43 protein-coding genes and 1 riboswitch (1 of these 44 only partly in view) are annotated in these 44,836 nt (G+C 50.1%); of the genes, 26 read left to right on the plus strand and 17 right to left on the minus strand.

Annotation, left to right across the window (positions count from 1 at the left end; genetic code table 11):
• The 5 genes from K7P76_RS19460 to K7P76_RS19480 form a co-directional block, all read left to right on the plus strand.
• Window positions 1–940, plus strand: partial view of a TrkH family potassium uptake protein gene (locus K7P76_RS19460; RefSeq protein ID WP_232187016.1) — the 3' portion only. The gene continues 350 nt to the left of window position 1, outside the view; only the last 940 of its 1,290 coding nucleotides appear in the window; the start codon falls outside the window, past its left edge; its stop codon occupies window positions 938–940.
• Between the two features lie 14 nt (window positions 941–954).
• On the plus strand, window positions 955–2,301 hold the full coding sequence (locus K7P76_RS19465; RefSeq protein ID WP_232186965.1) for a TrkH family potassium uptake protein: 1,347 nt from the start codon (window positions 955–957) through the stop codon (window positions 2,299–2,301).
• A 13-nt stretch (window positions 2,302–2,314) separates the two neighbouring features.
• Window positions 2,315–2,977, plus strand: a complete 663-nt coding sequence (locus tag K7P76_RS19470) for a potassium channel family protein (RefSeq protein ID WP_232186966.1) — start codon at window positions 2,315–2,317, stop codon at window positions 2,975–2,977.
• A gap of 14 nt (window positions 2,978–2,991) precedes the next feature.
• Complete coding sequence (locus tag K7P76_RS19475; RefSeq protein ID WP_232186967.1) at window positions 2,992–4,221, plus strand: cation:proton antiporter; 1,230 nt, start codon at window positions 2,992–2,994, stop codon at window positions 4,219–4,221.
• A gap of 75 nt (window positions 4,222–4,296) precedes the next feature.
• Window positions 4,297–5,064 carry a polysaccharide deacetylase family protein gene (locus tag K7P76_RS19480; RefSeq protein ID WP_232186968.1) on the plus strand — a complete coding sequence of 256 codons (768 nt, stop codon included), beginning with the start codon at window positions 4,297–4,299 and terminating at the stop codon, window positions 5,062–5,064.
• A gap of 71 nt (window positions 5,065–5,135) precedes the next feature.
• Here K7P76_RS19480 and K7P76_RS19485 read toward each other — a convergent pair whose 3' ends face one another.
• Together K7P76_RS19485 and K7P76_RS19490 are read right to left on the minus strand one after the other, a co-directional pair.
• Window positions 5,136–5,798, minus strand: coding sequence for a 3D domain-containing protein (locus K7P76_RS19485; RefSeq protein WP_232186969.1), 663 nt, complete (start codon window positions 5,796–5,798; stop codon window positions 5,136–5,138).
• Between the two features lie 6 nt (window positions 5,799–5,804).
• Window positions 5,805–5,961, minus strand: a riboswitch (cyclic di-AMP (ydaO/yuaA leader).
• A gap of 137 nt (window positions 5,962–6,098) precedes the next feature.
• Window positions 6,099–7,013 carry a LysR family transcriptional regulator gene (locus K7P76_RS19490; protein ID WP_232186970.1) on the minus strand — a complete coding sequence of 305 codons (915 nt, stop codon included), beginning with the start codon at window positions 7,011–7,013 and terminating at the stop codon, window positions 6,099–6,101.
• Window positions 7,014–7,185: 172 nt separating this feature from the next.
• Between K7P76_RS19490 and K7P76_RS19495 the strand changes: the two genes are divergently transcribed.
• Genes K7P76_RS19495 through sdhB form a run of 3 tightly spaced genes read left to right on the plus strand, consistent with a single transcriptional unit; the run spans window position 7,186 to window position 10,407 of the window.
• A complete protein-coding gene (locus K7P76_RS19495; RefSeq protein ID WP_232186971.1) occupies window positions 7,186–7,857 on the plus strand; it encodes a succinate dehydrogenase cytochrome b558 subunit in 672 nt (223 codons plus the stop codon).
• Between the two features lie 18 nt (window positions 7,858–7,875).
• The gene (gene sdhA / locus K7P76_RS19500) at window positions 7,876–9,633 is read left to right on the plus strand and encodes a succinate dehydrogenase flavoprotein subunit (protein ID WP_232186972.1); all 1,758 of its coding nucleotides are present in this window, start codon (window positions 7,876–7,878) and stop codon (window positions 9,631–9,633) included.
• A 3-nt stretch (window positions 9,634–9,636) separates the two neighbouring features.
• A complete protein-coding gene (gene sdhB / locus K7P76_RS19505; RefSeq protein ID WP_232186973.1) occupies window positions 9,637–10,407 on the plus strand; it encodes a succinate dehydrogenase iron-sulfur subunit in 771 nt (256 codons plus the stop codon).
• 379 nt (window positions 10,408–10,786) lie between these two features.
• Here sdhB and K7P76_RS19510 read toward each other — a convergent pair whose 3' ends face one another.
• From K7P76_RS19510 to K7P76_RS19530, 5 genes are all read right to left on the minus strand, one after another.
• Complete coding sequence (locus K7P76_RS19510) at window positions 10,787–11,461, minus strand: putative endonuclease domain-containing protein (RefSeq protein WP_232186974.1); 675 nt, start codon at window positions 11,459–11,461, stop codon at window positions 10,787–10,789.
• 143 nt (window positions 11,462–11,604) lie between these two features.
• Entirely contained in the window at window positions 11,605–12,762 is a 1,158-nt protein-coding gene (locus tag K7P76_RS19515) for a TolB-like translocation protein (protein ID WP_232186975.1), read from the minus strand.
• Window positions 12,759–14,243: a sensor histidine kinase gene (locus K7P76_RS19520; protein ID WP_232186976.1), complete on the minus strand. Its 1,485-nt coding sequence runs from the start codon at window positions 14,241–14,243 to the stop codon at window positions 12,759–12,761. Before K7P76_RS19520 ends, K7P76_RS19515 begins: the two co-directional genes overlap by 4 nt.
• Window positions 14,240–14,926, minus strand: coding sequence for a response regulator transcription factor (locus K7P76_RS19525; RefSeq protein ID WP_232186977.1), 687 nt, complete (start codon window positions 14,924–14,926; stop codon window positions 14,240–14,242). Before K7P76_RS19525 ends, K7P76_RS19520 begins: the two co-directional genes overlap by 4 nt.
• 21 nt (window positions 14,927–14,947) lie before the next feature.
• Window positions 14,948–15,880 carry a D-alanyl-D-alanine carboxypeptidase family protein gene (locus K7P76_RS19530; protein ID WP_232186978.1) on the minus strand — a complete coding sequence of 311 codons (933 nt, stop codon included), beginning with the start codon at window positions 15,878–15,880 and terminating at the stop codon, window positions 14,948–14,950.
• Window positions 15,881–16,098: 218 nt separating this feature from the next.
• On the opposite strand from K7P76_RS19530, the gene K7P76_RS19535 reads away from it, so the two are divergent.
• Window positions 16,099–18,090, plus strand: a complete 1,992-nt coding sequence (locus K7P76_RS19535; RefSeq protein ID WP_232186979.1) for a methyl-accepting chemotaxis protein — start codon at window positions 16,099–16,101, stop codon at window positions 18,088–18,090.
• Between the two features lie 73 nt (window positions 18,091–18,163).
• Here K7P76_RS19535 and K7P76_RS19540 read toward each other — a convergent pair whose 3' ends face one another.
• Window positions 18,164–18,472 carry a winged helix-turn-helix transcriptional regulator gene (locus K7P76_RS19540; RefSeq protein WP_232186980.1) on the minus strand — a complete coding sequence of 103 codons (309 nt, stop codon included), beginning with the start codon at window positions 18,470–18,472 and terminating at the stop codon, window positions 18,164–18,166.
• 189 nt (window positions 18,473–18,661) lie between these two features.
• Here K7P76_RS19540 and K7P76_RS19545 point away from each other — a divergent pair, with 189 nt between their 5' ends.
• On the plus strand, window positions 18,662–19,366 hold the full coding sequence (locus K7P76_RS19545; RefSeq protein WP_232186981.1) for a pirin family protein: 705 nt from the start codon (window positions 18,662–18,664) through the stop codon (window positions 19,364–19,366).
• Here the strand turns inward: K7P76_RS19545 and K7P76_RS19550 are convergent.
• The 3 genes from K7P76_RS19550 to K7P76_RS19560 all read right to left on the minus strand — a co-directional run bounded on the left by K7P76_RS19550 (window position 19,363) and on the right by K7P76_RS19560 (window position 22,249).
• Entirely contained in the window at window positions 19,363–20,343 is a 981-nt protein-coding gene (locus K7P76_RS19550) for a cation diffusion facilitator family transporter (RefSeq protein WP_232186982.1), read from the minus strand. The two genes, K7P76_RS19545 and K7P76_RS19550, sit on opposite strands and share 4 nt — an antisense overlap.
• A 167-nt stretch (window positions 20,344–20,510) precedes the next feature.
• Window positions 20,511–21,323 carry a histidinol-phosphatase gene (locus tag K7P76_RS19555; RefSeq protein WP_232186983.1) on the minus strand — a complete coding sequence of 271 codons (813 nt, stop codon included), beginning with the start codon at window positions 21,321–21,323 and terminating at the stop codon, window positions 20,511–20,513.
• Window positions 21,324–21,346: 23 nt separating this feature from the next.
• Complete coding sequence (locus tag K7P76_RS19560; RefSeq protein ID WP_232186984.1) at window positions 21,347–22,249, minus strand: LysR family transcriptional regulator; 903 nt, start codon at window positions 22,247–22,249, stop codon at window positions 21,347–21,349.
• A gap of 202 nt (window positions 22,250–22,451) precedes the next feature.
• Here K7P76_RS19560 and K7P76_RS19565 point away from each other — a divergent pair, with 202 nt between their 5' ends.
• The 3 genes from K7P76_RS19565 to K7P76_RS19575 all read left to right on the plus strand — a co-directional run bounded on the left by K7P76_RS19565 (window position 22,452) and on the right by K7P76_RS19575 (window position 26,063).
• Window positions 22,452–24,047, plus strand: coding sequence for an MDR family MFS transporter (locus K7P76_RS19565; RefSeq protein ID WP_232186985.1), 1,596 nt, complete (start codon window positions 22,452–22,454; stop codon window positions 24,045–24,047).
• 6 nt (window positions 24,048–24,053) lie between these two features.
• Window positions 24,054–24,623, plus strand: a complete 570-nt coding sequence (locus K7P76_RS19570; protein WP_232186986.1) for a PadR family transcriptional regulator — start codon at window positions 24,054–24,056, stop codon at window positions 24,621–24,623.
• Between the two features lie 102 nt (window positions 24,624–24,725).
• Complete coding sequence (locus K7P76_RS19575) at window positions 24,726–26,063, plus strand: MFS transporter (protein WP_232186987.1); 1,338 nt, start codon at window positions 24,726–24,728, stop codon at window positions 26,061–26,063.
• A gap of 6 nt (window positions 26,064–26,069) precedes the next feature.
• Here the strand turns inward: K7P76_RS19575 and K7P76_RS19580 are convergent, their stop codons facing one another.
• Window positions 26,070–27,020 carry a zinc dependent phospholipase C family protein gene (locus tag K7P76_RS19580; RefSeq protein WP_232186988.1) on the minus strand — a complete coding sequence of 317 codons (951 nt, stop codon included), beginning with the start codon at window positions 27,018–27,020 and terminating at the stop codon, window positions 26,070–26,072.
• A 115-nt stretch (window positions 27,021–27,135) separates the two neighbouring features.
• On the opposite strand from K7P76_RS19580, the gene K7P76_RS19585 reads away from it, so the two are divergent.
• The 4 genes from K7P76_RS19585 to K7P76_RS19600 all read left to right on the plus strand — a co-directional run bounded on the left by K7P76_RS19585 (window position 27,136) and on the right by K7P76_RS19600 (window position 31,428).
• The gene (locus K7P76_RS19585; protein WP_232186989.1) at window positions 27,136–27,594 is read left to right on the plus strand and encodes a chemotaxis protein CheX; all 459 of its coding nucleotides are present in this window, start codon (window positions 27,136–27,138) and stop codon (window positions 27,592–27,594) included.
• 123 nt (window positions 27,595–27,717) lie between these two features.
• A complete protein-coding gene (locus K7P76_RS19590) occupies window positions 27,718–28,497 on the plus strand; it encodes an SDR family NAD(P)-dependent oxidoreductase (protein WP_232186990.1) in 780 nt (259 codons plus the stop codon).
• A 22-nt stretch (window positions 28,498–28,519) separates the two neighbouring features.
• Window positions 28,520–30,001 carry a DEAD/DEAH box helicase gene (locus tag K7P76_RS19595; protein WP_232186991.1) on the plus strand — a complete coding sequence of 494 codons (1,482 nt, stop codon included), beginning with the start codon at window positions 28,520–28,522 and terminating at the stop codon, window positions 29,999–30,001.
• A gap of 161 nt (window positions 30,002–30,162) precedes the next feature.
• On the plus strand, window positions 30,163–31,428 hold the full coding sequence (locus tag K7P76_RS19600; RefSeq protein WP_232186992.1) for an S-layer homology domain-containing protein: 1,266 nt from the start codon (window positions 30,163–30,165) through the stop codon (window positions 31,426–31,428).
• A 572-nt stretch (window positions 31,429–32,000) separates the two neighbouring features.
• Here the strand turns inward: K7P76_RS19600 and K7P76_RS19605 are convergent.
• Complete coding sequence (locus K7P76_RS19605) at window positions 32,001–32,561, minus strand: putative endonuclease domain-containing protein (RefSeq protein WP_232186993.1); 561 nt, start codon at window positions 32,559–32,561, stop codon at window positions 32,001–32,003.
• 447 nt (window positions 32,562–33,008) lie between these two features.
• On the opposite strand from K7P76_RS19605, the gene K7P76_RS19610 reads away from it, so the two are divergent.
• Both K7P76_RS19610 and K7P76_RS19615 read left to right on the plus strand, forming a co-directional pair.
• Window positions 33,009–33,755 carry an ABC transporter ATP-binding protein gene (locus tag K7P76_RS19610; RefSeq protein WP_232187017.1) on the plus strand — a complete coding sequence of 249 codons (747 nt, stop codon included), beginning with the start codon at window positions 33,009–33,011 and terminating at the stop codon, window positions 33,753–33,755.
• On the plus strand, window positions 33,748–35,007 hold the full coding sequence (locus K7P76_RS19615) for an ABC transporter permease (protein ID WP_232186994.1): 1,260 nt from the start codon (window positions 33,748–33,750) through the stop codon (window positions 35,005–35,007). The genes K7P76_RS19610 and K7P76_RS19615 overlap by 8 nt, the downstream gene beginning before the upstream one ends.
• Before the next feature lie 69 nt (window positions 35,008–35,076).
• Here the strand turns inward: K7P76_RS19615 and melA are convergent, their stop codons facing one another.
• The 3 genes from melA to K7P76_RS19630 are packed head-to-tail and all read right to left on the minus strand — an operon-like array spanning window position 35,077 to window position 38,656.
• The gene (gene melA / locus K7P76_RS19620) at window positions 35,077–36,489 is read right to left on the minus strand and encodes an alpha-galactosidase (protein ID WP_232186995.1); all 1,413 of its coding nucleotides are present in this window, start codon (window positions 36,487–36,489) and stop codon (window positions 35,077–35,079) included.
• A 23-nt stretch (window positions 36,490–36,512) separates the two neighbouring features.
• The gene (locus K7P76_RS19625; protein WP_232186996.1) at window positions 36,513–37,565 is read right to left on the minus strand and encodes a Gfo/Idh/MocA family protein; all 1,053 of its coding nucleotides are present in this window, start codon (window positions 37,563–37,565) and stop codon (window positions 36,513–36,515) included.
• A 5-nt stretch (window positions 37,566–37,570) separates the two neighbouring features.
• Entirely contained in the window at window positions 37,571–38,656 is a 1,086-nt protein-coding gene (locus K7P76_RS19630) for an FG-GAP repeat domain-containing protein (protein WP_232186997.1), read from the minus strand.
• A gap of 147 nt (window positions 38,657–38,803) precedes the next feature.
• On the opposite strand from K7P76_RS19630, the gene K7P76_RS19635 reads away from it, so the two are divergent.
• The 5 genes from K7P76_RS19635 (at window position 38,804) to K7P76_RS19650 (ending at window position 42,666) form a co-directional block, all read left to right on the plus strand.
• Window positions 38,804–39,649 (plus strand): AraC family transcriptional regulator, encoded by an 846-nt coding sequence (locus K7P76_RS19635; RefSeq protein ID WP_232186998.1) that lies wholly within the window; start codon window positions 38,804–38,806, stop codon window positions 39,647–39,649.
• Window positions 39,650–39,653: 4 nt separating this feature from the next.
• Window positions 39,654–39,785, plus strand: coding sequence for a hypothetical protein (locus K7P76_RS33190; RefSeq protein WP_255678636.1), 132 nt, complete (start codon window positions 39,654–39,656; stop codon window positions 39,783–39,785).
• A gap of 31 nt (window positions 39,786–39,816) precedes the next feature.
• Window positions 39,817–40,788, plus strand: a complete 972-nt coding sequence (locus K7P76_RS19640; RefSeq protein WP_232186999.1) for a glycoside hydrolase family 2 protein — start codon at window positions 39,817–39,819, stop codon at window positions 40,786–40,788.
• 43 nt (window positions 40,789–40,831) lie between these two features.
• Entirely contained in the window at window positions 40,832–41,932 is a 1,101-nt protein-coding gene (locus K7P76_RS19645; RefSeq protein WP_232187000.1) for an SGNH/GDSL hydrolase family protein, read from the plus strand.
• 113 nt (window positions 41,933–42,045) lie between these two features.
• Window positions 42,046–42,666, plus strand: coding sequence for a hypothetical protein (locus K7P76_RS19650; RefSeq protein ID WP_232187001.1), 621 nt, complete (start codon window positions 42,046–42,048; stop codon window positions 42,664–42,666).
• A 130-nt stretch (window positions 42,667–42,796) separates the two neighbouring features.
• Here the strand turns inward: K7P76_RS19650 and K7P76_RS19655 are convergent, their stop codons facing one another.
• A complete protein-coding gene (locus K7P76_RS19655; protein ID WP_232187002.1) occupies window positions 42,797–43,684 on the minus strand; it encodes a fructose bisphosphate aldolase in 888 nt (295 codons plus the stop codon).
• A 237-nt stretch (window positions 43,685–43,921) separates the two neighbouring features.
• Between K7P76_RS19655 and K7P76_RS19660 the strand changes: the two genes are divergently transcribed.
• The gene (locus K7P76_RS19660) at window positions 43,922–44,179 is read left to right on the plus strand and encodes a hypothetical protein (RefSeq protein WP_232187003.1); all 258 of its coding nucleotides are present in this window, start codon (window positions 43,922–43,924) and stop codon (window positions 44,177–44,179) included.
• On the plus strand, window positions 44,169–44,552 hold the full coding sequence (locus K7P76_RS19665) for a retropepsin-like aspartic protease (RefSeq protein ID WP_232187004.1): 384 nt from the start codon (window positions 44,169–44,171) through the stop codon (window positions 44,550–44,552). The genes K7P76_RS19660 and K7P76_RS19665 overlap by 11 nt, the downstream gene beginning before the upstream one ends.
• Window positions 44,553–44,836 lie beyond the last annotated feature (284 nt).

Here is a 44,836-nt window from a genome sequence, read left to right on the forward strand (position 1 = left end):
CGCATTGGCTATCGAATCTGTTGGCGCGGTATTGTTCACCATCCGATTCATGTTCGATATGAATATCGGGCAAGCGATTTATCATGGAGTATTCCATTCGATTTCCATATTCAACAATGCGGGGTTTGACCTGACCGGCGATTTCCGCAGCTTAACCGGTTATTCCAGCGATTTGTACATGAATGTCGTTTCGATGGGGTTAATCATTCTAGGCGGCTTCGGCTTTATCGTGCTTGCGGATTTATTCGAAATACGGCGTAAGCGGAAGTTTTCATTGCATACTAAGGTTGTCCTTTCCGTTACGGCTTTATTGGTCGTAAGCGGGACGCTGATCATTTTCCTATTCGAGTTCACGAATGGACGATCATTTGGGAATAACGGCATCGGCCACAAAATACTCATCTCCTTGTTCCAATCCGTTACGACTCGTTCCGGCGGCGTCACAACGGTAGATATTACGGAATTTCGTCAGGCAACCCAGTTTTTCATCATCATCTTGATGTTTATCGGTGCATCGCCAGGCTCGACGGGCGGAGGAATCAAGACCACTACGTTCGCGGTATTGGTCGGTGCGGTGCTGGCGATGATACGCGGCAAAGAAGATGTTGTGTTGTTTCGTCTCCGTTTGGCGCAAGAGCGAGTGTACAAGGCCGTGACTGTAACCTTATTCTGCATCGGGATCGTAATGCTGGGTACGATGTTATTGGCAACGACTGAGGATGCGGCATTCCTGACCATATTGTTCGAGGCCACCTCTGCTTTCGGTACTGTCGGTTTGTCGATGGGGCTGACGGGGGAATTATCCTTTACGGGAAAACTAACGATTATTTTCCTCATGTTCATCGGACGTCTGGGGCCTTTGACTTTGACCTATGCGCTCGGTCCTAAACCGGGACGTATGCTTTATCGCCATGCAGAAGGTAAAATGATAATCGGATGATGGAGTGTGGAATTATGTTTCGTAAGTTTTATCGGACAATAGCGGCCTCGCCTCCGCGAATTCTTGTTCTTGGGTTCGCGGCCATTATTTTTCTGGGAGCCGGCCTGCTTATGCTGCCTTTCTCTCATGCGAACGGCGAAGCTCCCCGTTTCATCGATGCATTGTTTACGGCGACTTCCGCCACATGCGTTACGGGGCTGGTTGTCGTCGATACAGGTACTTACTGGACAATGGCCGGGCAAATCATCATCCTGTCGATGATTCAAATCGGCGGTCTTGGTTTCATGACGATGGCAACGTTGTTCGCTATTTTCCTTAAACGGAGAATTTCGTTAAAGGAAAGGCTCGTTCTGCAGGAAGCCTTTAACCAAACGAGCATTGAAGGCATTATCCGTCTCGTGCGCAAGGTTGTTATCTACGCTTTAACGATTGAGTTAGTTGGCGCGGTACTGTTCTCGATTCGGTTTATGTTCGATATGCCTGTCGGGGAAGCGATATACAAAGGCATTTTTCACGCGGTTTCTTTTTTCAACAATGCCGGCTTTGATATCATGGGAGACTATCGCAGCTTGGTCGACTATGTAGGCGATCCGCTCGTCAATATCGTAACGATGCTGCTCATCATTCTGGGAGGACTCGGGTTTGTCGTCCTCGCGGATTTGGTCGATATCCGCAATCCCAAGCGGAAGCTATCGCTTCATTCCAAAGTCGTGCTCAGCATGACCGGCTTCTTGATTGTAGCTGGAGCGGTTGTCATCCTTCTATTTGAATTTTCCAACGGACGGACGATGGGGCCGCTAAATTTTGGAGAAAAGCTTCTGGCTGCATTTATGCAATCCGTATCGCCAAGGACAGCCGGGGTTAATACGGTTGATCTTGCGGGGCTAAGACAGGCAACTCAATTCGTCATCGTTATTCTCATGTTTATCGGAGCGTCGCCGGGCTCCACGGGCGGCGGGATCAAGACGACGACGTTCACTGCGCTCGTTGGAGCCGTTATCGCCATGGTCAGGGGCAAGGAAGATGTCGTTCTGTTCAAATACAGACTCGCCCAGGAACGGGTATATAAAGCGCTGACGGTTACGTTATTCGCATTCGGGCTCGTTATTCTCGCCACGATGATTTTGTCGACAACGGAGGATCACCACTTCCTGATGATTTTATTTGAAGTGACGTCGGCCTTCGGAACCGTTGGACTAACGATGGGGTTGACGACGCAATTAACGTTGGCGGGTAAAATCATCATTATTCTCATGATGTTCATCGGCCGGTTAGGGCCGTTGACCTTGACTTATGCGCTTGGACCGAAGCAAGGCCGTCTGATGTATCGCAATGCAGAAGGAAAAATCATAATCGGATAGAGGACGAAGAGACATGAAGATGAATCAATTTGTAATTATCGGACTAGGCCGTTTCGGTTCAAGCTTGGGAAGAGAACTGATCAAGCTCGGTTACGAAGTGCTCGGCGTCGATCGCGACGAGGAGAAGGTGCAGGAGCTTTCCCATGTGCTCACGCATGCTGTAGTGGCTGATGCTACGGAGGAAGAAGTTCTTCGGTCCATAGGCGCGCGGAATTTCGATTGCGGTGTCGTCGCGATCGGAGACGATATCCAAGCAAGCATATTGGCCACAATTCTGCTTAAAGACCTCGGCGTTAAGAAGGTCGTGGCCAAAGCGGTGTCCGATTTGCATGGACGGGTGCTGGAGCGTGTAGGCGTTGACCGGATCATCTATCCGGAGAGGGATATGGGCGTAAGGGTAGCGCATCAGCTTGTATCGCCTAACCTGCTCGATTATATCGAACTGTCTAAGCAATATACGATCGCCGAGCTCGCGGTTCCGCAATGCTTGTCGGGCAAGTCTCTTGACGACGTGAATCCAAGAGGTCGATTCGGCTGCAGCATCGTGGCTATCAACAAACCGAAAGGCATCATTATCGCGCCCGTGGCGAAGGATGTATTGTCACAGGATGATGTCATGGTCGTCATCGGTACGAACTATCAGATCGAACAATTCCAACACTCAATCGGGCAATAGCCGGGGGCAAGCGAATGGAAAACACAGTCATGCAAACGGTACATCATCTATTGCTGCTGCTTCTGCTTGTTTTCGGTGCTGGGATGATATCCGGGAGGTTGGCGGCTTGGCTGAAAGTACCCGACGTTGTTTTGTATATAGCTGCCGGGATGCTGCTCGGACAGGGAATGCATCTGATTAACGAAGAAAGCAGCTCCCTTACGAATCAAATGATATTGGCCGTTGGATCGGCTCTTATTCTGTTCGACGGCGGTCGCAACATTCGTTGGCATGGTCTAAGACAGGTGGGATTGTCTGTCACGCTCCTTAGCACGGTTGGAGTTATACTTACTACCGGGGTCGCGGGATACGTGGCTCATGGCGTGTTCGGGCTTGATTGGACGACGTCCTTATTATTAGGAGCAGTTATCTCTTCTACCGATCCAGCGACCATCATACCGGTGTTCCGTCAAGTTAAAGTACGAGAACGTTTGCGGGAGACGGTGGAGAGCGAGTCGGCGTTTAACGATGCGACAGGGTCCATCTTAACGTTCGCTCTGCTGGCTGCTTTAACGAGCGGTCTTTCGCCAAGCATCGGACATGTTTCGCTCGATTTCTTGAAAACGGCAATCGGTGGCTTGGCGGTCGGCGTTGTCGTATCGGTCGTGACTGTTTTCCTGGTTGCCCATGCCAAATGGGGATGGTTTCGCGAGTATGCCGCGATATCTATGCTCTCGGTTGCCATAGCCGCGTATTTGATCGGCGACATGATTCATGTGAGCGGATTAATGGCCACCTTCACGGCGGGTCTCGTTTGGGGGAATGCCCACCATTTTGGATTATCCATGAAAGACAAGGTAACGGAGATGGGCCATGTCGCGGACAATGCATCCGTTATGATGCGGATGTTTATTTTCGTATTATTAGGCAGCCAAGTGAATTTTTCATTGCTCGGAACGTATTTCTGGCCCGCGCTTGCGGTTGTTCTCGTTCTCGTGTTCGTCGCGCGTCCCCTTACCGTGTTCGCTTCCGTTTTGCCGGACGTTCGAACTCGTTGGACTTGGAAAGAAATGCTGTTCATGTGCTGGGTAAGGGAAACGGGCGTAATCCCTGCAGCATTATCGGGAATGATCGTCGCTTCAGGCATACCTCATGCCGATCGGGTGGCTGCCGTCGTATTCATGGCGATCGTGTTTACGATTCTGGTGCAGGCAAGTACAACGGCCTGGCTTGCTCGGAAATTGGGTTTAGAGGAAAAGTCTTAACTCTTTACTGAATGAAAAACCTCCCATTCGCTCAGGATATAGGTAAGATGAACGGTTTGGGAGAGGATGGGCGAGATGAAGATGTCATTTTTCAGACAAGCGGTGATGGTGCTGATGGGCACCGTCACCCTTTTGTCTTTGTGGGGCAATTGTTCTGCCGAGGAGGCAAAGCCATCCGGCGTGAAATGGTCCGAGCTTCAGCGGCGTTACGAAGGCGTATTCGTGTTGTCCGCATCCAGGAGTACGCGCAAAGTTGCGCTAACGTTCGACGATGTACCGGATCCGCGATTCACGCCTAAGGTGCTGGACGTACTAAGGAGGAAGAAGGTTCCGGCGACATTTTTCGTCGTGGGAACCCGCAGCGCGAAGTACCCCGACATCGTGCGCAGAATCCATCGCGAGGGTCATAATGTGGGGAATCATTCTTACAACCATCCCGACTTCTCAAAGCTGCCCCTATCGAAAGTGCAGGAGCAAATTGGCCGAGCGGAGAAGGTCATAGAAGGGATAATCGGATTCAAGCCTAGACTTGTACGCCCCCCTTACGGAGAAATTTTGCCAAGACAGTTGGAATGGGCCAAAAAAAGGGGCTACACGGTGGTGAATTGGGATGTGGATTCTTCGGACTGGAGGCAATTGAGCGCGGATCGCGTTTTTCGGAACGTAATCCGCACGGTAAAGCCCGGCTCAATCGTTCTAATGCATGCAGGAGGCGGAAAAGGCCAGAGTTTATCCGGAACCGTCAGGGCGCTTCCAAGAATAATCGACTGGCTGCGCGAACATGATTACGAGCCGGTGACCTTAACCGAATTGCTTAGAATACCGGAGAATAGAAAAGGGTAATGAAAAAAAGGCTATCTACGGCGCGGCCCTATGACCGCGCTTTAGATAACCCCATCATGGGTCGTTACTTATTATTTAAGAACATACACTTTAACGTTTTGGTTTCCGAATCCGGATACGAAATCACGGGATCCCGGAACGAATATATCGATGCGGTTGCCCTTGATGGCGCCGCCCTTATCCGTGGCCGTAGCGATCAGTCCACCCGCCGGCAAACCTTCGAAATCATAACCGGTGATGTACACCTTTGTCCCGAACGGGATGACCGTTGGATCAACGGCGATCGTTCCTAACTTAAGCGGATTGCCGAAATAGTCAACGGGGCCCCATTCGCCATTCTCTTCCGCTGAAGCCGAATAAGCGGTCGCTCTAATGTCGATCACTTTGGAGAAGGATAGGGATTGACCGGTCGTTGTCGTGACCGACTGCACAGGCTGAGCTGGACTCGGTTCGCTGTCTAGCAACATTTGCTGGGATACGCTTTTTGCTTTCAAAGAGCCGCTTGGAACGACTAGCTTGAGACCTGCATAGATGTTCAGTGGGTCGACGTCAGGATTTGCATTGATCAGTTGCTGCAGAGGGACGTTCAATTGCTTCGACAGCTTCCAGAACGTATCGGTATCTTTGGCTGTGTAGGCCGTGGCCGCGTTCACGGTCAGTGCCGGAAGCATAAATGCTGCCCCCAATGCTAGTGCCGCCGATCGTTGACCTAACTTTTTCCAACTGTAACTCATTTGCGAATGTCCTCCTTGTTTGGGCCGGCGAGGTTAGCTGTCGGATTCGGACTGGGAGATCAGCCCTACGCTTTGCAGCGATTCACCCCAAGTACGTTGCGGTTGCCCACTATGTACTTTCATTCTTTTCCCCCGCACCAGACGGTTTAGGCCGGATTGTTTCACGGTTCAGGATACATAGGTTATTATTCCCTGACCGCTCGATTGCGATGCCGTTTTGACATGTGTAAAAGGTTACCACAGCATCGAAGCGGTTAAAACCGGAAAGTTAAGGAAAACGACGTTAAACCCGCGCCATGACTAGTCTTTATTGTGGTTTAAGCGGCGGGTGAAATGAGCGATTGTTTCCTCTATTAGGTATCGGGTGGATGGAGCTAGCCATGCCGGATCGCCATGAATAAGCGATATGGTCCGCTTCGTTTCTTCCAATTCGGGAATCTGAACAAGATACAGGTCATTGTCCTCAAGAACTTGGTCGCGCAAATAGGATTTAGGGAGCAGCGTACCGGCTCGGCATGCCGACAAAAGACGGATAATCGCCTCGAACGAATCGATTTCCATCCTTACATCCGGCTTCAGATTGTGCCTGCGGAACAATTGGTCCGTTAGCGTTCGATACCATGTTCCATGCGCGAATAAAATCATCGGCAAACCGTTCAAATCCGTGATCTCGAGCTGCGTCCTTTCTAATATAAAATGCGTCCGGGGAAGTACGAGGATAAGATGATCGTCAAACAAGGGTAAACTAGTAATAGCTGCATCATCCACCACGGAAGAAGCGACCAACCCGAAATCGACTTTACGTTCTTTGACGAGAGTGGCGATTTCATGGGATTTGCCGGTTACCGCTTTAATCTCGAGATTGGGATGTTTCTCGGTCATCGCCGTAATGAGTTCCGGCAATGTCGTCTGAAGCGTCGTAAGGCTGGCGCCGATCGTGGCGATCGGTGCATCCGAGGATTTAAAGGCGTTAAGCTTCTGCAGAAAGCTGCCGTGAAAGCGGCGAAGCTCCAAGGCGAATTCGTAAGTAAGCTTGCCCGCAGCCGTAAGCTCCAACCGTTTGCCGATTCTTCTAAACAAGTCAACCTCCAGCTCGGATTCCAGCCTTGCGATACGCCGGGACAATGCCGGTTGGGAGACGTTCAGCCGTTCTGCGGCTTTGTTCAGGCTCGTTTGCTCCACTATCGTAGAGAACATACGCATATCTTCAAGCACGAGGCTCCACCTTTCTCATATGCATAATAGTTATAAGTTTTAATAAAAAATAAGCAGTTCCATTATAAGCGAAAATAGAGTAATCTTAAAAGCGGTGACAAATGGTGACGAATGGTAAAATAGTAGTCATACAAGTCAAACGCACGGATGCGAAAGGAGATTAAACACAGATATGAAAGGTAATTCTTACTTACCGCGAAAGCTTCATTCGCTGCTTGGCGTCATTCCTCTCGGATTGTTCATCATCGAGCATGCGCTGACGAACTATTCCGCTTACGAAGGCGGCCCAGAGGGCTTTCAGAAAAGCATCAATTTTCTGAATAGCGTTCCTCTCGTCTTTTGGGTGGAGATGTTCGTTATTTGGCTTCCGATTTTATTCCATGGCGTATACGGATTGTATATCGCTTATCAATCGAACCTGAATACGGGCAGATTCAGTTACGGCCGTAACTGGGCATTCACATTGCAGCGGATTACAGGGGTAATTACTTTTGTTTTCGTAGCATGGCATTTCTACGAAACCCGTATCCAAGTTGCGCTCGGAAACGTTGCGCATGAGGATTTAGGCAGCCACATGAATAAAATAGTGAGCGATCCGCTCGTATTCGCAGTGTATATCGTGGCGGTTATCGCGGCGACGTTCCATTTTGCCAACGGTCTCTGGGCGTTCCTCGTAAGCTGGGGCGTTACGGTAGGGCCTCGCGCACAGAAGGTTTCTTCTAATATTTGCATGGTTATCTTCGTGATCATATCTGCTTTGTTCTTGCTGTCCCTGTTCGCGTTCCGCGGCGATGAGTTCGCTTCGACGGCCGCAGCGGCACTGAGCTCAGTAACGGTAGGTTAGAGGGAGGAAGAACTTACAATGGCTACTCAAAAAGTAATTGTCGTCGGCGGCGGACTTGCCGGATTAATGGCGACGATTAAAGCGGCAGAAGCGGGGGTGCGGGTTGATTTATTCTCGCTCGTGCCCGTTAAGAGATCTCACTCCGTATGCGCGCAAGGCGGAATTAACGGAGCGGTTAATACAAAAGGCGAAGGCGACTCCCCATGGGAGCACTTTGACGATACGGTATACGGCGGCGATTTCCTTGCCAACCAACCGCCTGTCAAGGCGATGTGCGAAGCGGCTCCGGGCATTATTCACTTGATGGACCGGATGGGCGTTATGTTTAACCGGACGCCTGAAGGCTTGCTCGATTTCCGCCGTTTCGGCGGCACGAAATACCACCGTACCGCATTCGCGGGGGCGACAACGGGACAACAGCTGCTGTATGCGCTGGACGAGCAGGTTCGTCGTTTCGAAGTGGCGGGGCTCGTGCAGAAGTTCGAGCACTGGGAATTTACGTCCGTTGTCATTGATGACGACGGCATATGCCGAGGCATTTCCGCGCAGGATCTTCGTTCGATGGAATCCGTTACGTTCCGGGGGGACGCGGTTATTCTGGCGACAGGCGGACCTGGCATTATTTTCGGCAAAACGACGAACTCGGTCATCAATACGGGAACTGCGGCTAGCGCGGTTTACCAACAGGGCGTCTATTATGCCAACGGCGAATTTATTCAAATTCATCCGACCGCGATTCCGGGCGATGACAAGCTGCGTCTCATGAGCGAATCCGCGAGGGGCGAAGGCGGACGAATCTGGACATACAAAGACGGCAAGCCATGGTACTTCCTTGAGGAGAAATATCCGGCTTACGGGAACCTCGTTCCGCGGGATATTGCAACTCGGGAAATTTTCGATGTGTGCGTGGAGCAGAAGCTCGGCGTTAACGGCGAGAATATGGTTTATCTCGACTTGTCGCACAAGGATCCTAAAGAGCTCGACGTTAAACTCGGCGGAATCATCGAGATTTACGAGAAGTTCATGGGCGACGATCCGCGGAAAATCCCGATGAAAATTTTCCCGGCCGTTCATTATTCGATGGGCGGAATGTGGGTCGATTACAATCAAATGACGAACGTTCCCGGCTTGTTCGCTTGCGGGGAATGCGAATATCAATACCACGGCGCGAACCGTCTGGGAGCCAACTCTTTGTTGTCCGCCATCTACGGCGGCATGGTTACGGGCCCTAAGGCGATCGAATACATTCGCGGCTTGAAGAAGTCGGCGGAAGACGTGTCCGAGACCGTATTCGAGAAAGAGCGCAACAAGCAAGCGGGCAAGTACGAGTCGATCCTGAAAATGGACGGCGCGGAAAATGCTTACGTGCTGCATAAAGAGTTGGGCGAGTGGATGACGAACAACATGACAGTCGTTCGTTACAATAGCAAGCTTCAGGAAACGATTAACAAAATTAAAGAGCTGAAGCAGCGGTATAAGAACATCAACATTAACGACACGGCTCGCTGGAACAATACGGGCGTAGCGTTTACTCGTCAACTGTGGAATATGATGGAGCTTGCCGAAGCGATGACTCTTGGAGCGTTGATGCGCAACGAAAGCCGCGGCGCTCATTACAAACCGGAGTTTTTGGAACGCGATGACGAGAATTTCATGAAAACGACAAAGGCGAAATGGACGGCCGAAGGCCCGGAAATTTCGTACGAGGATATCGACGTATCCTTGATCGCACCGCGGAAACGCGATTACTCCACCGACAAGAAGAAGGAGGGCTAAGCCATGGCGGAAACGACAACGATAGCTGCTGGACGTAAAGTTAAATTTGTCATCACGCGCCGGGAACGTCCGGAAGCCGCTTCTTTTACCGAGGAGTTTGAAATTCCGTACCGGCCTAACATGAACGTCATCAGCGCGCTCATGGAAATTCAACGCAATCCGGTTAAATCGGACGGCGGAAAAACCTCTCCCGTATGCTGGGAGTCTAACTGCCTTGAAGAAGTATGCGGCGCCTGTTCAATGGTTATTAACGGCAAACCGCGCCAAGCGTGCACGGCGCTCGTCGACAAACTGGAGCAGCCGATTCGCTTAGAGCCGATGTCCACGTTCCCCGTTGTGCGCGACTTGGTCATTAACCGCGAGCGGATGTTCGGTGCTCTTAAAAAAGTTAAAGCGTGGATTCCGATCGATGGAACCTACGATCTCGGACCGGGACCCCGCATGGCGGAATCGAAGCGCCAATGGGCATACGAGTTGTCCAAGTGCATGACTTGCGGAGTTTGTCTCGAAGCATGTCCGAACGTAAACGATCGCAACAGCTTTATCGGTCCTGCGTCGATCTCGCAAGTACGCCTGTTCAACGCTCATCCGACCGGAGAGATGAACGCGCACGAGCGTTTGGATGCGCTCATGGAAGAAGGCGGCATCGAAGGCTGCGGCAACTCGCAGAACTGCGTCCGCTCCTGTCCGAAAGGCATCCCGCTAACCACTTCCATCGCAGCCATGAACAGAGACACGACAAAACACTTGTTCAAGCAATGGCTCGGTATGTAAACGAATAATTGACCAGAACCGCCAACGGGAGACATTCTCTCCTCTTGGCGGTTTTTCTACTGATTACCCCGCACCCCCGCAACCCCGCAACCCCGCAACCCCGCAACCCCGCAACCCCGCAACCCCGCAACCCCGCAACCCCGCAACCCCGCCGTCAAAGTTAAATGGAAAAGTACATTTATATCTTTCGAAAATCCTCGCTTGATTAGTCTTTAATGGATAGTTCCAGTTAATCTTAAGTTTTTCCGAAGATTATCGTTGAAGTTTCACGAATACATGGACATTTCCCGTTATTTAATAACTCTTCCCCCTTTGTACTCTTAGTAACTGGATATTTCCACTTAGTTACCCCAGAAAATCCAGCTCAAACGCCTACAGCCTATTCCCATTTCCCGAAACCTCCCGACAAGGCATAGCGGATTATCCGTTTTCCGCTTGCTCCTCGAATGGGGTTTAACCAGCCTTTGTCACAAAGAACGTTTAGGTGTTTTATTGCAGTACGATGATCTATCCTTAGGTGTTTAGAGATATCGATAGGACGAATATCACGCGCGAGTTGGAAACATAACCGAATAATTTCGGATTCGGCAAGAATATGAAGGTTAGTTGACGATTCGCTTGAAAAATGAGTACTTATATAAAGACGCAGCAAAGTAATGCATAAGTCAGGACGTTTTTCGACATCGTCATATGCGAAAGAGATAACACGGTATCCCATGGCTTGATTAAATAACTCTCGGTTTAGTTCCCTACAATATCCTTCTCTGTCAAGATCCCGGACGTGGTGGGAATAGCTTTTTACTTCTATAAGCAGTTTGATAGGTCCAGGCGGTTTCCAACAGAAGTCCGCGAAGTAAGATCTACCCCTCCAGTCTAAGATTTCGAACTCTGGATGCAGATAAGTAAAGTTCCCTTTTAAAATCCACCAGATATTCATTAGAAAAAGCTTCTCTCCGTGCTGATGACCTCTTAATAAACGACCTTTACGTTCACCTGTTCTTCTTCTAAGATGCGATTGAATAAACTCATCGTGCGCTTGTTCAAAACTAACCATCCCATCCAACCTCCTCAGAATGCAAAAAAAGAACGCCCTCATCCCATTCGAAAATGGATAAGGACGTTCTTCGTCTCTTGAAGCTAGTATAGTCGATATTAGATGGAATGGCTATAGGTTATAGGCTACAGCCACAGCCTGCGTTATTTATCATTAGCCGCTTTCCCGTCGGGCTCCAATGCAAGGCTGGCCCGCACCAGATAAGTAACGAACCGGTTGCGGCTCTTCTGTTCGTCGAGTTCAGTCGCGGTGATCATAAGCCGAGTACCGGTCGGACTCCAATGCAAGGGATCGCCGATGAACTTGATGTCTACGGATAATGGAGTAGACAATCCAGTCGAAGTGTCCGCTACATAAATCCCTCTCACGGTTCCATTGGGAGCGTAGCTTGCATAAGCAAGCCGGGTTCCATCCGGTGACCATGCTGATCCATAGATTTGCGAATCCTGGGCTACGGCATGGAGAGTAGTTCCTTGAAGGTCGGTAATAAGCAGCTCCACTTCACCGCTTTTAATTCTTCTTACAATGGCAAGCCGCTGTTCATCGGGAGAAGGGATTATCCATTGGACATTATTCAACGATGTTTTTAAGGGTTTCTTGTCCAGTTCCTGCGACAGCACAGTCCCTTTAAGAGTCGTATAGTAAAGTTGATCGTTCATGTAAGCGACGTTGCTGACAAAAGGAATCCCGGTTTCCAGAAGTTTTCTCGGGACGGTGTTCTCGGCATTGGCGAGGTAGATCGTCCCATCTATGGTGGCGTATACTACGGAGTTGTTATCCACCCATCTGCCATTCTGAATGTCCATCGCATCCTTGTCGGTGAAAGCAGCCGTATGGCGCGTAGTCAGATCCATAAGATAGCCTTGACCCGTGTTGCTCGTTAAATCAAACGTTTTGTAAAACAACTTGCTTCGGTCCGGACTTACTTGAGCAAAGCCTTGATTCCTGTTTTCTGGATAGAGTGGGGTTTGCTCGTTAGTCAGAAGAGAGCGGGTATATAGATTATGGGGATACCACTTTGCCCCCTCGGCTTCCTCGGGTGGGAAGGTCGTATTTTCCCGATCTACGATAATAGCATCTTCGCTTAGCCAATCCATTCCCCGCACATCATCCAACCGGACAAGATCATCTACGGCAGTTTCGTCATAAGTTGTTTTCTCCGGGTTGTCTTTAACGGTAATTTGCTTGTCGTCTGTTTGTTGAACGTTCCGACCGTCCGTCTCTTGGCGCTGGCAGCCAATCAGGACAATCAAGAGGAGAGAGAGCGGTATTAGCCACCGGTGCAATTGGCGAGACCTCATTGTGGTGCCTCCTTACGGGATGCTGTATGAAATGACGGGAAACATAGTCTGAAAGTGGTACCGTCGTCCGTGCTTATAAGCTCAATCGTCCCACGGTGTTTCTCGACTAATTGTTTAACAAGAGCGAGTCCGAGCCCTGTTCCGCCGGTTTGTCGCGACCGATCTTTGTTCACCGTGTAGAAGGGCTCGAAGATTTTGGACCGTGCCTCTTCCGGAATCCCGATTCCCGTATCGGCGACTTCAATGACGACCTTGCCTTCCGCCTCATGATCGGAGACGACGATTTGCCCGCCGGGTAAGTTGTATTTAATGGCGTTATCTAGCAAATTGATCATAATGTGCACGAGACTCTCGCGATCGGCCCATATCACGGCATCATTCAGGTGAGGCACGATGGCTACTTCGAATCTTTCCGCCTTTGCCTTCATTCGGCCGATAAGATCGAGCAGTAACTCCCTGATGTCTACTCTTTCCGCTTGATATTCGAAATCATACTTTTCCAGAGCGGCTAGCCGAAGGATTTTCTCGACCATGTCCGTGAGCCTATCGGTTTCGAGACGAATGTGATGGACGGCGTCATCTTGCAAGGTGACATCGTCGCGATAAATTTCCATAAGCTCGGAATAAGCTTTGATGGAAGTGAGCGGCGTCTTGAATTCGTGGCTGATATTGCCAATGAATTGTTTCTGCTGCTGCTCCAGCTTCTGAAGCTTATCGACTGCCTGGCGCAGCTTCGTCTCCTCGTTTTTCATCGCGGTCATGCTATTCTGGATTTCCGAGCTCATGTAATATATGCCTTGGCTAAGCTGGCCTAGCTCATCTTTGCGTCTGAGTGGCGGCGATATTAAAAATTTCTCCCTGCGGATTTGCTCGGCGGCTTGGTTAAGAGCAATGATCGCCGATGTCGCGCGCCTGAAATAGAGGTAGCCGAGAACGAAGCTGGCTGCTAGAACGGCGCCGCCGGTAATCATGAATAAACCTGCAATCGTATTATAGAACTTAATGTCCGCTGCCAATGAATATTGAAATTGAATGACTCCCATCTGCTGTTTCGGGCCTTGCAGCGGCGTCAGGTAATACAACGATTGCCCTTCGCGCTGATAGGCGATTTTCCCTTTCATTGCATAGGACAAGGCTTCCTCTACGCCGTAGGCGGGACTTTGAGGGACCGAGTCTCCGACTTTCTTGCCCGCATTGTCGTACAGCACGACGTGCAAGCCGGCGTAAACCGCTAAGTCCATAGCAAACTGCTGCCCGCGACTGCGCAAGAAGGGCTGCGCTTCTATCGGAGGGGAAGTCAAGTAGGCTTGTTTGATGCTAAGATTGGCTATTCTCGTTTGCTGCAATAATTCCTTTTCCATCCTGATCTTCTGTTGATCCTTAATGCCTTGGAGAACGAATACGCTAAGAACGAGTACGGTCAACGACAAAAGAACGGCGAGGAAAAGACTGAATTTGATCTTGATGCTAACGGCGGTCATAAACCGATCCCCGCCGCTTTGTAGCCGACACCGAAGACGGTTTGCAGCAGTTGCTGTCCGGGCTCCCCGAGTTTCTTGCGCAGCCGCTGCATATGAATATCGACTGTGCGTGTGCCGGCGGCGTATTCCATCCCCCATACCGCGTCCAGCAGCTCGTCCCGCGTATACACGCGTTCGGGGTGATAGAGCAGCAATACGAGCAAGTCGAATTCTTTAGGCGTTAGGTCGACGGGAACGCCATCCACCAACACGCTCCGCAGCTTGACGTGCACCGTTAGTTTGCCTGCGACAATCGTCTCCGCGGTTTCCGTATCTTTTTTCTCCAAACGGCGCAGCAGCGCTTTAACCCGGGCGATCAACTCGCGCAAGTCGAAGGGTTTGGTCATGTAATCGTCGGCGCCCATTTCCAAGCCGACGATTTTGTCCACGATATCGTTCTTTACGGTCAGCAAAATAATTCCCATATCGGACCGGTTATCTAACTTGCGACAAACTTCGTATCCCGTCAGCTTGGGCATCATGACATCGAGCACCATGACGTGCGGCTTGAAGCTGCGAGCTTTATCTAGAGCGGCCTGGCCGTCATAAACGGTTTCAACATCATAGCCTTCCCTGCGAAAAGCATAGGAAATCGGATTTGCGATTCCCGGTTCATCGTCGGCAATGAGAATTCGTTTGTTCATCGACTCACCTGACTAGATTGATTAGGATTTATTATCCATTGTAGCAGACAACGCGTCGAAATATTGCTCCAGCGTCACTTTCTTCTTAGTTATGTCCTTAGCGAGCTCTTTTCCAACATAACGGACATGCCAAGGCTCGTAAGAATATCCGGTTATGGACTCTTTGCCTTTCAGGAACCGGATAATAAATCCATGGTCCGCCGCGTGTTTGGCAAGCCATTTGCCTTCTTTCGTATCCCCGAAGCTTTGCTCCAAGGCATATCCGACGCTTGCGCTTGAAACATCCATGGCTAGACCTGTCTGATGCTCGCTTTGACCGGGACGAGCGCTTGTACGGTTAGCGACTTCCTCGCCTTTAGTATCGGCATTGCTCTTGAATATCGCTTTCTGCGTCGCGTAGGATCGATATCCCGACACGGCCTTCAGCTTAATGCCGTCGTCCTTGGCCGCGTCAAAAAGAGCTTCCAATGCTTTGGCTGCTTCTTTGCGCATCTGCTTCTTAGGAGAATCGCCCGAGAAAGAAAACGGAACGTTAGGAATGACTAAATCTTTGGGCGCGTAGCTTGACGGCAGGTTGCGTTTCTTGTTGACTAGGACAAATAGACTGGAAGTATTAGTGACGACCGCGAGTCCGTCTTTATTCTTCTTTACGGTAAGTCTAGGTAAATTGTCGGCTAATAGAGAACTAATCGACGTTTCTTTGACCGGCGGCTTCGTCTCGGCGGGTGGCTTAACCGACGGTTTGCTCGGAGGCTTCTCAGAAGGCTTAGGATTTTTAGCGGGTTCGCTGGAAGGCTCGACTGTTGGTTTGCTAGAAGGCTCTATAGACGGCTGCTGCTGCGAAGCTTCAGGGACGGCCGCTGATTTCGTTTGGGTATTGGCATTAACTTGCGACCATAAGCCGCCTACAACGATGACTCCGATCAATGCAGTGAAAACAACTTTCTTTTTCATCAATCTCTCTCCTTCAGATATCTCGTCTGAATGTAAGATTAAGAGATTGATGTTGCTACGTTATATCGACTTGTAACAGACTTGTAAACTTTTTGCAGAGCGCGATCGGATATTGGCTAAATTTGCTTTAAATTGCGAGATGGCGTCGAAAATAAGGAGGAAAACGGCAGGGTTGTGTCAAAAGGTGTAAAAGGTAAATTGAGGAGGATGTTCGTTGTATGGTATCCCGTCGCCGTTTCTGGGGTTATTTGCGAGTTCAGGTTTTGTTATTAATGTTGGTCGTGTTGATGCTGCCTCTTGGTGGGGTAGGGTGGCTGTATTATTCAACTTTAAGCTCGGATTTGCGCGATATCGAGAAAGCGCATGCTCTAGAAGTGAGCGACTCCGCGCATCGCTTGTTGAGCCAGCTCGGCGAACAATTGTCCGGCTCCGTCATCACTAACGCGAAGTGGAAGGACAATTGGACGGCTGTTAAAGACAGAGACATCGCATGGATCAAAGAGAACGTTGACGTATCTTTGGAGGTTATCCCGAATCTTAGTTTTCTGGCCACGGCCGATAATGAAGGAAACGTGCTCACGCAAGCCGGAGACATTCCCGAATTCATGGGGAAATTAAAGGATCCGTCCATCGTTCAGAAAGTTAAGAAGGACACGGATGTGTACGGTCTCATCCAAACCTCTAAAGGGATCGCGATCATCGCGGCTTCCCAGATCACGGATGAGCAAAGAAAAGAAGTTTCTCCAGGTATGCTTATCTTCGGACGTTTTTTGAATGACGACACGATGAAGGGCATTGGAGCGATCTTAAACGCCGGTCTGGCTATTCGAACATTCGAAGGCCAGAAGCTGGGAAGCGATCCGGAAACGATCGGATTGCTAGCGAACGCGGCTCCGCTTCCAACGGTTGAGCAGGAGCCTGAATTTCAATCGAATGATCTGAAGGGTACAAGGTTTAGTGAAGTGAAGTCAGGCCATCCGGGAATGTCGGGTCAGTCCATTGCCGAGTTGGTCGTATCCGTTCCCGCGAAAGCAAGCGGCACTGTGCAGAAAGAGATGGTCCGGCTGAGCGGCATCGCGGCGTTGCTAGCGATCGTCCTTATCGTTCTGATAGCGGTTGTGCTCCGTCGCCGTATCATCGTGCCGTTAGTCCGATTTGAGTCCTTCCTGAAAGAGGTATCGGCAGGCCATCTGTCAGGCACGTTATCGGATAAAGTTCGCCGAAGGGGAGATGAAATCGGTTCGATCGCGCGTTCCTTGCAGGAAATGGTTGAGCATCTCAAACAATTGGTGTCTGGCATTCGTTCGACGGCAAACGTGACCTCTGTTGCGGCAAGCCAATTGACGGGGGATGCCGATCAAGCTGCCGAAGGGGCTAACCGGATCGCGGAATCGATGCGCGAGGTAGCTGCAGGTGCCGATTCACAGGCACTAGGCATGAAAAGAGGAGCCGAGGTTACCCGGGAAATCCGAGATAGCATGATGACGATCGGCGATCGAACGATATCGGTCGCAGCGGTTGCAGAGCAAGCGACGCAACACGCGGTTGAAGGAAACGATACGATTCAGCACGCCGTTAAGCAGATGGAACGGATAGCGGTTTCCGTGGACGGGTCCGTTCGGGACGCACACATTCTTCATACGAAGTCGGAGCAAATCGGGAAGATGGTGGAGGCGATATCCGCGATCGCCTATCGGACGAATTTACTTGCTTTGAACGCGAATATCGAGGCCAGCAGAGCTGGTGAGCAAGGCCGAGGATTCTCGGTCGTTGCAGGCGAAGTGAGGAAGCTGGCGCTGCAAGCCGATGAGACGGCTTCGGAAATCACGCACGGGATTGAAGAAATCCAATCCGGAATAACGTCGGTTATGAAGCAAATCGAAGAAGGTTATCGAGAAGTCCAGGACGGTACCGCAATCGTTCGGGAAGCCGGAAACGCGTTCCAAGGCATATCGCTTGGCATTGCGGATATGGAAGGGGAGCTTCGTGAAATTGCCTCGGCGGGCCAGGAAATCGGAGCGCGAATCGAGGAGTTGTCAACTCTGGTTGGACAAACGGAGGCGATTTCCGAAGCGAGCGCGGACCGATCCCAAGACGTCGCCGGCATAGCCGAATCCCAGATGAATTCCGTCCGCAGAGTAGCGGAAGCGATGGGCTCGCTTTCGGAGCGCATTCGTGAATTGGAGCAAGCCGTTAATCGGTTTAAGTAAAGGTTTGAATATTTGAATTACAAAAGCGGGCCCTTGGTAGAAGGGACCCGCTTTTGTGCGTGTTATAATGTTGTTACATCCAGTTCTCGCCCCAATTTTGGATGGAAAGAATGACTTCCTCCAAGTTTCGGCCTTTCTCGGTTAACTCATATTCTATGCGCACCGGCATTTCCGGATAAACGGTTCGAGTGAGAATCCCGCTTGATTCAAGCTCTTTCATGCGATCGGTCAGCATTTTATCGCTCATTTCGGGAATTTGCTCTTTAATATCCTTAAACCGTTTGGGACCGCCGAGCAGCACGCGGATAATTAGTCCCGTCCATTTTTTGCCCAATAACTCGGCAGCCGACTCGTACTTGGGGCACATTTTGGAATAGTCCATACGGATTCCCCCTTTGTTTACATCTTAACATACTCACTTCAGAAAAGTAAGTGATAACTTAATATAAAATAGTTACTTGACATAAGTAAGCTTATAAAATATTCTGGGATCATGAAAAGAATCATGCTAAACAAATCGAAGGGCGTGGGTTAAGATGGAATTAGGATATAACAAAGGAGGCAGTCTATTATGATTAATATTCAACGTGCAGGAGAACGTTATTCCACCGATCATGGCTGGCTAAAGTCTAATTTCAGCTTCTCATTCGCCGATTACTACGATCCGAATTATTTGCAATTCGGTCCGATGAGGGTTCTGAACGATGACTCCATTGCGGCTTCGGAAGGATTTGGAATGCATCCCCATCGAGAGATGGAAATCGTTACGATCGTGCTTAAAGGGCTGTTAGAGCATCAAGACAGCTTGGGTAATCGCGCGCAGACGAGTTGGGGCGGCATTCAGAGGATGTCGGCCGGGACAGGCCTGTTCCATTCGGAATATAACATATCCGAGACGGAGCAGCTTGATCTGCTGCAAATGTGGTTTGTGCCGAACGAGCGGGGAGTGACTCCATCGTATGAAACAACGGAGTTCGATAAGGACGGACTTGCCGATCGATTGGTGCCGGTCGCTTCATCCAGCGCTGTAGAGGGTAAAGTCGCGCATGTGAATCAAGATATGACGATCTACTTGTCGGATCCTTCGGCCGGCAAACCTTTAACCTTCAATCAGCCTGCAGGAAGAAAAGCGTTTCTGTTCGTCCTGGAAGGGGAAGTCAACGTAAACGGGGAAACAAACTTAGAACGTCGGGACGCCGCGCGGATCGAGGATGTGCCCGAGTTGACCATCGTCAGTCCGAACGGTGCCCGCATTCTGTTGATCGATTTACCTTAAACGGTGCTCTGAGCCAAATGCTGCTTTTCCTCTTGCTGCTTAAGAAATTGTTTGCCGTATTCCCCGTGCGGGTGAATGTTGGCGTGCTCCATTTGAATCGTGGAATGGGTAATTCCGTATTTCTCCTTCAGCATGTCATTGACGGCTAAAATGATGCAAAATTGCTGAATGTCGGCTCTCACGAACATATGCGCGGTTAAGGAGTAATGATCGCTGGAAATAGCCCATAGGTGCATTTCATGGACATCCTCCACGCCTTCCACTTTGCCAAGCTCTGCGCGGATTTCGTCCAGATTAAACTTATCGGGAACGGATTCCATTAGAATATAAGTGGCTTCCTTGATTATTCGGTAACCGCCGTAGAAAATAATTCCGCCGATAATTATGCTGATTAAAGGGTCGAAAAACAACCAATTCGTGTAATAAATGACGATTGCTGAAATAATAACTCCGGCGGAGCTTAACAAATCTCCGATGAAATGCCAGAGCGCGCTTTGGATGTTCAAATTTTCCTCTTCATGGTGACTGCGGCTTAGGACAAGGGTTAACACGAGATTTACGACAAAGCCGATAGAGGCAATCGTCAGCATAAGAGTGAAATCAATTTCTTCCGGTTTGAGGAAACGCCTTATGCCTTCGATGAAAATTCCGATCGAGATGACGCAGAGAGCCAGTCCGTTCAGAAATGAAGCGATAATCTCGAACCGCAAATATCCGAAGGTGTACTTGGCATTGGATGGCCGCGTAGCCAAGTAAATGGCTGTCATGCTTAGTCCTAACGCGATCACATCCGAAATCATATGCGCCGAATCCGACAACAGAGCCAGCGAGTTGGACAATATACCGCCGATGATTTCCACAATGGTGAAGAATAAGGTCAAATAAAGGGTAATCCATAAAGTACGTTTGGAGCGGGATTGTTCCTTCACGTGCTCCAAATGATGATAATCGTACTTGGCGTTCAAAGGTTTACTCATAGGCACGCTCCCTAGATAACATAGATTTGTCATGCAATTGAAATATTCCTGTTACCTTTCTGTCGCAGAGGTCGGATATGATAATTAACAAGACCCCCTTTTTTCATAATATTGAAGCCTGCCACCGATGGCAGGCTTCCTTTTTTTTGTTTTCTGCCCTAACTCTATCACAATGGGACGACAATTTTCTGTTTCTGACGGAAAAACACCCAATGTTTAAAGCCGATTTCGCTTAACCGCTTCTGCACAAGCTCCCATTCGTCACCGACTCGGTCGGGGACGTGCGCATCCGATCCGAAGGTCACGTCTACGCCGAAGTGAAGGGCGCGTTCGAGAATCGCATCGGACGGATACCATCCTCCGCAATACTTTGTCTTCCCGCTCGTGTTGATCTCGATAGAGATGTCATTAGCCGCTACCGCTTTCAGAGCTTCGTCGATTTCGGATTCGGCTCCGGCGATGTTGGCGAACTCCGGATAATAGCCTTTCATCGCGTCGATGTGGCCGAGCACCTGGAATAGCCCGCTGTTCACCGAATGAAGAATCAATTCATAATAATGTTTCTTTTCCACGACTTGTTGCGCTTCGTCTTTGTCCTTCCAACGATTGCGATTAAAGATGCTGACTCCCCTCGTCTGGTGGACGGAGCCGATAATGTAATCGAACGGATATGGTTCATAAGAGGCTCGATATAACTCGATCTGATCGACATAGAAATCGGATTCGACCCCAAGCAACACTTCGATCCGATCCTTGTATTTATCCTTAAGGCGAAGAACCTCTGCCACATAATTGGGGAAATCGCTTCTAGCCATTGCGATGCCGGGCTGCGGCTGATCGAGCTCATGGGCAAAATAAGGCGAGTGGTCGGAAATTCCGATAACCTGCATGCCGGACTCAATAGCCGATTCAATGTAGTCGCTGATTTTATCCGAGGCGTGGCCGCATCTGTCGTGGTGCGTGTGCAAATCGAATTTCATGGTCATCTCTCCCGATTCTCTCTTTATTCGCTGCCGATAAACTGATCTTCAGGCATTCCTTTCAAGTCGTTCAGAAATTGCCGCATAGCGCTGTTAACGTATCGTCCCGATTTGGTTATCACTCCGACGGGGTGGCTGACTTCGAATTCGTTCACCGGGATCATCTTGAGCGTACCTCGGCGCAGCTCGACCGCGATGGATAGCTTGGAGACGACTGCCGCTCCCAAATTGAGTTCTACCATCCGTTTGACCTCTTCGCTGCTGCCTAGCTCCATAACGATGTTCGGCTCTAAGCCATGATCGCGGAATATTCGATCGACGAACCGTCGTCCGAGCGTGTCAGGTGAAAGCAAGATGAGCGGAACATCTTTGAGCATGCCGATCGTGATCCGATTGGAGGCGGCTAACGGGTGCTGCGGCGCGACCACAAACTCGAAAGTGTCGTAATAGAGCACCGACGTTTCCACTTGCGCGCTTCGGTCGGTTAAGTATCCGATGCCGACGTCGACGGTGCCATTTTCTACGCTGGACAGTACTTGAGTCGAGGTCATGGACAGAATGCTTGTCTTGATAAGCGGATATTGGTTTTGAAAATAGGATAACACCCTCGGCAAGATCTGTATCGCGATGGATGTCGTCGTCCCTAATACGATGTGGCCCTGCGGAATATGGTTCAGATCGGACAGCTTCTGCTTTAATTGTTCCACGACCGCTAATATTTGCTCGGCATGATCCAGAAATACTTGGCCTCGGTCCGTTAAGGTTACAGGATGATTGCGATCGACCAGTATGTTCTTGAATTCGTCTTCCAGGCTTTTGATTTGCGCGGATACGGCCGGCTGCGTCAGGTTGAGCAGTTCACCGGCTTTACGGAAGCTAAGCGTCTTGGATATGGTGACTAAAGTTTCCAACTGGCTAATGTTCAATGAATCGCCCCCCTTGTATTGAATATATTTATCATGTTAACCGCAGGATATAAAAGGGATTTGTCGCTAAGTTTATTATAGGAGATTATTTAATTCGGAGCAAAGGGTTGATAATTACTCAAATTTGAGTATAATACGTTGTGGATGTAATCAAATTTGAGTACTTATTTATGTAAGCTATGGGGAAGGAAGTTGTGCAAACATGGATGTGAAAAAAAGCAATACCCGACTAGTCGTAGCAGGACTGCTGCTCGGTCTATTCATGGCCGCGCTAGACCAAACGATCGTGTCGACGGCTATGCCGACCATCATCAAGAAACTCGGAGGGCTCGAAAGCTTTATTTGGGTTTATTCCGCATATATGATCGCTATGGTCGTGTCGACCCCGATCTTCGGCAAGCTCTCCGACATGTACGGCCGCAAGCGGTTTTTCCTCATGGGACTATTATTGTTCATGGTCGGATCGATTTTGTGCGGCACGGCAATGAACATGGATCAGCTCATCATTTACCGCGCCATTCAGGGTATAGGCGGCGGAGCCCTGATGCCGATCGTATTTACGATTATTTTCGATCTGTTCCCTGCGGAGAAGCGCGGAAAAATGATGGGTTTATTCGGGGCCGTTTTCGGTATATCAAGCGTATTCGGGCCCATTATGGGCGGAGCCATTACCGATAATTTCCATTGGGGCTGGATTTTCTATATCAACGTGCCGATCGGAATTTTAGCTGTTATCTTCATCGCGAAGGCATATCATGAGACGAAAGTGTCCCGCAAGCAAGTGATTGACTGGGCGGGGGCGATTTTGCTGACAGCTACTATACTGACCTTAATGTTCGGACTTGAGCTTGGCGGTTCGGAGGGTTGGGCATGGGATTCGGCTAAAACGATTTCGTTATTCGTTGCCTCGGCGGTCTTGTTCGTTCTGTTCCTTCTTGCGGAAAGAGTTGCCAAGGATCCCATCGTTAAGCTAAGTCTATTCAAAAAGCGTTTATTCACCAGCAGCATGGCCATTAGCCTTTTGTACGGCGGCGTCATGATTGCGGGGGCAACGTACATTCCGATATTTATTCAGGGCGTATTCCACAAGACGGCTACTCAGACAAGTACCGTTCTGATCCCCATGATGCTTGGCGTCGTGCTGAGCAGTCAAATCGGGGGCAGAGTAGCGAATAAATTCAGATACCGGGACGTTATGATCGTATCTGCGATTACCTTGCTTGTCGGTTCTTATTTACTTGGATTCGTTATGGACACGTCGACAAGCCGTTTGATGATTACCTTATTCATGATCATTATCGGGCTTGGCATGGGCGTATCGTTCTCGCTCCTCAATATCTCGACCTTAAATTCCGTTCCGCCGCAATCCAAAGGCTCGGCTTCCTCGCTCATCACCTTCTTTCGGACAATCGGTTCCGCTCTTGGGGTGACGGTGTTCGGTACATTGCAGAAGCATGAGTTCCAGAAAGGCATTGCGGAAATACCTAATATCAATCCCGCGATGGCTGCCAAGATTAAAGGGGGTCAGGCGCTGCTAGATCCAACTGTCCAGGCTAAGATGGGGTTAACCGCGGATGTCGTAAACGGACTTCTAACGAAGTTGGCGGATTCCATTATCTTTATTTTTCAATGGTCCGTTATTTTGCCGATATTGGCTTTGGTGTTCGCATTGCTGATGGGTCGCGCGCGCATGGAGAAAGCCCAGCCCGGACAACAAGGCGCACCCGGTCCGCAAAGCTCTCATGGCCCGAAAGGCGAAGGAGCAGGCAAGCCGGAGCCGTCTTTCCATGGGGGATAATGCCCCATGTCCATGAAGCTGTTGATATTGGGATTGCTTATGGAATGCAATCGCCATCCCTATGAGATCAGGCAGACGATCAAAGCGCGGAATTGGCATCATACGTTTAAGCTGCGAGATGGCTCTCTCTACTATGCGATCGACCAAATGCGTCAAGATAGCTTAATCGAAGCCATGGAAGTGATTCCGGCAACCGGGACTAATCGGCCCGATAAGACGGTATACGGAATTACGGATAAAGGAAAATCGGTATTTCTTGAGCTGTTGTACGACCAAATGCAGCTGGATTATTATCCTCAGCATCCGATGTTCATGGCGTTGCCATTCGCCCGGCATGCCGATAGTTTACGTTTGGAAGAAATTATTGCGGAGCAGCTCGTAGCCTGCCGCACAAGAATCGCGAGAATCGAGGGCGTGCTGGATCTCAAGAGCGATTGGCTGCCTCGAGGAGCGGTTCGCATGATTCAAGGCATACTTCGCTTATCCGTGGCGGAACGAGATTGGTTGATCGAATTGCTGGAGGATGCCAAATCCGGCGAGTTAATCGATCCCGGGCGAGTGCCCAAACCGCAATAAGAACCAGATTATAAGCCCGGAGATCATTAGGGCGGGTCACCCCCGTCTTAGTTCTTCCGGGCTTTTTGCTTATCCTAAAAAAGGTAAGCGCAGGATTAAATAATGTTAAAGGGCCTGTCCATGAAAGGAATCGCCCATCCTGCGTCGAATGTTTCCGTCAAACAACGCGAAAAGCGAGAGAGGCGATTGCCCAGAATGGACGATAAGAAGAAGATCAAAGCCTGGGTTTGGTACGACTGGGCGAATTCGGCTTTTGCGACAACGATCATGGCTGCGGTTATGCCGATTTATTTCATAAGCGTAGCGGGCGGAACCGATGGGAGCTGGAGCTTTACGCAGACGGCCGCGGCTCTGGTCGTGGCTCTGCTTTCTCCGCTTATGGGGGCTATCGCGGATCATACGGGCAAAAAGGTCGCTTTTCTTAGGGTGTTCAGCATCATCGGGTCGGTCGCGAGTGTCTGCATGGCTTTCGTCGGAGCTGGGGACATGTGGCTGGCATCGATACTCGTCGTCACCGGGATGGTCGGGTTCGGCGCGGGAAATACGTTCTACGACGCCTTACTGAACGACATTACCTCTCCCGCCAAGCGGGAAAGCGTAAGCGCGCGCGGATATGCGATGGGCTATTTGGGCGGCGGGGTGCTGTTGGCGGTGAACCTGGCATTGATCCTTGGTTGGGAAACTTTCGGGCTCCCGGATAAAACCGCTGCATCGCAAATTTCCTTCATCACCGTCGGCACCTGGTGGTTCGTCTTCTCGTTGCCGTTATTTCGGCGAATCAATGACCCGCAATTAGCGAACAAAGGCAAAGCTTGGGAGTATGTTAAGGCGGGCGCGGGCCGGCTGGGCGAAACGTTCTCCCGCTTGAAACATTATCCGGAGCTGCTTAAGTATATGGTCGCTTATTGGTTTTTCTTCGATGGCATCAACACGATTATCGTGATGGCGGCCAGCTATGGCACGACGATCGGAATCAAGGACAGCGATCTCATAACGGCGTTATTAATTACGCAGTTCATCGGATTTCCGGCAACGTTGCTATTCGGGAAAATGGCCGATAAACTTGGCAGCAAGAAGATGCTTTACAGTTCTTTAGTCACCTATTTAATCATTGTCATACTTGGCTATTTCATGACAAACGCGTTGCATTTTTATATGCTGGCCGGTCTGGTCGGTCTAGTTCAAGGAGGATCGCAAGCGACCTCCAGGGCAATCTTCAGCAAGATGATTCCGCGCGGGCGAACCGCCGAATTCAACGGGTTCCTGAGCTTCACCAGCCGGTTTTTCTCCTTCGGAGGCCCGCTTGTATTCGGCATCGTTAAGCTTATCAGCGATTCAAGCCGATCGGCTTTGCTGGCTGTCGCCTTATTTTTCATAGTCGGAATTCTGTTGCTCAGGTTGGTGAACTTGGAGAAAGCGGAACGCGAAGCTTTGCAATAGCCGATACTATTTAATGGGGATAACAGAATCTGCGTACGTAATCCAGCCGCTCCCGCAAGGACGGCCGGTTTCGTAGGATATATCTTGAAGCAACTCAGCGAACCGAGCTTTCGGTACGGCCGAATTTGCCTCGGTTTCCACATTCAACCAAGCGATACACGCCGCGGTCGTTGCAATCGCATCCGTTAGCGCGTGCTCCCACAAATCCATCGCACTTTCGGTTCGGATGAGCGTACGATCTGTTGGATCTATCCATGGCTGCAGCGTTTCGTTAAGGACATCCCAATCCGGAAGCAACCGCGGAGGAGAGAAGGGCTCCAACTGTCCGAAAGTCAGCTTACCTTTCCAACCGTACGGATCGAAAAATAACCGTTGAGCCGTTAATAGCTGGGCGACGGCATCATCAAGCCGATCAGGAGTGATTTGCGCGGCAAGCACGGGATAGTGATAAGAGGCGATACGTAGGAACTCAGCCGCAAACCCGCCAGGAAGCCGGTCGCCCGTATTTATTTCCGGTGCAACTGGTGTCGTTCCGGTGTGGATTCCTGCCCGCTTCATGAGGATGACGGAATCCATCGCTGTTTCATAGCGTTGATGATGCCACTTCTTGAAGCCGGATCGACTGAATACGAAGGGATGAAGATGTCGATCCAGAATGTGATGGAGCAGAAATCCGATCGCATAAGCAACCGCATGATCGTCGATGGGACGCTTACGCACAACGTCGAACATGGACAGCAGGAATGGTCCACAGCGCACGTTATGCATCTGCGAGCCGAGCCGATTCAAAGGGGTTGCGGCCTGCCAAGGCAGGAAATGATCGTAGAACAAGAAATCGGGGCCTTGGCATCCAAGCTGGAAAGAGGCTTTCCACTCTGGATTAGCCATAGGACCTTCTTCCTGGATTGCGGTTAGTACTTCTTTTCCAAATTGGATATGAGCCCATATATTCGGCATTGTTCATCACCCTCTGACAAAAACAGTGTACTTGTACCTATGATTTCAGTATAATGAGGGAAAGCGGTTACGGCTAGCGGTTTCAATCCAAGTAGGAAAAGGGGCTCGTTTAGGCATGAAGGCTGAGTACATCAACCCGTTTTTGGAATCCGCGCGTTTGGTTATCGAACAGATGGTACAAATCCGTCCCAGTACAGGACAACTGTCGATCAGGGACATCAAATTTGCGGAAAACCATGTATGGATCCAAATTGGACTTACGGGGCATATGACTGGAGACATCGTCTTCGGATTAAGCGAATCGGTTGCTTTGCGGATGATATCCGCGATGATGGGCGGTTATGTCATTACCGAAATCGACGATATGGGGAAAAGCGCGATTTCCGAATTGGGCAATATGATAAGCGGAAACGCCAGCACGATGCTGTATAATCAAGGCGTGCATGTTGACATAACGCCTCCTAAGATCATGGGTTCCCATTTTGCATCGGCGACGGGAGCCAAGAGAGCACTGGCTGTTCCTCTCATCATGGACGGGATCGGCGAAATGGAAATCCAAGTGCTGATTGCGTAAATAAATGGATTCGCCTACACTTATAAGCGAGTTAGACCGCCCCGGCAGGGGCTTTTTTCATGGTAAGAACAGAATATACAAGTTTCCATTTCCAACGCTTATATCCTTCAAGGAGGGGTATGCTTGAAAGTATCGTTACATAACAAAGTTGTGCTCATTACGGGCGCATCGAGCGGAATTGGCGCTTTGGTTGCGAAATTACTGGCGGAGCGCGGAGCTATCCCGATTTTAACAGCGCGGTCACGGGATAAAATGCTGGAGATATCGGCATCCATTAAAAGCGAGCATGCGGTTTATGAAATGGATGTTACCTCAGAGGAGCAGGTTACCCGGGTTGTATCCGAAGCGTTTAAGCGTTATGGTAAAATCGACGTATTGCTTAACAATGCCGGCTTTGGCGAATTTGTTCCGTTTGCGGAAGCTTCTCTTGCCCATTTTCAAGAGATGATGGACGTGAATTACATGGGCACGGTACGCTGCACGCATGCCGTTCTTCCTTATATGGTTAAGGCAGGGCAAGGGCATATCGTCAATGTAGCCTCAATAGCAGGCAAGATGGCAACCGCGAAGTCTACGGGCTATTCGGCAACGAAACACGCGGTTCTCGGATTAACGAACGCATTGCGGCAAGAAATGCGCGGCAGCGGGGTAATGGTGTCCGCCGTAAATCCCGGACCCATCGATACTCCGTTCTTCGAGCGCGCCGATCCGCGAGGAACTTATGTGAGCAACGTACGCTGGTTCATGATGACGCCGGATAAAGTCGCGCGCGCGATCGTATCCGTTATCGAGAGGCGCAAGCCGGAGCTTGATTTACCTTGGACAGCGTCGGCGGGAGTTCGGATTATGCAGCTATTTCCGCTTAGCGAGGCCCTCTTCGGGCGTTTCATGAATAAGAAATAGGTTCAAACAAGGAGTCGATATGATGGGTTTTATCGAATTGGGATTAAATGAGGCACTCGCGGATAAGCTTATAGCCTCCGGGATTAAGGAGCCTACCGACGTACAAAGCCAAGCATGGCCGCCGTTGCTGGCCGGTAAGGATGGCGTATTGGTTTCTCCGACCGGGACCGGGAAAACGCTCGCTTATTTATTGCCCTTATTGCAGAAAATCGATGGTACGCGCCGGGAAACGCAAGCGATGATTCTTGCGCCGACCCAGGAGCTGGCGATGCAAATTATGCGGGAGGCGGAAGCTTACGGACAGCCGTTAGGAATCAAGGCGACGGCGCTGATCGGAGGCGCTTCCTTGGCCCGTCAGCTCGAGCGGATGAAGAGCAAGCCTGCGCTTATCGTCGGTACGCCGGGTAGAGTTCGCGAGGTAGCGACGACCCGCAAGCTTTCTCTTCATGCGGTCACTTTCGTCGTCATTGACGAGACGGATCGGATATTCTCGCTGGGCGGCAAGAGCGACGTGGAAAATCTGATGCGCCAATGCAACCGCGATCGGCAAACCATCTTCGTATCGGCAACCCGTTCGGAAGCCATGAGGGATGCGGAGAAGAAATGGCAAAAGGAACCTTGGGTTTCCGATGTAACGGAGACAGAGAATGAGAACGGACTGTCGTCTACGTTGCAGCATTGGTATTTTCTCAGCGATCGACGCGAGAAAATCGATATGATCCGTAAGCTCGTTCGGCATATGAAGCCGTCCTCGGCGCTTTTGTTCGTCAACGATACGGAGAAAATCGGCGAGTTGCTCGCGAAGCTGCGATATGAAGGGTTTTCCGTCGATGCCCTATACGGAGATACGCGCGGGCAAGAGCGCGGAGAAGTAATGCAGCGTTTCCGCAAAGGGCGTACGACGCTGCTAATTGCAACCGACGTTGCGGCAAGAGGGCTGGATCTTCCCGGCCTGCCGCTAGTTATCCAATTTGAGCCCGCTCTCGATGCGGACCATTATGTTCATCGTTCCGGCAGAACGGCGAGAATGGGCCGCGAAGGGACGTCGATCACGCTGATCACCGCTCAAGAGCGATTCATTATCGATAAATTGGAGAAACAGCTCAAAATCCAGGTTCAACCTAAAATGCTGTTCGAAGGTCGTGTCGTTTCTTTGGAAGAGGGGGGCGCACGCGAAAATCCGGCTGCGGAGAAAAAGCCTCGGGTGAACCGTGAGGAGGCGAAGGACCCACGACCGGTATGGAAGTCGAAAACCGAATATTTGGAGACTCTCAAGCCGAAGCCCGAAATAAAGCCGCAATTGCAGGGGGAACGTAAACCGACCGACAGACCTCCAAGTCCTGCAGCTGCGTCCAAAACCGTTAAACCTGCCGCTAAAGCTGCGGAGAAATCACCGGTCAAACCCGCCAAAGTCAAAGCAGACCGCGAACGGGATCGCAAAAACAAAGGCGCCCCGAAATGGCTGAAGGAAAAGCGGGAGACACCGCCCGATAACAACAAATAACGCGAATAGGACTCATTACCTCGTTGACGGGGAATGGGTCCTTTCTCGTACTTTAGACTCATTTTACGACTAGGACCCTCTTATAATCGCGTTGCTCCCCGAAATGTATAGGCATACGGTATTTTCCGTCAATACGATACAAAAGGGAGAGTGTTTTCAAAATGAAACAAACGCAGCCAATCTGGAAGAAAACCGCAGCCGCTACGCTAGCGCTCAGCATGCTAGTCGGAGGTGCAACGGGAGTGATGGCTTCCGCCAAGTCGTCGAAACACGGATCCGAGCATAATAATGGAAAAGGAAAAGCTAAAAAAGTCGAAATTAATCTAAACTTCGGCGACCTGAACCAGAATGAATGGAAATGGGCATACGATCATATTATCCGTCTAGCTGCGCAAGGCGTCTTTAACGGATATGAAGATGGAGACTTCAAACCGCGCAACAACATTACCCGCATCGAAGCATTGGTAGCTGCCGTTCGCCTGCTTGGGCTTAAGGAAGAAGCAGAGAAGCCGGAGAACATGAATGCCAAGCTTAACTTCAAAGATTTCGATCAATTGAAGAAAAAATACGGCTGGGCCGTCGGTTATGTAACCGTCGCTCTGGAGAACGACCTGTTCTCCGAAACCGAAACCTCCATTCAAGCCGACAAACCGGCAACCCGGCTTTGGGCTTCCGTGTTATTGGTAAAGGCATTAAAGCTTGAAGCCGAAGCGAAAACAAAGATGGATACGGTGTTGCCGTTCCGTGACGCGAAACAAATTCCTGCCGGTTCCGTTGGGTACGTTGCAGTCGCATTGGAGAAGAACCTCATCACCGGTTACACGGTTACCGGTTCAGATGATCATGATTCTGATGACGATGATAATGATTCCAATTCCTTCGATCGGATATTCCTGCCAAACAAGCCTGTAACCCGCGCCGAGTTGGCTGCTTTATTAGATCGCGTTGACCAACAACTGCCTGACGACAAGAACGCTCAAGCGATCACTGGGACTATTCAAGTCATCGCTAATGGAAGCATAACCGTGAAAAAAGCCGATAACACAACGGTTTCGGTTCCGGTTGATGCTAACGTGTTTATTTTCCGCAAGGATGTAAAAGCTCCGTTGTCCGCCCTTCAAGTCGGAGACGAAGCGCTCGTTCGCACATTCCAAGGCAAAGCTGTGTTCATCGAGGTAACGAAGCCTGCTGCATCCGCCGTGCAATTGACGGACTCCGGGAAAGTCAGCTCTTTCACGTTAAACGCACAAGGCAAAATCGCCACGATCTCGATTACCAAAGACGTGAACGGAACGCAACAGGTTATCATCTATAACGTTGATGCGAATGTCGCGATTACCGGAAATAACGGCGTGCTGTCGCCTAACTTGAACGTCATCGTCAAAGGCGAGAACAACGTCGTGAAGAGCATCGAAATTCAAGCTTAAGATAAGCAGTCAAGATTAATCATACCCAACCCGATCAACCCGAAAACCCAAACCGATCAACCCGAAAACCCAAACCGATCAACCCGAAAACCCAAACCGATCAACCCGAAAACCCAACCCGAAGAACCCAACTTCGTGAGAAAGCCTCCAATCCCACTTAAGAGTGGCGAATGGAGGCTTTCTTTTTTAGCATATCAGAAAATATAAAAAGGGCTGACCTATTTCGTCTGTGTGCTTACGATGCTTTTCATCGTATTGCACGAGTTGTCAGGTCATTTTTTGTTTCTAACGATGATTTTCATCGTACGGGGGAGTATATTCAGTATTTTAAGCTCAAAACGACGCCGATACGATATTTTATATCTTATCGTCTAGCCGAATGCACGAAACTCGGACTGATACGATGATAAGCATCATAATGGTAGTCGCCGCCTTGCTCTTATGGAGCCAGATCGTCCCATTTGGCCTTAGGAGACAGCAAGAAAGCGTTTATTCGATGGGTCCCTTTTCCCGCTGGCAGAAGATATTCCTTATCGATTAAACCGTGAAGCCATTTTCTCGCTTTCTGTCCTTCAACTTGCAGCAGCTCTGCGACATCTTTCGGACGCATAGGCTTTACTAGACGTAAACGGAAAGCTAGCCGCAGGATTTCCCTTTCTTCGGGCGAGAGTCGAATGCCTGAAAATCCGCCTGCACTCTGCTTGCCATAAATCGTTCCCATGAACTGCAAAAAGCATTTGCTGGCACAATCGCGGGCGTTCTTTGACCCTATTGTGTGTGAACCGTAAAACTTTCCATCCGTCTAGGATCAGATGGTTTTGTCTGATCCGGTCGTCGTCGAAGCCGGCCAGACTGATTTTTCGCGCATGAGTTTCCAATCCGTCTCCTTCGATATTCAAGCGCACGACACCAGGAAGAAAGGCGTAATCGAGAAAACGGGTACCGTCGCGAAAATCGGATACCTCGTATTCCGGATGCAAATGGTCGAAGTGTCCGATAGCCGGCCACCAGACATTTTCCAGAATCAGTTTTTCCAAGAAGCCGTGACCTTCGATAAGTCTTCTTAGGCGTTCTCCCTTACGCGCTTTGCGGTGCTTTTCAAGAAAGGCTTCGTAAGCGGTATTGAAATCCATTCGCATCATCCTCCGGAAACGAATAAAGCCGCCTTGCGATTCAGCTAACGCTGAACGAAAGAGCGGCTGCGTGCTGCGCATGCCTTGTTTTGGAATTTTATAATGAAAGTATAATGGCCAACCGCAAAGCATGTCAATTACTGGAATCCAAGATCCAAACGTGTTACGTTGCCAAAGGACGGTGAAACCGTATATATTGTACGATCAAGTATAAGTTTTCATTGCCTTATACCCATCTGATCGCTCGATAAAAATGACATTCTCTGTCTATCAGGACGACGAAGTCGTTTTTACTTATGTTGCAGCAAATGGCAAACGCTTTGATCACCTCGCTTAATTTTGTGCACAGCACTTTCACTCGGTATAATAGGTCATAACGAACGGGAGTATCGAGGGGGAGTCAAAGTGGCTTTACGGCAAGGGGAGAGTATAGTTCCAGCGCTGGAGATGAAGAAGCTGACAGGCGGATACAGCCTGCGGAGGCCGGTGTTGCACGAGGTATCTATTACGGTTAACCCCGGAGAGATGGTTGGTTTGATCGGATTGAACGGTGCGGGCAAAAGTACGGCCATCAAACATATATTGGGCCTGATGGTTCCGCAGAGCGGAGAAGTGCGGATTGCAGGCGTTACGCTAGAGGAAAATCGGGATCGCTATCGTTCTTCGTCCGCCTATGTGCCGGAGCAGCCTTCCTTGTTCCCTAACTTGACGGTGAAAGAGCATTTGGAATGGACGGCGATGGCTTATGATTTGAATAAGGGTTCCGCAATCGCCCGGATGGACGAGCTTGCTCAGACGTTCCGCATGTCCGAAGCGATGAATGCGTTGCCGGACACCCTTTCCAAAGGGATGAAGCAGAAAGTTATGCTTATGAATGCGCTGCTCGTATCCCCGCCGCTGCTCATCATCGACGAGCCTTTTCTCGGATTGGATCCGCTTGCTATCCGCGGCCTTCTGACCTCGTTGGAAGAAGTGCGCGCCGGGGGAAGCGCTATTCTGCTAAGCTCGCATATTTTGCCGGCTCTGGAGCGCAGGGCAAATCGGCTTGTCGTTCTGCATAGGGGACGTATTATCGCGGAAGGCTCGCCTCAAGCCGTTAAGCTTCAAGCGGGCTGTACGGAACCGGATTCAACATTGGATGATGCTTTCGAGGAGCTCGTAGCGGCTGCCGAAGGAGGTACTTTGCGTGCGTGACGAAGGGCAAGAGGAGCAACTCGGCTTTTTGCGCGCTCTTCGCCAAAGTCGCGCCGCTTCTTTTCGTAAAGAGATTTTTCCGCATTTTCGTTATGTGTTCCAAAGCGGGTTCGGTTTGTTCATCTCGGCGATCTTCTTCTCGGCTTTGGTTTGGTATATCGATTTAATTAAAGCCGTGCCTGTGAATTGGCCTGCGGATACGGTAGGTGTCGTCGTAATCTCCTTGGCGGCTCTCCGGGCTCCGTTACGCACTTATATGCTTCCTGCGGATTCTGTCTTTTTGCTGGCGATGGAAAGCCAAGTACTTCAAGCCTATGTTAAGCCGGCCTTGCGAGAGGCGATTTGGACCGGGGTATTGCGTACGCTGGCGGTATTTTTGATTTTCTCGCCAATCTATTTGAGAGCACCCGTTACTTTGGATGTGGCACACTCTCATTCGATTGTAATCATGGCTGCGTTATTCGCCATTATTGCCGGGTGTAATGTATACGCAGGTTGGAGTGAACGAAAGCCGGCGTCAAGGTTGTGGCGTGTTGGGCTTCGAATCGCGCGATGGCTGGCAACCGTTGTTAGTATTGCGGCTTTATTGTTGAAACCGTTAATTATGGCGATTCCTTTAACCGTTATGTGCATGGCCGTTGTTTGGTTGCTGTGGCGAATTCCCGCTCGGCATGCTTTACCATGGGAGAAGCTGATCGGCGAAGAAGAAGCGAGCAGGCGCCGATGGCTATCGTTCCTTGGCTGGTTCGTAGATGTGCCGACGGAAACCTCCAAGCCCGCGCGGCGGGTTTGGATCGCGTGGATCGCAGATTCTTTGCTCTGGCAGCACAAATGGTCTTGGCACTTTCTGTACGCTAAAGTGTTCCTCCGAGGAGAGACGTTCGGCGCTTTCTGGCGTTGGGTTTTATTATCCTGCGTTGTCGTCATCGTGTCGGGGAACGTTGTGGCGGATGCCGTTATTTATGGGATATCGATTCTGATAGGCGGCTTGCAATTGAGCGAGTTAAGAAGGGTGCGTTTCGTCGAAACGGCAGCTACGCTGCCTATTGCACCGGAAGGGCGTCTCATTGCTGCAGCGGCTATAGCCCGGACGGCAGGCATGGCTGCTGCCGCTTTGGTTGGGCTAGTCGGGATCGTAACGGGACCTTTCCGCCTCGATCTTTGGTTGCCGTTAATCGCCGTTGGTTTGTTGTGGTGCGGTTGGTGGATGCCGAGGAAAACTTCCAAATTTACCGACGAAGACGATTTGTAAGTTGCCGACAAAACCAAAAACGACTACCCGGTTGGAGATAATCCCGGGTAGTCGTTTATAGTTGCAGTGTTATTGCGCCAACTCCCCGAAGCGGGAGAAGACGGCGAGAGCGGGATCGATCGGCACTTCAGCGCGCTGGATATCGGCCGGAATGGCAATGTCCGGCGTCGGACGCGGACGACGGTCGCCGAATTGCGGCAACCATTGACGCTCTGCATCAAGCATTTCGGTTACCATATCGCGGATTTCCTTGAGCGTCAGCACCGAGGAGGTAAGCGGATCAAGCGCGATGGCTTGCACGACCGTCTCGGGATCTCCCGATTTGGCGGCAAGCACGGCAAGCCGCTGTACATTGATGTTGGTCATGTTCAACGCCGCGCACTGCGGCGGAATGTCGCCTATGACCGTACGGTGAAGGCCGGTCCGATCGGCGAATACAGCACCTTCGGCGCAGCACTCCGCCGGAAGATTGGAGATCATGCCGTTGTTGCGAAGGTTGCCGCTGAACTTGAAGGTTTTTCCGGTTTCCAACGCCTCGATAATATAGGCGCAATACTCTACGCTTCGCGGAGGAAGATCGTAAGATTCGTCCTCGAGAATATCTTTTTCCTTGTACTTGTCGGCCACATAAGTGCACCACGTATAGTAGGCTCCGGATTCGCCGCCGAATGAAGGCTCGTCGCAATAGAGATCAAGCGCCTTTTGGTTTTTGCGGAACCAAGGAACGTACTCCGACAGGTGACCCGTCGATTCGGTCATGAAGTAGCCGAAATGACGGAATACCTCGCCGCGCACCTTCTCGTTAACGTAAAATTCCGGCTGCTCGAACTTCTCGCGAAGCAACGGATACAGATCGCGTCCCTGATGGGATAGCTTCGTGAACCAGCCCATATGGTTGATGCCGGCGGAGACATAGTCGATCTCGTTCTTCGGAATGCCTACGTATCCGGAGATCAAATCAAGCGTCGTCTGTACGCCGTGACAGAGACCGACATATTGAATATTCGTCTCGCCTAACGCCCAACAAATCATCGCCATCGGGTTCACGTAGTTAAGCAGCGTTGCGTTCGGGCACAGCTCTTCCATGTCGCGGGCAACATCGAGAATGACGGGAATGCTGCGGAGTGCCCTGAATACTCCGCCGGGACCTAGCGTGTCGCCAATACATTGATCGACGCCGTACTTCATCGGAATTTTGTAGTCCAGCTCGAAGGCCGACACGCCGCCGACCTGGAACGAGGTGATGACGTAGCTCGCTCCGGCGAGCGCTTCCCTGCGATCGGTCGTCACCGAAACTTTGGACTTCAGGCCGTTTTTGGCGATGACTTTGTCGGCGAACGCTTTGACCTGCGAGGTTTTGCCAGTGGAAGGCGCCATCAGGACGAATTCGGTATCCTCCAGCTCCGGCGTCGCCATGATGTCGAGCATAAGCGTTTTGCAGAATACGATGCTGCCCGCTCCGATAATCGCTACTCTTCTCATGAGTGCTCACATCCTTTGCGATTTTATTGATATTGCTGCATCATCCGGATATAATCCCGGGCTAGCTTAAGATCTTCCAATGCTTCCTTGGATTCGCACGGCGCCGGACGAACGCCTTGTACGGCAGCGATGAAATTCATCGCCTGTTGGCGCATGGCGGAACGATTCGGCATGATGGGATGCTCGTAGGAAGGGGGCTCCTTGCCGTTATCCTTCATGATCGTCACTTTACCGGCTTGCTGGCGAGCGAGCGGCGGCGGCAGATCTACGCGCACATATCCTTTTTCAAAGCAGACTTGAAGGCTCTCGTTCCACTCGATTGTCGTCTGATAGGGCGCCATCTCAAGTACGACGGTAACGCCGCTCTCGCTCTCGCCCGTCAGCAGAAATCCTCCGCGATCGGCAAACGTTACCCGATAAGGCTCCTGCAGCAGGAAACGAATCGCATTCACCTGATGGATATAGTAATTGACGAAGCTGTCCAACTGATTGGTTTGTTCATCGGAGAAATACGCCGGTCCCGGCTCCATCGGGATAAACGGGTAAGGCTCGTCGGAAGTGAGCGGAGCGTCCGCGCCTCCGATCCAATCGCCCGGCGGCATCGTTACCCGAATGTATTGCAGCTTGCCGTATTCCCCGCTCGATTTCCACTCTTCTATCCGCTTGCGCGCGTGTTCCATTGCGGGATCCGATCTTTTGTGGTAACCGACCATGTGCAAAGCCCGATGCTCTTCCGCAAGCTGTACGAGCTGTTCGCCGGTCTCGACCGTTAGCGACATCGGCTTCTCGGTGAAAACCGGGATGCCTGCCCGGATAATATCCGGAATAATGGCGTGGTGGGAACGGTATTGTTGAGGAGCCACAATGGCATCCACCTTCACTCCGTTCAACAAATCCTGGTGGCTGGAGAAAACTTGCGGAATCCCGTATCGATCCGCTACCAATTGCGCCATCTGCGGACGAACTTCCGCCAGGGCGACAACCTCGCATTGCTCGCTCAGTACCGCGTAGTTGGACAGATGCGCCATCTGCCCCATGCCTCCAACGCCTACAAAACCGATTTTTAATTTTTCCATCGTCCTCACTCCTCGGGTCCCAAATTCTCGAATAAGTACAAGCCTTCCGTGCCAGGCGCGACAATGTCCGGGTAGCCGTTACCCGTTAAATCCTGAATCCACATGTAAATTCCGTTGCCGGACGCTTCTCCCGCAGGGCCGTAATCGATGACATGCTTCTCGAATTGGCCGTTCTTGATCTTGAAGTAATATAGCCCGAGCGGATCGTCGAACCCGGGATCGTTGTCGTGGGCGAGGTATCGCTTGCCCGTCACGAGTTCGAGTTCGCCATCGAGATCGAGATCGACCAGCATAAGATCGTGATATTGAGAAGCGGTCATATCGATTTCATGGCGTATCCAACTGCGGGAGCCATCCTCATTACGTATCTGTTCATACCAGTGCAAGCCGTAATCGTGCGCCTGACCGACGATCAGGTCGCAAAGGCCGTTTCCGCTCACGTCATGTCCGAGAATCGGCACGCTTGCTGAACCCAGAGAAAATTCAGGATGGAACGTCCACAATCCGGAGAATGGATCTTCCGGATGTTCGAGCCAGCCATCGGTAAGCACGATGTCCATTTTCCCGTTGCCCGTAATATCCGCAAAACCAAGCCCATGCCCGCTGCCCCCGTCCGAGATGACCATTTTGCGGAATTGCCCCGTTCCTTTGCCATGCTCATCGCAAATCAGCTTGTAAAATGCTTGGGGTGCCCCAGGCGTATTCGGGAAAATCTCGGGAACGCCGCAGCCGTCAATGTCGAGGTAACGGATCGTTTCTATGTTCGAGGTAGGTTCGATAACGAACGTTTCCCATTCCGAGCTGCTGTCGCCCGGGTTTTTACGCCAACAGAGCGCTTCGCTCCACCATGAACCCGTAATGATGTCCATGCGGCCGTCCCCGTCCACATCCATAGGAAAATCCGAGAAGTCGTCCTGATAATGCGCATACGAAGCGATATCGCAAATTTTGTGCTGCTTGACGAAGTCGGGACCCTCATACCAGTAAGCCCCGCTGACGATATCCAGAATGCCGTCATTGTTGACGTCGAACGCCGAGCAAGCCTCATAAGGAGCTTCGCTAAGCCGTCTTTTCTTGAAGGAAATGGCCATGGGTTCTGTTCCTCTCTAAGCAAAATATATTAATTATTTAGGTAAGCGCTTTGCATTACCTGTTGTAATTAATCTACACCATCAATAAAATGGAGTTCAATGCGTATAGTTGCTTAAATTGGCTATTGAATATTGGGAGTGAGGCTTATGAGCATGAATCAATCGATGTTTGTCCGGATGCCTGAAATTCTGGGTGGAGCGGTATGTAGAGTCGCGCCGGGAGAACGCTTTTATTTTCCTCTGCATCAGCATGATGGAAGCTCGGAACTGCTCCTGATCGTTGAAGGCGAAGGGGATTTCCGGGTGGATGGCAACCTGTATCATGCGAAAGCGGGAAGTCTGATGTGCTACAATCGCGGGATTTGGCATGAAGAGCTGTCGTCCGGCGATAAATTTCTGGCTATTTACGTCGGCTATAAGGGCTTGCAGTTGAAGGGATTGCCATCAGACTACTTGGTGGGGACCGAGCGGTCGGCAATGATCGAGTTGAATGAGTATTTTGTACCAATTAAACAATTATTCAGCGAAATGATAACGGAATGGCTAAGCTCATTGCCTGAATCGGCTGCCGTCGCTAATCAATTGTTTGGCGTATTGCTGGGCAAATTGGTTCGTTTGTTGTATTACACGGGGGAAGATGAGGTTCGTAAACGTCCGGCCAAAGAGTCCGTTCATATGGCTAAAAGGTTCATGGAAGAAAACTATTATACGGACGTGAATCTGACTATGCTGGCTAACCTTACGCATACGAATGCCTATCATTTCATTCATGTGTTCAAGCTGGAGACGGGGTTAAGTCCGATCCAGTATTTGATTCGCTATCGAATGGAAGTGGCCAAGCAATATTTGGTTACGACCCGTTTGTCGATGACGGAAATTGCCGAGAAGGTCGGCTACAGCAGCGAAACTTATTTCCAGAACCTGTTCAAAAAAACGATAGGCACTTCACCAGGGAAATATCGTTCTGTATACCGCGAAGGTCGGGAGGAGTGAGGGGATGCCGTATTTTCGCATGGGGATCAGCAGGTTTAATATTTTTACGAAATTGGTGTTTTCCTTTCTGCTCGCCATTATTCCGATTCTGATCATTAGTTACGACATTTATTCAGAGCGATATGACCGACTATAGGGAGCGGATCATTCAGGGAAAGGGGCGGTTCTTGAGCGAGAGCGCGATCCCGGGATCGCCGCCGCTGTCCTCGTTGCTTAAGATGATGACATGGGAGGATGTGGAGGATAAAACAGGCCGGATTTGGGAGTTTCGGACGAAGGACAATCCGTACAACGGCGTGGAGGATCTAACGCATTACCGAATGCTGGAGAAGACCGCAAGGCAGCTGTTTGGCACAAGCGAAGACCCGCTCATGCGGGTGCGCACGATGGAATATGCCCAGTATGAACTTGAAAGGTTGCAAGGCGAGCATTACCGGCGGCGGAAATATGCGACCAGTGGGCTCCTGTTCTGGATGTATAACGATTGCTGGCCGGCAAGCGGCTGGTCGATGATCGATTATTACGGGTTTCCTAAGGCCGGATACTTCGGAGCGAAGAAGGCGTTCCGGCCATTGATGATCTCGGTGGAGGACCGGAAGCAGGAGATCGGTATCTGGTTGGTGAATGATACTCGCGTTAGGAGTCAAGGGTCCATTGAACTACGATCGGCTCGAACGGATGGAACTGAGCTTTACATCGGCCGGATAGAAGCGGAATTGCCGGCGAATGCTGCCTTTCTAGCGGCCGTGTGGAACAAAGCGGAGTTAGGATTGAGCAGGGAAGCGAGGGACGTCGTAGTGCAGGCAAGTTGGTACCCGAATGAGAGGGTCGGGCTGCAGGAAGGAATGGATGAGGATCGGACCGTTTACTTCGAGGTAATGCCTAAGGATCTTCAATTGCATCCGGCTTCGCTTCAGGTCATATGCCATCCGAAAGACGCGCGCTCAGGCGTGCTGGAAATCATCACGGACGTGTATGCTCGAGTCGTGACCATCGAAGACGAGTTGCTCGTCGAAGACAATTACTTCGATTTAATGCCAGGGGAAACGCGGCTTGTGCCCTATAAGACGAAACCGGGATACTCATGGCGGGGAATGTCAGCCGTTAGTTGCTGGAACGGGCGGCAGGAGCAGGCTTGAATTGTGCGCCGAGGCTAAGGTAAATTAAGGGAGGATATCGGCAGTGTCGAAATTGAAGGTTTGGAATCATAGAAAACCGCTTGAGAAAACGGCAAATGCACTGCGGGCAGGAGCACTCACAATCGGGTTTATCGGAGGATCGATTACGGATGCGAGATCCCGACATAACTGGCCGGAGCCGGTTATAGCCTGGTTCGTTCAGCATTATCCCCAAGTACGTTTTAAAGTTGAAAATGCCGCGATCGGAGCGACGGGCAGCGAGCTTGCGGTGTTTCGCGCGGAACGGGATCTGATCGACCGTGGTTGCCATCTCGTCTTTATCGATTATGCGGTGAATGACGGGGAAGAGCCGTCGGATAAGAGAATGCGCACCCGTGAGGGTCTTCTGCGTAAACTTCTGCAGAATGACCAGTGCGATACGGTTCTCGTATATACGTTCAGCCAAGCCTTCTACCGGGAGATGATGCAGGATCAAGTACCTGCTTCGATTGCCGAATTTGAGCAGCTTGCCGAACATTATCGGTTGGGATCGATCTGGATGGGGTTATACGCGATCGAGGAAGTGAGAAAAGGTTTAATGCGGTGGGAAGAATGGCTTCCTGACGGACTTCATCCTACGGAGCGCGGAAGCCTGAGCTATGCGCAGAGTGTTATTGCTTTTCTAGATAAGGAACTGCGGGAGGGCAGTTCTATTCAGGGGCAGATTGAGACCCATAAGTTAAATGAGCCTCTGCATAACGGTCATTGGGCACAGGCATATGCGTATCCCTTCGAGAAAGTCAAACTTGACGGACCGTGGGTCATTCGCCGCTGGCCTCACCTGGAATGGATCGACCAAGTATTGGAGACCGCCGCCGTAGGAGCAAAGCTAGCTTTTACTTTTCGCGGAAGGGGACTCTCTCTCGGCTTTGACTTCGGCAAAACATCGGCGGAATTTCGTTATCGCATCGATCACGGAACTTGGGCGACAACGGAAAGAGACCGTCCTTCCTGGTGCGGGGATGATGGATGGTATCGGATATACAACATTGTCGACGATCTAATTGCTGGAGACCATTCCATCGAGCTTGAGGTTATTCATGGAGACCGGCCGGAATGTATGGGAACGAACTTCAGGTTGGCGTTAATCGGGGTGATAGTTTAGCAGGGAGCTCGGCATTCGCCATCCGAGGAATAGCTCCATCATTAAACTTATTTGCGGCGGGCTAGACTGTCCAAACGGCCGAATGATATGATGGGTAACGGGTGAAGCATACGATGAACAACAACGAGACAACAAACGCAGAAGTCAACAGCAATCAAGTAACCGATTCCGATGAGAAATTTGCCGAACTGATCAAGGCTGTGCACCATAACGGCCTCATTGCTCTGAAATCGCATTTTGAGAATGTTGAAGGACAAGTGTTGAATCAGGAAATTTACGGCCCGGTTTTTGTTTACCTAGTGAAGGATGATTCGAATAACGGATATGTATGCGGTTTTTTCCTTCGCGAGTTGATCGCGAAGTTCCAGTCGGACAGCGATCCGGCACAATGGATGGCTTCTTTTTTCATCGAGTTGATGAAGAGTGAAGGGGGAAAAGATCTTCCTGAACGACCTGCTAGCGAAGACGAGGCAAAAGCGTTAATCGACAAGGTGCTGGTTCCGCAATGCATAGCGGCAATTCGCGAAGAATTCGCCCCGGAGCAAGTTCATGCGGGCCTTGATTGGAATCAAGAACATGGCCCGGTTTTCGAAGCCGGGTTTCCGGCGATACGGGACGGCAATAACGTGTGCGCTGTTCCTCTTCACCTCTTGTATACGCATTTTCTTCTAAATCGGGATCCTGCCGACCTCATCCTTCAAGGCATGTACAAAATCCGGGAAGAACATGAGTAATGCATGAAGTTCGATCATGCTAGACTCCCCCCTACATCTAGAGAGGTTTCACGATGAACATCTTCGCCGGCCAACAAGCAACGACTCCGAGCTTATAAAAAGTTCGGAGTCGTTTATCATTTGTTGGATTTTATTTGATGGAGGCTTCATAAATGTCTTGTATGGATTTGGACAGCATCGCGTTGAATTCATCGTCTGTTTGCCCGGCGGTTAATCCTTGTGATAAGGCACGCGAGAAACTGGCGATCAATCCATGATTATGTGCCAGCTTTTCATTTGCTTCCGCTTGAGTGTACCCGCCTGACAAAGCCACAACCCGTATAACACGCGGATCCTCCATTAAATCGGCGTAAAAATTGTTTTCCGTCGGGATGGAGAGTTTAAGCATGACTTTTACGTCCTTGCCAAGGGTGGATAATTGATCGAAAATTTCTTTTTTCAATAGTTTTTCCGATGTTTCCTTATCCGCGCTGTGGATATCGACTTCCGGTTCGATAATCGGAACGAGCCCCATCTCCACGATTTGGTTACCGATGGCAAACTGTTGCTCAACGACTTTTTTGATTCCGGCAGGATTGGCTTCTTTAATAACCGAGCGCATTTTCGTCCCGAAGATGTTTCGTTCAACCGCACGCTTCAACAGGTCGTTTAAACCGGAAATGGGCTTCATAAGCTGAACCCCGTTTTCAAGGTCGGCGAGCCCTTTATCGACTTTTAGAAAAGGCACGACGCCTTTCTTCTCCCAAAGATAATCGGCCGTAAATTGCCCGTCAATGGAGCGCTCCATCGTGTTCTCAAATAAGATCGCACCGAGAATGTACTGGGAATCAAACGCGAAACTCTTAATAATACGCGTTCTCATCTCGTGCACCAATTGATACATCTCTTCTTCATTGGAATAACTGTTTTCCTTAATGCCATACTGCAGCAGAGCCTTAGGAGTGCTTCCGCCGCTTTGGTCTAAGGCTGCTATAAAGCCCTTTCCCGTGTGGATTCGATCGAATTGTTTTGTATTCATGGATGTTTCTCCTTCCTTTTCGTGGACTGAATGGCATCTTGAATCTTATTAATTATATCACTTGTACTAGCAGGTATACATTCTAGGTACGCATAATAATGGCAGAGACTATGGTGGGTTTCGGCGTGGGTGAAAGTGATAATCGGAGTGGTAGAGAATAAAAGAATAAGTCTGTTTTGCTAGGGATATACCCATAAATGGTGGTACAATAAGTAAGAGAATGAAGGAGGGATGAACATGCTGTGGTCTGAAGTAAGGAGTCTGTTCCCTGATCAATATGTTTTAATTGAAGAGTTGAGATCCCATTACGAGGGCAATAAACTTCATGTTGATGAAGTTGCTGTTATTAAACCAATTCCTGATCCTCAAGCAGCATTTAAGGAGCTTTTTGCTGCTAAGAATGAACGGTTTGTTTATCATACAGGCAATGAGAAAATTGTCGTGGAAGTTCGTGATAAGCCAATGATCAGGAGAGCGCCAAACCATGAATCTTGATTATGTAGATGGACTATTATTTTCCAGTGTCTTTATCAAACATAATGGAAAAACTATTCTGGTTCCTCATATTGTAATCGATACAGGGGCAGCAGAATCCATTATTTCCATCGATGCAGTCGAAGAATTATTCAATACATATGAACCTGAGGATCAAATTCGCTTCATGACTGGTATTGGTGGAAGAGAAGCCTCAGTTAGAAGAAGAATTGATCAAGTTGAGTTTCATTCTTATAAAGCCCAAGATATTCGAATTGATTTTGGACGTATTGGGGAGTATTCAGGAATCAATGGTCTGATCGGACTGGATATCTTAATACCAGGTAAATTTATCGTCGACCTTCACCGATTACGACTTTATTTTGAGGAATAAGTATTTGATCCCTTTACGCTCTATCATATGCATATATTAACACGCCAATTGGGCGTGGTTTTTTTCGTTTGCCGTAGCTCATATAGGGTGAGATTGGACACCTAATGACGGAGAAATCGATAACGTGACTCTATGAAACATAATGTGTATTGTATTATTTAACGGCAATCCGAAAGAAGTCCTCTTCCTCTATAGGGAGGGGATGAATTTCGGCTAGGCGAAGCCTAGAATCTTCGTGCTCGAAGTCATGACCTTAAAAACTTACAATGAGCTCGGAAATCTAG

This window comes from Cohnella silvisoli (genome assembly GCF_021190915.1).
GTDB lineage: Bacteria > Bacillota > Bacilli > Paenibacillales > Paenibacillaceae > Cohnella > Cohnella silvisoli.

What these genes read in the sequence shown, in the direction of transcription:
- K7P76_RS19495 (WP_232186971.1), top strand. Translation starts at nt 7,186, where the DNA reads ATGAAAGGTAATTCTTACTTACCGCGAAAGCTTCATTCGCTGCTTGGC.
- K7P76_RS19600 (WP_232186992.1), top strand. Translation starts at nt 30,163, where the DNA reads ATGAAACAAACGCAGCCAATCTGGAAGAAAACCGCAGCCGCTACGCTA.
- K7P76_RS19665 (WP_232187004.1), top strand. Translation starts at nt 44,169, where the DNA reads ATGAATCTTGATTATGTAGATGGACTATTATTTTCCAGTGTCTTTATC.
- K7P76_RS19570 (WP_232186986.1), top strand. Translation starts at nt 24,054, where the DNA reads ATGTCCATGAAGCTGTTGATATTGGGATTGCTTATGGAATGCAATCGC.
- K7P76_RS19485 (WP_232186969.1), bottom strand. Translation starts at nt 5,798, where the DNA reads ATGAGTTACAGTTGGAAAAAGTTAGGTCAACGATCGGCGGCACTAGCA.
- K7P76_RS19650 (WP_232187001.1), top strand. Translation starts at nt 42,046, where the DNA reads ATGAACAACAACGAGACAACAAACGCAGAAGTCAACAGCAATCAAGTA.
- K7P76_RS19540 (WP_232186980.1), bottom strand. Translation starts at nt 18,472, where the DNA reads ATGGACTATTCCAAAATGTGCCCCAAGTACGAGTCGGCTGCCGAGTTA.
- K7P76_RS19545 (WP_232186981.1), top strand. Translation starts at nt 18,662, where the DNA reads ATGATTAATATTCAACGTGCAGGAGAACGTTATTCCACCGATCATGGC.
- K7P76_RS19575 (WP_232186987.1), top strand. Translation starts at nt 24,726, where the DNA reads ATGTTAAAGGGCCTGTCCATGAAAGGAATCGCCCATCCTGCGTCGAAT.
- K7P76_RS19660 (WP_232187003.1), top strand. Translation starts at nt 43,922, where the DNA reads ATGCTGTGGTCTGAAGTAAGGAGTCTGTTCCCTGATCAATATGTTTTA.
- K7P76_RS19630 (WP_232186997.1), bottom strand. Translation starts at nt 38,656, where the DNA reads ATGGCCATTTCCTTCAAGAAAAGACGGCTTAGCGAAGCTCCTTATGAG.
- sdhA (WP_232186972.1), top strand. Translation starts at nt 7,876, where the DNA reads ATGGCTACTCAAAAAGTAATTGTCGTCGGCGGCGGACTTGCCGGATTA.
- K7P76_RS19475 (WP_232186967.1), top strand. Translation starts at nt 2,992, where the DNA reads ATGGAAAACACAGTCATGCAAACGGTACATCATCTATTGCTGCTGCTT.
- K7P76_RS19535 (WP_232186979.1), top strand. Translation starts at nt 16,099, where the DNA reads ATGGTATCCCGTCGCCGTTTCTGGGGTTATTTGCGAGTTCAGGTTTTG.
- K7P76_RS19555 (WP_232186983.1), bottom strand. Translation starts at nt 21,323, where the DNA reads ATGAAATTCGATTTGCACACGCACCACGACAGATGCGGCCACGCCTCG.
- K7P76_RS33190 (WP_255678636.1), top strand. Translation starts at nt 39,654, where the DNA reads ATGCCGTATTTTCGCATGGGGATCAGCAGGTTTAATATTTTTACGAAA.
- K7P76_RS19480 (WP_232186968.1), top strand. Translation starts at nt 4,297, where the DNA reads ATGAAGATGTCATTTTTCAGACAAGCGGTGATGGTGCTGATGGGCACC.
- K7P76_RS19565 (WP_232186985.1), top strand. Translation starts at nt 22,452, where the DNA reads ATGGATGTGAAAAAAAGCAATACCCGACTAGTCGTAGCAGGACTGCTG.
- K7P76_RS19625 (WP_232186996.1), bottom strand. Translation starts at nt 37,565, where the DNA reads ATGGAAAAATTAAAAATCGGTTTTGTAGGCGTTGGAGGCATGGGGCAG.
- K7P76_RS19580 (WP_232186988.1), bottom strand. Translation starts at nt 27,020, where the DNA reads ATGCCGAATATATGGGCTCATATCCAATTTGGAAAAGAAGTACTAACC.
- K7P76_RS19515 (WP_232186975.1), bottom strand. Translation starts at nt 12,762, where the DNA reads ATGAGGTCTCGCCAATTGCACCGGTGGCTAATACCGCTCTCTCTCCTC.
- melA (WP_232186995.1), bottom strand. Translation starts at nt 36,489, where the DNA reads ATGAGAAGAGTAGCGATTATCGGAGCGGGCAGCATCGTATTCTGCAAA.
- K7P76_RS19520 (WP_232186976.1), bottom strand. Translation starts at nt 14,243, where the DNA reads ATGACCGCCGTTAGCATCAAGATCAAATTCAGTCTTTTCCTCGCCGTT.
- K7P76_RS19585 (WP_232186989.1), top strand. Translation starts at nt 27,136, where the DNA reads ATGAAGGCTGAGTACATCAACCCGTTTTTGGAATCCGCGCGTTTGGTT.
- K7P76_RS19525 (WP_232186977.1), bottom strand. Translation starts at nt 14,926, where the DNA reads ATGAACAAACGAATTCTCATTGCCGACGATGAACCGGGAATCGCAAAT.
- K7P76_RS19530 (WP_232186978.1), bottom strand. Translation starts at nt 15,880, where the DNA reads ATGAAAAAGAAAGTTGTTTTCACTGCATTGATCGGAGTCATCGTTGTA.
- K7P76_RS19550 (WP_232186982.1), bottom strand. Translation starts at nt 20,343, where the DNA reads ATGAGTAAACCTTTGAACGCCAAGTACGATTATCATCATTTGGAGCAC.
- K7P76_RS19465 (WP_232186965.1), top strand. Translation starts at nt 955, where the DNA reads ATGTTTCGTAAGTTTTATCGGACAATAGCGGCCTCGCCTCCGCGAATT.
- K7P76_RS19595 (WP_232186991.1), top strand. Translation starts at nt 28,520, where the DNA reads ATGGGTTTTATCGAATTGGGATTAAATGAGGCACTCGCGGATAAGCTT.
- K7P76_RS19635 (WP_232186998.1), top strand. Translation starts at nt 38,804, where the DNA reads ATGAGCATGAATCAATCGATGTTTGTCCGGATGCCTGAAATTCTGGGT.
- K7P76_RS19610 (WP_232187017.1), top strand. Translation starts at nt 33,009, where the DNA reads ATGAAGAAGCTGACAGGCGGATACAGCCTGCGGAGGCCGGTGTTGCAC.
- K7P76_RS19470 (WP_232186966.1), top strand. Translation starts at nt 2,315, where the DNA reads ATGAAGATGAATCAATTTGTAATTATCGGACTAGGCCGTTTCGGTTCA.
- K7P76_RS19510 (WP_232186974.1), bottom strand. Translation starts at nt 11,461, where the DNA reads ATGGTTAGTTTTGAACAAGCGCACGATGAGTTTATTCAATCGCATCTT.
- K7P76_RS19655 (WP_232187002.1), bottom strand. Translation starts at nt 43,684, where the DNA reads ATGAATACAAAACAATTCGATCGAATCCACACGGGAAAGGGCTTTATA.
- K7P76_RS19605 (WP_232186993.1), bottom strand. Translation starts at nt 32,561, where the DNA reads ATGGATTTCAATACCGCTTACGAAGCCTTTCTTGAAAAGCACCGCAAA.
- sdhB (WP_232186973.1), top strand. Translation starts at nt 9,637, where the DNA reads ATGGCGGAAACGACAACGATAGCTGCTGGACGTAAAGTTAAATTTGTC.